The sequence below is a fragment of the Halalkalibacter wakoensis JCM 9140 genome (assembly GCF_000513095.1).
GTDB lineage: Bacteria > Bacillota > Bacilli > Bacillales > Bacillaceae_D > Halalkalibacter > Halalkalibacter wakoensis.
Genome location: NZ_BAUT01000017.1, coordinates 1 through 55,983 on the forward strand (window position 1 = coordinate 1; position 55,983 = coordinate 55,983).

Annotated in this window: 67 protein-coding genes, 3 pseudogenes and 2 other annotated features (1 of these 72 only partly in view); of the genes and pseudogenes, 69 read left to right on the forward strand and 1 reads right to left on the reverse strand. The window is 40.1% G+C overall.

The window, feature by feature from the left end:
• Nucleotides 1–489: 489 nt before the first annotated feature.
• From JCM9140_RS08915 to tuf, 33 genes and pseudogenes are all read left to right on the forward strand, one after another.
• Complete coding sequence (locus tag JCM9140_RS08915; protein ID WP_034745146.1) at nt 490–915, forward strand: hypothetical protein; 426 nt, start codon at nt 490–492, stop codon at nt 913–915.
• Nucleotides 912–1,274, forward strand: coding sequence for a VLRF1 family aeRF1-type release factor (locus JCM9140_RS08920; RefSeq protein WP_034745148.1), 363 nt, complete (start codon nt 912–914; stop codon nt 1,272–1,274). The genes JCM9140_RS08915 and JCM9140_RS08920 overlap by 4 nt, the downstream gene beginning before the upstream one ends.
• 260 nt (nt 1,275–1,534) lie before the next feature.
• A complete protein-coding gene (locus tag JCM9140_RS08925) occupies nt 1,535–1,996 on the forward strand; it encodes a CtsR family transcriptional regulator (protein ID WP_034745150.1) in 462 nt (153 codons plus the stop codon).
• A 95-nt stretch (nt 1,997–2,091) separates the two neighbouring features.
• Entirely contained in the window at nt 2,092–2,532 is a 441-nt protein-coding gene (locus JCM9140_RS08930) for a UvrB/UvrC motif-containing protein (RefSeq protein ID WP_500778504.1), read from the forward strand.
• 4 nt (nt 2,533–2,536) lie between these two features.
• Nucleotides 2,537–3,613: a protein-arginine kinase McsB gene (gene mcsB / locus JCM9140_RS08935; protein WP_034745152.1), complete on the forward strand. Its 1,077-nt coding sequence runs from the start codon at nt 2,537–2,539 to the stop codon at nt 3,611–3,613.
• Between the two features lie 18 nt (nt 3,614–3,631).
• A complete protein-coding gene (gene clpC, locus JCM9140_RS08940) occupies nt 3,632–6,082 on the forward strand; it encodes an ATP-dependent protease ATP-binding subunit ClpC (protein WP_034745154.1) in 2,451 nt (816 codons plus the stop codon).
• Nucleotides 6,083–6,271: 189 nt separating this feature from the next.
• Entirely contained in the window at nt 6,272–7,645 is a 1,374-nt protein-coding gene (gene radA, locus JCM9140_RS08945) for a DNA repair protein RadA (RefSeq protein ID WP_034745156.1), read from the forward strand.
• A 3-nt stretch (nt 7,646–7,648) separates the two neighbouring features.
• A complete protein-coding gene (gene disA / locus JCM9140_RS08950) occupies nt 7,649–8,725 on the forward strand; it encodes a DNA integrity scanning diadenylate cyclase DisA (protein ID WP_034745158.1) in 1,077 nt (358 codons plus the stop codon).
• A 173-nt stretch (nt 8,726–8,898) separates the two neighbouring features.
• Entirely contained in the window at nt 8,899–9,990 is a 1,092-nt protein-coding gene (locus JCM9140_RS08955; protein WP_034745160.1) for a PIN/TRAM domain-containing protein, read from the forward strand.
• A 208-nt stretch (nt 9,991–10,198) separates the two neighbouring features.
• Nucleotides 10,199–10,912: a 2-C-methyl-D-erythritol 4-phosphate cytidylyltransferase gene (gene ispD / locus JCM9140_RS08960; RefSeq protein ID WP_034745163.1), complete on the forward strand. Its 714-nt coding sequence runs from the start codon at nt 10,199–10,201 to the stop codon at nt 10,910–10,912.
• Nucleotides 10,887–11,366, forward strand: a complete 480-nt coding sequence (gene ispF / locus JCM9140_RS08965; protein WP_034745165.1) for a 2-C-methyl-D-erythritol 2,4-cyclodiphosphate synthase — start codon at nt 10,887–10,889, stop codon at nt 11,364–11,366. Before ispD ends, ispF begins: the two co-directional genes overlap by 26 nt.
• A gap of 88 nt (nt 11,367–11,454) precedes the next feature.
• A complete protein-coding gene (gene gltX, locus JCM9140_RS08970) occupies nt 11,455–12,915 on the forward strand; it encodes a glutamate--tRNA ligase (protein ID WP_034745167.1) in 1,461 nt (486 codons plus the stop codon).
• Between the two features lies 1 nt (nt 12,916).
• Nucleotides 12,917–13,139: a binding site (T-box leader), on the forward strand.
• A 78-nt stretch (nt 13,140–13,217) separates the two neighbouring features.
• Nucleotides 13,218–13,877, forward strand: coding sequence for a serine O-acetyltransferase (cysE, locus tag JCM9140_RS08975; RefSeq protein ID WP_034745169.1), 660 nt, complete (start codon nt 13,218–13,220; stop codon nt 13,875–13,877).
• Between the two features lie 47 nt (nt 13,878–13,924).
• Nucleotides 13,925–15,322, forward strand: a complete 1,398-nt coding sequence (cysS, locus tag JCM9140_RS08980) for a cysteine--tRNA ligase (protein ID WP_034745171.1) — start codon at nt 13,925–13,927, stop codon at nt 15,320–15,322.
• A 2-nt stretch (nt 15,323–15,324) separates the two neighbouring features.
• Nucleotides 15,325–15,735 (forward strand): Mini-ribonuclease 3, encoded by a 411-nt coding sequence (locus JCM9140_RS08985; protein ID WP_034745173.1) that lies wholly within the window; start codon nt 15,325–15,327, stop codon nt 15,733–15,735.
• Nucleotides 15,736–15,757: 22 nt separating this feature from the next.
• On the forward strand, nt 15,758–16,507 hold the full coding sequence (gene rlmB / locus JCM9140_RS08990) for a 23S rRNA (guanosine(2251)-2'-O)-methyltransferase RlmB (protein ID WP_034745177.1): 750 nt from the start codon (nt 15,758–15,760) through the stop codon (nt 16,505–16,507).
• A 1-nt stretch (nt 16,508) separates the two neighbouring features.
• Nucleotides 16,509–17,018 carry an NYN domain-containing protein gene (locus JCM9140_RS08995; protein ID WP_034745179.1) on the forward strand — a complete coding sequence of 170 codons (510 nt, stop codon included), beginning with the start codon at nt 16,509–16,511 and terminating at the stop codon, nt 17,016–17,018.
• Between the two features lie 79 nt (nt 17,019–17,097).
• The gene (gene sigH, locus JCM9140_RS09000) at nt 17,098–17,754 is read left to right on the forward strand and encodes an RNA polymerase sporulation sigma factor SigH (protein WP_034745181.1); all 657 of its coding nucleotides are present in this window, start codon (nt 17,098–17,100) and stop codon (nt 17,752–17,754) included.
• Nucleotides 17,755–17,894: 140 nt separating this feature from the next.
• Nucleotides 17,895–18,044 (forward strand): 50S ribosomal protein L33, encoded by a 150-nt coding sequence (rpmG, locus tag JCM9140_RS09005; protein ID WP_034745183.1) that lies wholly within the window; start codon nt 17,895–17,897, stop codon nt 18,042–18,044.
• Nucleotides 18,045–18,118: 74 nt separating this feature from the next.
• Nucleotides 18,119–18,331 carry a preprotein translocase subunit SecE gene (gene secE, locus JCM9140_RS09010; RefSeq protein WP_034745185.1) on the forward strand — a complete coding sequence of 71 codons (213 nt, stop codon included), beginning with the start codon at nt 18,119–18,121 and terminating at the stop codon, nt 18,329–18,331.
• A gap of 97 nt (nt 18,332–18,428) precedes the next feature.
• Nucleotides 18,429–18,962 (forward strand): transcription termination/antitermination protein NusG, encoded by a 534-nt coding sequence (gene nusG / locus JCM9140_RS09015; protein WP_034745187.1) that lies wholly within the window; start codon nt 18,429–18,431, stop codon nt 18,960–18,962.
• Nucleotides 18,963–19,134: 172 nt separating this feature from the next.
• Nucleotides 19,135–19,560 (forward strand): 50S ribosomal protein L11, encoded by a 426-nt coding sequence (gene rplK, locus JCM9140_RS09020; RefSeq protein WP_034745189.1) that lies wholly within the window; start codon nt 19,135–19,137, stop codon nt 19,558–19,560.
• Nucleotides 19,561–19,633: 73 nt separating this feature from the next.
• Nucleotides 19,634–20,374: a 50S ribosomal protein L1 gene (rplA, locus tag JCM9140_RS09025; protein WP_081727645.1), complete on the forward strand. Its 741-nt coding sequence runs from the start codon at nt 19,634–19,636 to the stop codon at nt 20,372–20,374.
• A gap of 58 nt (nt 20,375–20,432) precedes the next feature.
• Nucleotides 20,433–20,568, forward strand: a sequence feature (ribosomal protein L10 leader region).
• Between the two features lie 36 nt (nt 20,569–20,604).
• On the forward strand, nt 20,605–21,102 hold the full coding sequence (rplJ, locus tag JCM9140_RS09030) for a 50S ribosomal protein L10 (protein WP_034745194.1): 498 nt from the start codon (nt 20,605–20,607) through the stop codon (nt 21,100–21,102).
• Between the two features lie 139 nt (nt 21,103–21,241).
• Nucleotides 21,242–21,604 (forward strand): 50S ribosomal protein L7/L12, encoded by a 363-nt coding sequence (gene rplL, locus JCM9140_RS09035; protein WP_034745196.1) that lies wholly within the window; start codon nt 21,242–21,244, stop codon nt 21,602–21,604.
• A 96-nt stretch (nt 21,605–21,700) separates the two neighbouring features.
• Nucleotides 21,701–22,303 (forward strand): class I SAM-dependent methyltransferase, encoded by a 603-nt coding sequence (locus JCM9140_RS09040; protein ID WP_034745198.1) that lies wholly within the window; start codon nt 21,701–21,703, stop codon nt 22,301–22,303.
• 333 nt (nt 22,304–22,636) lie between these two features.
• A complete protein-coding gene (gene rpoB / locus JCM9140_RS09045; RefSeq protein ID WP_034745200.1) occupies nt 22,637–26,179 on the forward strand; it encodes a DNA-directed RNA polymerase subunit beta in 3,543 nt (1,180 codons plus the stop codon).
• Between the two features lie 124 nt (nt 26,180–26,303).
• A pseudogene (gene rpoC / locus JCM9140_RS09050) lies at nt 26,304–29,926 on the forward strand (DNA-directed RNA polymerase subunit beta').
• Nucleotides 29,927–30,014: 88 nt separating this feature from the next.
• Complete coding sequence (locus JCM9140_RS09055) at nt 30,015–30,263, forward strand: 50S ribosomal protein L7ae-like protein (RefSeq protein ID WP_034745202.1); 249 nt, start codon at nt 30,015–30,017, stop codon at nt 30,261–30,263.
• A gap of 109 nt (nt 30,264–30,372) precedes the next feature.
• Complete coding sequence (gene rpsL / locus JCM9140_RS09060; RefSeq protein ID WP_034631505.1) at nt 30,373–30,792, forward strand: 30S ribosomal protein S12; 420 nt, start codon at nt 30,373–30,375, stop codon at nt 30,790–30,792.
• Nucleotides 30,793–30,822: 30 nt separating this feature from the next.
• Nucleotides 30,823–31,293: a 30S ribosomal protein S7 gene (gene rpsG, locus JCM9140_RS09065; protein ID WP_034631504.1), complete on the forward strand. Its 471-nt coding sequence runs from the start codon at nt 30,823–30,825 to the stop codon at nt 31,291–31,293.
• Nucleotides 31,294–31,344: 51 nt separating this feature from the next.
• Nucleotides 31,345–33,422, forward strand: a pseudogene (fusA, locus tag JCM9140_RS09070) (elongation factor G).
• Between the two features lie 137 nt (nt 33,423–33,559).
• Nucleotides 33,560–34,750 (forward strand): elongation factor Tu, encoded by a 1,191-nt coding sequence (gene tuf, locus JCM9140_RS09075; protein ID WP_034745205.1) that lies wholly within the window; start codon nt 33,560–33,562, stop codon nt 34,748–34,750.
• Nucleotides 34,751–35,091: 341 nt separating this feature from the next.
• On the opposite strand, the gene JCM9140_RS09085 is transcribed toward tuf, so the two are convergent.
• Nucleotides 35,092–36,246: an IS256 family transposase gene (locus tag JCM9140_RS09085; RefSeq protein WP_034745207.1), complete on the reverse strand. Its 1,155-nt coding sequence runs from the start codon at nt 36,244–36,246 to the stop codon at nt 35,092–35,094.
• Between the two features lie 764 nt (nt 36,247–37,010).
• On the opposite strand from JCM9140_RS09085, the gene rpsJ reads away from it, so the two are divergent.
• The 36 genes and pseudogenes from rpsJ to rplM all read left to right on the forward strand — a co-directional run.
• Nucleotides 37,011–37,319, forward strand: coding sequence for a 30S ribosomal protein S10 (gene rpsJ / locus JCM9140_RS09095; protein ID WP_017729599.1), 309 nt, complete (start codon nt 37,011–37,013; stop codon nt 37,317–37,319).
• A 92-nt stretch (nt 37,320–37,411) separates the two neighbouring features.
• Nucleotides 37,412–38,041: a 50S ribosomal protein L3 gene (gene rplC, locus JCM9140_RS09100; RefSeq protein WP_034745211.1), complete on the forward strand. Its 630-nt coding sequence runs from the start codon at nt 37,412–37,414 to the stop codon at nt 38,039–38,041.
• A gap of 25 nt (nt 38,042–38,066) precedes the next feature.
• Nucleotides 38,067–38,690 (forward strand): 50S ribosomal protein L4, encoded by a 624-nt coding sequence (gene rplD, locus JCM9140_RS09105; protein ID WP_034745213.1) that lies wholly within the window; start codon nt 38,067–38,069, stop codon nt 38,688–38,690.
• Nucleotides 38,690–38,980 (forward strand): 50S ribosomal protein L23, encoded by a 291-nt coding sequence (gene rplW / locus JCM9140_RS09110; RefSeq protein ID WP_034745215.1) that lies wholly within the window; start codon nt 38,690–38,692, stop codon nt 38,978–38,980. Before rplD ends, rplW begins: the two co-directional genes overlap by 1 nt.
• A 28-nt stretch (nt 38,981–39,008) precedes the next feature.
• Nucleotides 39,009–39,839, forward strand: a complete 831-nt coding sequence (gene rplB / locus JCM9140_RS09115) for a 50S ribosomal protein L2 (protein ID WP_034745217.1) — start codon at nt 39,009–39,011, stop codon at nt 39,837–39,839.
• A gap of 58 nt (nt 39,840–39,897) precedes the next feature.
• Nucleotides 39,898–40,182 carry a 30S ribosomal protein S19 gene (rpsS, locus tag JCM9140_RS09120; protein WP_034745219.1) on the forward strand — a complete coding sequence of 95 codons (285 nt, stop codon included), beginning with the start codon at nt 39,898–39,900 and terminating at the stop codon, nt 40,180–40,182.
• A gap of 28 nt (nt 40,183–40,210) precedes the next feature.
• Nucleotides 40,211–40,552: a 50S ribosomal protein L22 gene (gene rplV / locus JCM9140_RS09125; protein ID WP_034745221.1), complete on the forward strand. Its 342-nt coding sequence runs from the start codon at nt 40,211–40,213 to the stop codon at nt 40,550–40,552.
• A 3-nt stretch (nt 40,553–40,555) separates the two neighbouring features.
• Nucleotides 40,556–41,215: a 30S ribosomal protein S3 gene (gene rpsC / locus JCM9140_RS09130; protein WP_034745223.1), complete on the forward strand. Its 660-nt coding sequence runs from the start codon at nt 40,556–40,558 to the stop codon at nt 41,213–41,215.
• Nucleotides 41,216–41,217: 2 nt separating this feature from the next.
• Entirely contained in the window at nt 41,218–41,652 is a 435-nt protein-coding gene (gene rplP, locus JCM9140_RS09135) for a 50S ribosomal protein L16 (protein ID WP_034745225.1), read from the forward strand.
• Nucleotides 41,642–41,845 carry a 50S ribosomal protein L29 gene (gene rpmC / locus JCM9140_RS09140; RefSeq protein WP_003322618.1) on the forward strand — a complete coding sequence of 68 codons (204 nt, stop codon included), beginning with the start codon at nt 41,642–41,644 and terminating at the stop codon, nt 41,843–41,845. Before rplP ends, rpmC begins: the two co-directional genes overlap by 11 nt.
• 17 nt (nt 41,846–41,862) lie before the next feature.
• On the forward strand, nt 41,863–42,123 hold the full coding sequence (gene rpsQ / locus JCM9140_RS09145; protein ID WP_034745228.1) for a 30S ribosomal protein S17: 261 nt from the start codon (nt 41,863–41,865) through the stop codon (nt 42,121–42,123).
• A 33-nt stretch (nt 42,124–42,156) separates the two neighbouring features.
• Nucleotides 42,157–42,525, forward strand: coding sequence for a 50S ribosomal protein L14 (gene rplN / locus JCM9140_RS09150; RefSeq protein ID WP_034631482.1), 369 nt, complete (start codon nt 42,157–42,159; stop codon nt 42,523–42,525).
• A 48-nt stretch (nt 42,526–42,573) separates the two neighbouring features.
• Complete coding sequence (gene rplX, locus JCM9140_RS09155) at nt 42,574–42,885, forward strand: 50S ribosomal protein L24 (RefSeq protein WP_034745290.1); 312 nt, start codon at nt 42,574–42,576, stop codon at nt 42,883–42,885.
• A gap of 27 nt (nt 42,886–42,912) precedes the next feature.
• Nucleotides 42,913–43,452, forward strand: coding sequence for a 50S ribosomal protein L5 (rplE, locus tag JCM9140_RS09160; RefSeq protein WP_034745230.1), 540 nt, complete (start codon nt 42,913–42,915; stop codon nt 43,450–43,452).
• A gap of 30 nt (nt 43,453–43,482) precedes the next feature.
• Nucleotides 43,483–43,668: a type Z 30S ribosomal protein S14 gene (locus JCM9140_RS09165; protein WP_012957149.1), complete on the forward strand. Its 186-nt coding sequence runs from the start codon at nt 43,483–43,485 to the stop codon at nt 43,666–43,668.
• Nucleotides 43,669–43,697: 29 nt separating this feature from the next.
• Nucleotides 43,698–44,096 carry a 30S ribosomal protein S8 gene (gene rpsH / locus JCM9140_RS09170; protein WP_034745234.1) on the forward strand — a complete coding sequence of 133 codons (399 nt, stop codon included), beginning with the start codon at nt 43,698–43,700 and terminating at the stop codon, nt 44,094–44,096.
• A gap of 33 nt (nt 44,097–44,129) precedes the next feature.
• Nucleotides 44,130–44,666 (forward strand): 50S ribosomal protein L6, encoded by a 537-nt coding sequence (gene rplF, locus JCM9140_RS09175; protein ID WP_034745236.1) that lies wholly within the window; start codon nt 44,130–44,132, stop codon nt 44,664–44,666.
• A gap of 30 nt (nt 44,667–44,696) precedes the next feature.
• Nucleotides 44,697–45,055 (forward strand): annotated as a pseudogene (gene rplR, locus JCM9140_RS09180) (50S ribosomal protein L18).
• A gap of 21 nt (nt 45,056–45,076) precedes the next feature.
• A complete protein-coding gene (rpsE, locus tag JCM9140_RS09185) occupies nt 45,077–45,577 on the forward strand; it encodes a 30S ribosomal protein S5 (RefSeq protein WP_034631472.1) in 501 nt (166 codons plus the stop codon).
• 13 nt (nt 45,578–45,590) lie between these two features.
• A complete protein-coding gene (gene rpmD, locus JCM9140_RS09190; RefSeq protein WP_034745240.1) occupies nt 45,591–45,779 on the forward strand; it encodes a 50S ribosomal protein L30 in 189 nt (62 codons plus the stop codon).
• 32 nt (nt 45,780–45,811) lie between these two features.
• Nucleotides 45,812–46,252 (forward strand): 50S ribosomal protein L15, encoded by a 441-nt coding sequence (gene rplO, locus JCM9140_RS09195; RefSeq protein ID WP_034745242.1) that lies wholly within the window; start codon nt 45,812–45,814, stop codon nt 46,250–46,252.
• Nucleotides 46,252–47,541 (forward strand): preprotein translocase subunit SecY, encoded by a 1,290-nt coding sequence (secY, locus tag JCM9140_RS09200; protein WP_034745244.1) that lies wholly within the window; start codon nt 46,252–46,254, stop codon nt 47,539–47,541. Before rplO ends, secY begins: the two co-directional genes overlap by 1 nt.
• Before the next feature lie 78 nt (nt 47,542–47,619).
• The gene (locus JCM9140_RS09205) at nt 47,620–48,273 is read left to right on the forward strand and encodes an adenylate kinase (protein WP_034745246.1); all 654 of its coding nucleotides are present in this window, start codon (nt 47,620–47,622) and stop codon (nt 48,271–48,273) included.
• The gene (gene map / locus JCM9140_RS09210) at nt 48,270–49,016 is read left to right on the forward strand and encodes a type I methionyl aminopeptidase (protein ID WP_034745248.1); all 747 of its coding nucleotides are present in this window, start codon (nt 48,270–48,272) and stop codon (nt 49,014–49,016) included. Before JCM9140_RS09205 ends, map begins: the two co-directional genes overlap by 4 nt.
• 19 nt (nt 49,017–49,035) lie before the next feature.
• Nucleotides 49,036–49,344, forward strand: coding sequence for a KOW domain-containing RNA-binding protein (locus tag JCM9140_RS09215; RefSeq protein WP_034745250.1), 309 nt, complete (start codon nt 49,036–49,038; stop codon nt 49,342–49,344).
• Nucleotides 49,345–49,348: 4 nt separating this feature from the next.
• Nucleotides 49,349–49,567 carry a translation initiation factor IF-1 gene (infA, locus tag JCM9140_RS09220; RefSeq protein ID WP_010896341.1) on the forward strand — a complete coding sequence of 73 codons (219 nt, stop codon included), beginning with the start codon at nt 49,349–49,351 and terminating at the stop codon, nt 49,565–49,567.
• A 99-nt stretch (nt 49,568–49,666) separates the two neighbouring features.
• On the forward strand, nt 49,667–49,780 hold the full coding sequence (rpmJ, locus tag JCM9140_RS09225; RefSeq protein WP_003322638.1) for a 50S ribosomal protein L36: 114 nt from the start codon (nt 49,667–49,669) through the stop codon (nt 49,778–49,780).
• 20 nt (nt 49,781–49,800) lie between these two features.
• Nucleotides 49,801–50,166 (forward strand): 30S ribosomal protein S13, encoded by a 366-nt coding sequence (gene rpsM, locus JCM9140_RS09230; protein ID WP_034745254.1) that lies wholly within the window; start codon nt 49,801–49,803, stop codon nt 50,164–50,166.
• Nucleotides 50,167–50,186: 20 nt separating this feature from the next.
• Nucleotides 50,187–50,579 (forward strand): 30S ribosomal protein S11, encoded by a 393-nt coding sequence (gene rpsK, locus JCM9140_RS09235; protein ID WP_034745256.1) that lies wholly within the window; start codon nt 50,187–50,189, stop codon nt 50,577–50,579.
• 166 nt (nt 50,580–50,745) lie between these two features.
• Nucleotides 50,746–51,690: a DNA-directed RNA polymerase subunit alpha gene (locus JCM9140_RS09240; RefSeq protein WP_034745258.1), complete on the forward strand. Its 945-nt coding sequence runs from the start codon at nt 50,746–50,748 to the stop codon at nt 51,688–51,690.
• A gap of 80 nt (nt 51,691–51,770) precedes the next feature.
• Entirely contained in the window at nt 51,771–52,133 is a 363-nt protein-coding gene (rplQ, locus tag JCM9140_RS09245) for a 50S ribosomal protein L17 (protein WP_034631456.1), read from the forward strand.
• Nucleotides 52,134–52,246: 113 nt separating this feature from the next.
• Nucleotides 52,247–53,083 carry an energy-coupling factor transporter ATPase gene (locus JCM9140_RS09250; RefSeq protein ID WP_034745261.1) on the forward strand — a complete coding sequence of 279 codons (837 nt, stop codon included), beginning with the start codon at nt 52,247–52,249 and terminating at the stop codon, nt 53,081–53,083.
• Complete coding sequence (locus JCM9140_RS09255) at nt 53,059–53,919, forward strand: energy-coupling factor ABC transporter ATP-binding protein (protein WP_034745263.1); 861 nt, start codon at nt 53,059–53,061, stop codon at nt 53,917–53,919. The genes JCM9140_RS09250 and JCM9140_RS09255 overlap by 25 nt, the downstream gene beginning before the upstream one ends.
• Nucleotides 53,920–53,923: 4 nt before the next feature.
• Entirely contained in the window at nt 53,924–54,724 is an 801-nt protein-coding gene (locus JCM9140_RS09260; RefSeq protein WP_034745265.1) for an energy-coupling factor transporter transmembrane component T family protein, read from the forward strand.
• A gap of 13 nt (nt 54,725–54,737) precedes the next feature.
• A complete protein-coding gene (gene truA / locus JCM9140_RS09265; RefSeq protein ID WP_034745267.1) occupies nt 54,738–55,502 on the forward strand; it encodes a tRNA pseudouridine(38-40) synthase TruA in 765 nt (254 codons plus the stop codon).
• 199 nt (nt 55,503–55,701) lie between these two features.
• Nucleotides 55,702–55,983, forward strand: the 5' portion of a protein-coding gene (gene rplM / locus JCM9140_RS09270) for a 50S ribosomal protein L13 (protein ID WP_034745270.1). 156 nt of this gene lie beyond the right edge of the window; 282 of the gene's 438 nt are visible here — the first part of the coding sequence; the start codon lies at nt 55,702–55,704; the stop codon falls past the right edge of the window.

A 55,983-nucleotide genomic window follows, 5' to 3' on the forward strand; every position in this document is an offset into this window, starting at 1 on the left:
AGATAAAGCACAACCCATTGGGTTGTGCTTTTTTAGATGCATAAACAACACGCTCAAGGCGTAAAAGAGTGCTGTTCTGGAGAACAGGAACTTCTCTGATAAGCCGATGGTACATCCTGAGAATCTAAAACCAATTCTCTAACACTTATCTTTGCTAATACAAACTCTATATCTCGTGCAGTTATCTTAGTATTAATTAATTGCAGATCTCAGTATACCCTTTCTAATATTCCTCCCCTCAGGACAGTAAAATAACCTAACTGGACAATAAACTGTCTACACTGGACAATAAATCCACCAATCTCGACAATAAATTAAAACAACTCGACAATAACACACATATTCTAGAAGTTTTGCTGGCATTTCAGATGAGTTTTTTATAAAACATATAGAAAAAGCAACTGTTTTTATGTTTAACTGCCTCTATTCAAGGTTATAGTTCTCTACAAGTAGAGGAATCCTCTACAATACTTAAAGGAGGGCGATCGTATGGCGCTAGCAAAAGAACTCCAAAAGTTAAAGGACCAAACTTCTGAAGATGGGTATTTAACCATTTACCTGCAAACTGATCAAACAAGTAATGATCAACAAAGGGGAGAGTGGAAGATCCGATTAAAGAATGGTCTTAAAAAAATAGAGGAATACATCGAAGTAGAAAATAAAGTGAACATAAAGCGATTTAAACAAGTTAAGAAAAGAGCAACTGACGCTATTTATGCAATTCAAACTCAATTACCGAAAAGTATTGTTATCTTTGCATCGCCACAAGGAAATTTTTTTATGAGAAAACTTGCAGTACCTGTAGAAAATCAGTTTTCTTGGGCAAAGGAACCAATGACTGAACAACTAGAAGAAATAAATAAGCGATACCCTAAAGAAGGAATTGTATTTCTTCAAAAGAAGATATGTATATGATTGAGACTAGTTTAGGCGAAGTTCTAATCGAAAGGTTTTATGACCTAGAAATTGAGAGTGAGGATTGGAAACAATATGAAGGTGTAGCTGCAAGTGAACGGATGGCAAGTAGAGCAAATCACCGTGACAAATTTGAGCGGCGTTTTGAAGCGAATCAGCAAAGAGTATTTAGAAGTATCGCAACTGAAATCGAGAAAGAAGCGAAAAGAAACAAATGGTCTACCATTTATCTCGTTGGTGAAGACCGGTTAATCTCTGAATTCGAGAAACAGCTGCAGTTTACATCAGTCGAAAAAATAAAGAAAAACTATAACGATCTCTCACCAAAGGAAATGGTCGGACAAGTCCTGGCCTCATAAAAAATTAATGAAATTCAATTCGATTAGGCACTAGAAAGGTCGCTCCTTTTTAGTGCCTTCAAATACATAATAAGTATAAAAAAATTTTTTAAAAAAAGAGTAAAATAATATAAGTTTATCTAATAATATAAGGTTAGCAACTAGATGAGCCTGGTTATACTAGTAACAAGTTATACATATTGCACTTTTCAAAAGAACCGCATATAATATTTATAAAGTCAAAGATAGTCAAAGTCAGAAGGATGAGGGGAGGGCGAAGTTTGAAAAATATATCTGACATCATTGAAGAGTATTTAAAGGCAACGATCCAAAACAGTGGAGATGATCCATTAGAAATTAAAAGAAGTGAAATTGCTAAAAAATTTCAATGCGTCCCTTCACAAATTAATTATGTAATCCAAACAAGGTTTACGCTAGAAAAAGGTTATCAAGTTGAAAGCAAAAGAGGTGGCGGAGGTTATATTCGAATAATAAAAGTGAGTCCACACGACCATCTAGATTTGTTTGATCAAATGTTACAGATCATTGGTCAAAAAATTGATCAGCATACTGCAGAAAATATAATTGTCAGGCTGTTTGATGAAGATGCAGTATCAAAAAGAGAAGCGAACCTAATGATTAGTGTGATGGACCGAACACTATATAACGCAAACATTAATCACCGTGATGAAGTGCGAGCAAATATCTTAAGTGCAATGCTACAGACATTAAAATATAAATAGGGGGGAGGAAAAAGCATGCTTTGTCAGGAATGTAATAAAAGGAAGGCAAGCTTCATTTTGCCAAAATCATTAATGGTGAAAAAACAGAATTTCATATATGTGAACAATGTGCAAAAGAAAAGGGAGAATACTTTCCTGGGTCAAATAGCTTTTCCATTCATCAGTTGCTATCAGGACTGTTGCATTTTGAACAACCATTGAAGACAGAGGCTCAAGAGGTCAAGCCTAGTTGTGACAAATGTGGAATGACGTATGAACAATTTACACAAGTAGGAAGGTTTGGTTGTGCTCATTGTTATAAAAGCTTTGAAGCAAAGCTAGAGCCTATCTTAAAAAGAGTTCATAGTGGCAATCACAAACATGCAGGGAAGCTTCCTGAAAGAATTGGTGGAGGAATACAGTTACAAAGGCAAATAGACTCACTAAAAACCGAATTAAAAGGCTTGATTGATCAAGAGGAATTTGAGAAAGCTGCTGAATTAAGGGATAAAATTCGGTTATTAGAAAAACAAAAGAATGAGCAGAAGGAGGGCTGAAACGATGTCACTCCAACAGTTTATCTCAGAAGCTATAAGTCCTTGGATGAAAAAAGATGGCCCAGATTCGGATATTGTGCTTAGTAGTCGAATAAGATTAGCTAGGAACCTTGAAGAATATAAATTTCCTTTATTAGCTTCAATGGAAGAATCTTATGCGACATCAAAACATATCGGTGAGGCGCTAACACAAGAGGAAATGGCCGAAATGGGCACTCTTGAGAATTTGCGAATTGATGATATGAAAACCAATGAAAAGCGAGTCCTTGTAGAAAAGCATCTAATAAGCCCTAATCTAGCTGACCAATCGAAACATGGTACGGTTTTACTCGATAAAGATGAAGCGATTAGCATTATGGTCAATGAGGAAGATCATATTCGAATTCAATGCTTGCTTCCTGGTTTTCAGTTAGGAAAAGGATTAGAGAAAGCCAACCAAATAGATGACTGGATTGAACAGCGGTTAACTTACGCGTTTGATGAAAAACGAGGGTATTTAACAAGCTGCCCAACAAATGTTGGAACAGGACTAAGAGCTTCGGTCATGATGCATTTGCCTGCCCTTGCAATGACCCAGCAATTAAACCGAATTTTACCTGCAATTAATCAATTAGGGTTAGTTGTTAGAGGAATTTATGGGGAAGGTAGCGAAGCTTTAGGTAATCTATTTCAAATCTCTAACCAACTTACATTAGGAAAATCAGAAGAAGATATCGTCGAAGATCTTCGTGGAGTCGTTCTTCAGCTTATTCAACAAGAACGCTCAGCAAGAGAAAATCTTCTAGATCAATCGAGGTTGCAGCTTGAGGATAGGGTACATCGCTCGTTTGGTATTTTGGCTCATAGTCGTATGATTGAATCAAAAGAAGCAACCCAACGTTTATCCAATGTTCGTTTGGGGATTGATTTAGGTTTGATTAAAGGGTTGTCAGGGAATATCTTAAATGAATTAATGATATTAACTCAGCCAGGGTTTCTTCAGCAGTATGCTGGTGAAGTATTATCACCTGAACAGCGGGATGAAAGAAGAGCAACATTGATCAGGGAAAGGTTAAAACTAGAGGAAGAAACGAACGAATAATCTTGGAGGTGGACGTCAATGATGTTTGGACGTTTTACAGAGCGCGCACAGAAAGTATTAGCATTAGCACAAGAAGAAGCAGTAAGATTGGGCCATAATAATATTGGAACAGAACATATTTTACTTGGTTTGATTCGTGAAGGGGAAGGAATTGCAGCTAAAGCTCTTCAAGCATTAGGCTTAGGCTCTGAAAAGATTCAAAAAGAAGTTGAGTCGCTAATTGGAAAAGGACAAGAAGGTTCAAAGACGATACACTATACTCCAAGAGCGAAAAAGGTTATTGAGCTTTCAATGGATGAAGCAAGAAAGCTAGGTCATTCTTACGTCGGAACAGAACATATTTTACTCGGTTTAATCCGCGAAGGGGAAGGAGTAGCCGCTCGTGTATTAAACAACCTAGGAGTAAGTTTAAATAAAGCACGCCAACAAGTCCTTCAATTACTTGGAAGCAATGAAGTAGGAAACTCTTCAGGACAAAGTACGGGAGCATCAAATGCCAACACACCAACACTTGATAGTTTGGCACGCGATTTAACAGCTGTAGCAAGAGAGGAATCATTGGATCCTGTTATCGGACGTAGCAAAGAAATTGAGAGAGTTATTCAAGTATTGAGCCGTCGTACGAAAAACAATCCTGTACTAATAGGGGAGCCAGGTGTTGGTAAAACAGCTATTGCTGAAGGGTTAGCACAGGCCATTATTGCAAATGAAGTTCCTGAAACGCTTCGTAATAAACGTGTTATGACACTTGATATGGGGACTGTTGTTGCTGGTACAAAATACCGCGGTGAATTTGAAGACCGTCTGAAAAAAGTCATGGATGAAATTCGCCAAGCGGGCAATGTCATTTTGTTCATTGATGAGCTTCATACATTAATTGGTGCTGGTGGGGCAGAAGGTGCAATTGATGCATCCAATATTTTAAAACCATCTTTAGCACGTGGAGAACTGCAATGTATCGGGGCGACAACTTTAGATGAGTACCGCAAATATATTGAAAAAGATGCAGCGCTAGAGCGTCGTTTCCAACCAATTCAAGTGAATGAGCCAACTCTTGGTGAGTCTGAGCAAATTTTAAAAGGATTGCGTGACCGCTATGAAGCACATCATCGTGTAACGATTACAGATGATGCCATTGAAGCGGCTGTTAAATTATCGGATCGTTACATTTCAGATCGTTTCTTACCAGATAAAGCCATTGATTTGATTGATGAAGCTGGTTCGAAGGTTCGTCTGAAATCATATACGGCTCCACCTAACTTGAAAGAGCTTGAGCAGCGCTTGGATGAAACACGTAAAGAAAAAGATGCCGCTGTTCAAAGCCAAGAGTTTGAAAAAGCAGCTTCCTTACGTGATTCAGAGCAACGTCTACGTGAAGAGTTAGAAGAAATGAAAAATGAGTGGAAGAAAAAGCAAGGTCAAGAAGATACGGAAGTAACAGCTGAAGACATCGCTCAAGTTGTTGCAAGCTGGACGGGAATTCCTGTATCGAAATTGGCTGAGGAAGAAACAGATCGTTTACTGAAGATGGAGTCTATTCTTCATGAACGTGTCATTGGTCAAGAAGAAGCGGTTAAATCAATCTCGAAAGCAGTCCGTCGTGCTCGTGCCGGTCTAAAAGACCCGAAACGTCCAATTGGATCGTTCATTTTCTTAGGGCCTACTGGTGTTGGTAAGACGGAACTAGCAAGAGCTGTTGCCGAAACACTATTTGGTGATGAAGACTCGGTTATTCGCATCGATATGTCAGAATACATGGAAAAGCATACGACTAGCCGACTAGTTGGTTCGCCTCCAGGATACGTTGGACATGATGATGGTGGGCAGTTGACAGAGAAAGTTCGTCGCAAGCCTTATTCCGTTATTTTGCTAGATGAGATTGAAAAAGCTCATCCAGAAGTATTCAATATTCTTCTGCAAGTGCTAGAGGATGGACGTTTAACAGATTCGAAAGGAAGAACCGTTGACTTCCGTAATACTGCCATCATCATGACGTCTAACGTTGGAGCGAGCGAGTTAAAACGTAGCAAGTTCTTAGGGTTTGCTACAGAAGGCGAAGGCCAAGAATACAAAGATATGAAAGGAAAAGTCATGGAGGAGTTAAAGCGCAGCTTCCGTCCAGAATTCCTAAACCGTATCGACGAGTTAATTGTATTCCACTCACTTGAGAAGAAGCATATTCGTGAAATTATTACGCTGATGGCAGCTCAATTGAAAACACGCTTATCTGAGCAAGGAATTGATTTTGAGCTTACAGAAGCGGCAAAAGATAAAATTACAGACCTCGGTTATGACCCTGAATACGGTGCACGTCCACTTCGTCGTGCGTTGCAAAAACAAGTAGAGGATCGTCTGTCTGAAGAATTGTTAAAAGGAACGATTTCAAAAGGCCAAAAAGCAATCATTGATGTAAAAGATGATGAGCTCTTTGTTCAAACAGCTGACAGTCTCGAAAATTTGCAAGTATAAATAAAAAGTTGGTGCATACATCGTAAGGTCATTTCTAAAGAAAAGCCGGGGGATAGTCATAATCCCCTGGCTTTTCACCATATAATAGGAGTAAGAACATACTTGGAAATGATCAAGACAGTGTGACATGATTTTTTTCTTTCTTCTCTGTTACAATAGAGGTAATAGGTAGAAGGGAGAAAACCAAAAATGGCAAAGAAGAAAACGAAGTTCGTCTGCCAAGAGTGTGGATATGAATCAGCAAAATGGATGGGAAAATGCCCGGGCTGCCAAAGTTGGAATACGATGATTGAGGAATTTGAGCAAAGTGCTAAGCAAGCTAGTCGCAGTTACGTGACATCAGCTGCAACAGGATCAAAGCCACAATCGATTGTCTCTGTAAAAAGTGAAACAGAGGCCAGAATCAGTACAACAATGACTGAACTCGATCGAGTTCTTGGTGGTGGAATTGTACCTGGTTCCCTCGTTCTTGTAGGAGGAGACCCCGGCATTGGAAAATCAACACTTTTGCTTCAGCTTTCTTCTAAGTTAGCAGAAACAAAGCAAAAGGTTTTATATATTTCTGGTGAAGAATCAGTGAAACAAACAAAATTGCGTTCCGACCGCTTAGGTGTATCATCGGAAGCATTATATGTGTTAGCGGAGACGGACATCACGTTTATAGAACGGGCCATTGATGAAGTGAATCCGACACTTGTGATAATTGATTCGATACAAACAGTCTATCAAGAAGATATTTCTTCGGCACCAGGAAGTGTTGCACAAGTACGTGAATGTACGGCTGCGTTTATGAGAATTGCTAAGACAAGGGGTATTGCAGTCTTTATCGTAGGTCATGTTACGAAGCAGGGCTCAATAGCTGGACCCAAATTACTCGAACATATGGTCGATTCGGTTTTGTATTTTGAAGGAGAACGGCATCATACGTATCGTATTTTACGTGCAGTAAAAAATCGCTTCGGTTCAACAAATGAAATGGGTATTTTTGAAATGAAAGAATTGGGGTTAGAAGAAGTACGTAACCCATCGGAGATTTTTTTAGAAGAACGCTCACAAGGAGCAGCTGGTTCCATTGTTGTTGCTTCAATGGAAGGAACAAGACCCGTTCTTGTTGAGTTACAAGCACTTATATCACCGACAAGCTTTGGAAATCCAAGACGAATGGCAACTGGAGTAGACCACAATCGTGTTTCGTTATTAATGGCCGTATTGGAAAAACGAGTAGGACTTCTTCTACAAAATCAGGACGCTTACCTTAATGTAGCGGGAGGAATTCGACTAGATGAACCCGCCATCGATTTAGCCATTGCGCTTAGTATTTCCTCGAGTTTTCGCAATCAAGTGACAAGTCCTACAGATGTCGCGATAGGAGAAGTAGGACTAACCGGAGAAATTCGGCGAGTGTCACGAATTGATCAAAGAGTGAATGAAGCAGCTAAGTTGGGGTTTAAGAGAGCGATCATTCCGGAGAAGAACCTAGGTGGTTGGACATATCCAAAAGGGATTGAAGTCATAGGTGTTCCAACGTTAGAAAGGGCATTAGAGGTCGGTTTAGGAGGGTAAGAAATGAACGAAGGAAAAAAGCGACAAGCTTTTATCCAGAATGTACTGAAATTAGTCGCTCCCGGAACGGCTTTACGGGCAGGTATAGACAATGTATTACGCGCAAAAACAGGTGGTTTAATCGTAATAGGGTATGACAATGCGATGGTTCCTATTGTAGATGGTGGCTTTTTTATTAACTGTGATTTTTCGCCGGCCTATTTATATGAGTTAGCAAAAATGGACGGTGCCATCATCTTAAGTGAGGATGGTAAGCGTATCTTATATGCCAATACGCAGTTAGTTCCAAACAACGGAATCACTTCGAATGAAACAGGAATTCGTCACAGAACAGCCGAACGTGTTGCCAAGCAAACGGGCAACTTGGTAATCTCAATCTCACAGAGACGTCATGTGATTACCTTATATCAAGGAGATCATCGTTATTCTTTAAAAGACATTGGTGTTATTTTGACGAAAGCCAATCAAGCTATTCAGACACTTGAAAAGTACAAAGTCGTATTAGATCAAGGCATCACCAACCTAGGTGCACTTGAATTTGAACAACTCGTGACCTTGCAAGAAGTGACTCAAGTCATTCATCGAGTGCAGATGGTTCTTCGAATTAAGCGTGAGATCCTGAATTATATTAATGAGCTAGGCAATGAAGGAAGACTCATTACTATGCAGTTAAATGAACTGGTTGCCTATACAGAAAAAGAAGCCATTTATTTGCTGAAAGATTATATGAAAAATGATAATCAAAATCCAAAGGAAATTTTGAAGGAATTAACGAAGTTTCAAACGGAGGAATTGTTTGACGAACAAGAAATAATCAAAGCACTTGGTTATCATAAAAGTATTAACATCCAGGAGCAGGCTGTATCACCGAGAGGATACCGTGTTTTGCACCGAATCCCAAGACTACCGACAACGATCATTGAAAACTTGATAGAGAAATATGGAAACTTAACGAACATTATGTTTGCTACGATTAACGACTTGGATGAGGTAGAAGGAATAGGAGAGCCTAGAGCGAAAATGATAAAAGATGGCCTTAATCGAATCCAAGAACAGTTGTTCGTTGACCGACATATATAGTATAGGTACGGACTTTTTTGGCACAAGACGGATAGTTTTCTGAATTGACAAAAAATTTAACGTTTGTTACGTTGTAAGAAGTACGGAAGAAAGTTGAGAATTTGTGTGAAATGCAGTTTGATAGGTTTCAAAAGCAGAAACTTGTCTATAATAATAAAAGGAGGTGAATATGGATGCTAAAGCGAATTGTACAGCTTTTCTTCGTTCTAATTGGAGGCACATTAGGTTTTATCTTCATACCAGAACTAATCCATATATTAAATTTCGGCGAAGTCCCAGCTTGGGTTATGAGTCCTTATGCAGGTGCAGGGATTGGTGCTATTATTTTATTTTTTGCAACATTTTGGCTTGCCGATTATATTGTTAATCTTATGAAGCTTTTAGAGGAGGCAATAGTACGGGCTCCTGTAACAGATGTGTTATTTGGTACGATGGGGTTAATTGTTGGTTTAATCGTTGCTTATTTAATAGGGATACCGTTAAACGCCATCAATATTCCAATTGTTAGTACGTTTCTTCCTATTTTTGTTACGATTTTTGTTGGTTACTTTGGCTTTCAAATTGGGTTTAAGAAACGAGATGAACTTATTAATTTTTTTACATTAACAAGGAATCTGGGTAAGAAAAAAGAGGAAGAGCCTGAAGCGTCTACAAGAAACCAATTGAAAATATTAGATACGAGTGTCATCATAGATGGCCGTATAGCCGATATTTGCAAAACAGGCTTTTTAGAAGGAACGCTTGTTATCCCTGGGTTTGTGTTGGAAGAGTTGCAACATATTGCCGATTCATCAGATGTGTTAAAACGGAATCGTGGCAGACGCGGTCTTGATATTTTAAATAAAATTCAAAAAGAGCTCCCAATTGGAGTTGAGATTTATGAAGGTGACTTTGAAGACATTGCAGAAGTAGATTCAAAATTAGTTAAATTAGCCAAGGTTACTTCTGGGATGGTTGTAACGAATGATTTTAATTTAAATAAAGTTTGTGAATTGCAAGGAGTTTCCGTGTTAAATATTAATGATTTGGCTAATGCGGTTAAACCGGTGGTGTTACCAGGTGAAGAACTAAAAGTTCAAGTCATTAAAGATGGAAAAGAGCAGCATCAAGGAGTCGCCTATTTAGATGATGGAACGATGATCGTCGTAGAGGGTGGTCGTGATTATATAGGCAAGCATATCGATGTTGTAGTGACGAGTGTTCTTCAAACAAGTGCGGGGCGTATGATTTTCGCCAAGCCTAAGCTACTTGAAAAAGCTTTGTAATCTCTTGATGATTTCTATTCACGCAAACGATATAAAAGAGTTCTAGCGCTATACTTCATGTTTCTTGAGGGTAGCGCTTTTCCTTTATACCATTGTGTACAAGCTTACAACAAACATATGCATTTTAATGGGAGAACATGCTAAAATAAATAACGGTTTTTACTTTTTGTTAATTTGTAGATCTGTTTATAAAATAGGAGAGAATAAAATGGAGTATTGTGTTGTTCTTCCCGCTGCTGGACAAGGGAAAAGGATGAGAGCAGGCAAGAATAAACAGTTCCTTGAATTAAGAGGGGAACCATTAATTGTACATACAATTCGTCAATTTGAGTTAGATCCTTGGTGTAAACAAGTCATTCTAGTTGCAAACGGGCAAGAAATTCAAGCAATGAAAGAATTGGCAAAAACATTTCAATTATCCAAAGTTACGAGCGTTGTGGAAGGTGGAGAGGAAAGGCAGTACAGTGTCAAAAATGGCATTGATTCCTTGAAGGACGACTCGATTGTTCTTGTTCATGATGGAGCGAGGCCTTTTATTACCATTGATGTGATTCATCGACTCGTTGAAAAAGCAAAAGAAATAGGTGCTGTTACTGTTGCTGTTCCAGTGAAAGACACGATCAAAAAAGTGACTTCCCAAAAAGTAGTCAAAACGTTAAACCGCGAAGAGCTATGGTCGATTCAAACCCCTCAAGCTTTTAAATTAGCAGTCATAAAAGAGGCCCATCAAAAAGCGGAAGAAGCTAAAATGTTAGGAACTGACGATGCGAGCTTAGTGGAATGGAATGGACATGTTGTGGGGATCGTTGAGGGAGAGTACCAAAACATTAAAATAACAACACCAGATGATATGCTCTTTGCAGAAGCGATTTTAAAAGAAAGAGAGATGAGAAAAGATGATGAGAATAGGACAAGGCTTTGATGTTCATCAGTTAGTGGAAGGAAGACCATTGATTCTTGGTGGAATTACGATCCCGTATGAGAAGGGGTTGCTCGGTCATTCAGATGCTGATGTTCTCTTGCATACAATTGCAGATGCAGCTCTAGGGGCAATAGGGGAAGGAGATATTGGAAAGCATTTTCCCGATACGGATGAAGCGTTTAAAGATGCCGATTCAGCCAAATTACTTACACATGTATGGGAGCTTGTTAAATCAAAAGGGTTTAAGTTAGGAAATATTGATTGTACTATCATTGCTCAAAAACCAAAAATGGCCCCACATATTGAAACGATGCGTGCGAGAATTGCTGAACTGCTAGAAGCGGAAGTTGGCCAGGTCAATGTTAAGGCAACAACAACTGAGAAATTAGGTTTCACTGGAAGAGGAGAAGGAATTGCTTCACAAGCTGTGATTCTGTTAACTCCACTCTCATAATTGCTGCTGAAGTTGACGAAAGTAATGATATAGTAGTATACGTAAGGAATGGAATACATAGTATTGATAGAAATGGAAGGTGTTATAAATGGGAAGTGACGTTCGTGTTCGATTTGCTCCTAGTCCAACAGGGCATTTACATATAGGTGGTGCTCGTTCTGCGCTATTTAACTATTTGTTTGCAAAAAGTCAAGGTGGGAAATTTATTTTACGTATTGAAGATACCGATCAGGCTAGAAATGTTGATCAAGCGAAAGAAAAACTATTAGATAGTTTGAAGTGGCTTGGGATGGAATGGGATGAAAGCATAGATGTAGGTGGGGAATACGGCCCATATAGCTGTATGGAGAGAGTTGGGCTTTACAAAGAATTTCTAGATCAACTTTTAGAAGATGGAAAAGCGTATTATTGCTACATGACAGAAGAAGAGCTTGAGGCAGAGCGTGAAGAGCAAAAGGCACGTGGAGAAACTCCCAAGTATAGTGGTCGTGACCGTGACTTAACGGAGGAACAGCGTAAAGCTTACGAAGAAAAAGGATTGAAGCCGGTTGTACGTTTTCGAGTACCAGAAGGAAAGGATATCTCTATCCAAGATGCCGTTCGTGGTGACGTAACATTCGAATCAGATGGAATCGGGGATTTTGTCATTGCCCGTAAAGATGGCATTCCGATGTATAACTTTGCTGTTGTAGTGGATGATCATTTAATGAAAATTTCGCATGTTATTCGCGGAGAAGAACATTTATCGAATACGCCAAGACAAGTTTTATTGTATGAGGCGTTTGGCTGGGATGTTCCAAAGTTTGCGCATGCTTCGTTAATTTTAAACCCAGATCGTCAAAAGATGAGCAAACGAGATGAATCAATCATTCAATTCGTAGAACAATACAAAGATCTTGGTTACATGCCAGAAGCATTAGTGAACTTTTTAGCTTTATTAGGTTGGTCGCCGGTCGGAGAAGAAGAGTTGTTCTCCATGAAAGAGTTGGGAGAACAGTTTACGTTAGAGCGTGTCTCAAAAGCGCCTGCTGTTTTTGATACGGAGAAGCTAGCTTGGATGAATAACCAGTACATCAAAGATGCTGATCTCGACAAGGTCGTAGAACTCGCTTTGCCACATTTAGTGAAAGCAGGTAGGATTCCGGCAGATGTGTCAGGTGAGCAAAGAGATTGGGCGAAACGTTTAATTGGGTTGTACCAAGAGCAATTGCAATATGGTGCTGAAATTGTTGAGTTGTCAGAACTTTTCTTTAAGGAAGAAATTGAGTATAATGAGGAAGCGAAACAAGTTTTAGCTGAAGAGCAAGTTCCTGAAGTACTAGCGCAGTTTGTAAAAGAAATACAAGCAGTAGAAGCGTTCACAGCAGAAAATGTAAAAGCGGCGATGAAAGCTACTCAAAAAGCAACGGGTCACAAGGGTAAGAAGTTATTCATGCCGATTCGAGTAGCGACAACGGGTCAGACACATGGTCGTGATTTACCAGACTCACTTGAGTTACTTGGAAAAGATGTTGTCAAAGCGCGCGTTGAGAGCTTATTAAGTGAATAAAGAAAACGTGTAGAGAGGGAAAAGTAAGAGCAAGTCATTCCTTGCAGAGAGAACCATCATGGGCTGAGAGTGGTTTAGGAATGTTGCTTTGAACATGCACCCTTGAGTCTCTTTTTGAACTTTGTACAGTAGGAAAGAGCGAGTGGCTTCGTTAAAAGCCATAAAGTGGAGAAGCGATTGCCTTCTCTAAGCAGAGTGGAACCGCGCAAAAAAGCGCCTCTGTGCATCATAGCACAGAGGCGCTTTTTTTGTTTAGGAGTAATTGTAGCAGGTTCTTTATAGAGGGGAGACTTGAGAACATTATGGGGAAAAGGTTTCGAACGTTATTAAATGATGTAGACGTAGTTTTTGAACAAGACCCTGCTGCGAGAAGTAGAACGGAAGTCATCTTTACGTACTCGGGTGTCCATGCGATATGGGCGCACCGGTTGGCCCATTGGCTATGGAATCGAAAGAGGTATTTTCTCGCTCGTTCCATCTCGCAAATTAGTCGTTTTTTTACAGGGATTGAAATTCATCCTGGGGCTGTTATTGGGCAACGGTTGTTTATTGATCACGGCATGGGTGTCGTGATAGGGGAAACGTGTGAAATTGGAGACAATGTGACAATTTATCAAGGCGTTACACTTGGTGGGACAGGAAAAGAAAAAGGCAAGCGTCATCCAACGGTGGAAGACGGAGTTCTTATTGCATCGGGAGCAAAGATACTAGGTTCTTTTAAAATTGGCAAAAATGCACGTATAGGGGCAGGATCCGTTGTCTTAAAGGAAGTTCCGGCAAACTCTACCGTTGTGGGTATTCCTGGAAGGATTGTGATTCAAGACGGAGTGAAAGTAGAAAACGGCTTAAACCATCATCTTTTACCGGACCCAATTGCTGATAAATTGAAGGAGTTAGAAGAAGAAATTAAACTTCTAAAAGAAGAGCGAGCACAATTCATGAAATCATCAACAAGAGAATAGTATGATGCATACCGTATAAGAGAATCCGAAAGAGGGAGTAAATCCAAATGCCTATTCATGTGTATAACAGTTTAACAAAAAAGAAAGAGCCGTTTATTCCAATAGAAGAGGGAAAGGTGAAAATGTATGTTTGTGGACCTACTGTCTACAATTACATTCACATCGGCAATGCTAGGCCACCGATTGTGTACGACATGGTTAGAAGATATTTAGAATATCGGGGCTATGATGTTACATTTATTTCGAACTTTACAGATGTAGACGATAAAATTATTCGAGCAGCAAATGAGTTAGGAGAAGATGTATTCAAGGTGGCAAACCGATTTATTAAAGCCTATCACGAGGATACATGTGCACTTGGTGTGAAAGAAGCAGATATACATCCGCGTGTCACCGAAACCATCCCAGAAATTATTTCTTTTATTGAGGCTTTGATTGAAAAAGGGTATGCCTATGAAGCAAAAGGCGACGTGTATTTTCGAACACGAAAATTTGAGGGATATGGCAAACTTTCATCACAATCAATAGATGATTTGCGTTCTGGTGCCCGTATTGAAGTTGATGAAAGAAAAGAAGATTCATTGGATTTTGTCCTATGGAAAGCGGCGAAGGAAGGGGAAGTTTCTTGGAAAAGTCCTTGGGGTGAAGGTCGTCCTGGTTGGCACATTGAATGTTCCGCTATGGTAAAAAAATATTTAGGTGACACAATCGACATTCACGCCGGCGGGCAAGATTTATCTTTTCCTCATCACGAAAATGAAATTGCTCAATCAGAAGCTTTAACAGAAAAACCAATGGCGAATTATTGGCTTCACAACGGTTTTATTAACATAGATAATGAAAAAATGTCGAAATCTCTCGGAAATTTTGTTTTGGCAAAAGATATCATTCGACAACATTCAGCAGAAGTCGTTCGTTTCTTCATGTTAACAGCTCATTATCGCAGCCCGATCAACTTTAGTGATGAGTTGTTGGAAGGGGCTAAGGCAGGTCTTGAACGATTGAAGACAGCTGTTTTGAGTTTAGAGCACAGGTTAGAAGAGTCAACGGACTTTGGAGAAAAAGGTGACTGGATCGAACGGATCGTTGCGTTGAATGAACGCTTCATTCAAGAAATGGATGACGACTTTAATAGTGCGAATGGTATTGCTGTTCTCTTTGATTTGGCAAAAGAAGCGAATCGCTACCTTCGTGAGGATCAAACGTCGAAAGAAGTGTTGCAATCCTTCTTGCAACAGTTCGACGACTTGGCTGATGTGTTAGGATTAACGTTGCAGTCGCAAAAAGAATTGTTAGACGACGAGATTGAGCAACTTATTGAAAAAAGGAATGAAGCGAGAAAGCAAAAAGACTTTGCTCTTGCTGACCAAATTCGTGATGAATTAAAGGAGCAAGGCATTCTATTAGAGGATACGGCTCAAGGCGTTCGTTGGAAACGAGGCTAGGGATGAAAATTATTGATGCTAACACCGATTTAACTCAGCTTAATGCATTAGCCCTAGCCTATATGGGCGATTCTGTATTAGATATGTATGTCCGCTACTATTTGATTGCAAAAGGAACGGTTCGTCCTCATCGTCTCCATGTTGAAGCAACAAAATATGTTTCAGCTAAGTCACAAGCGTATATTATGGGCAAGTTAATAGAGGAAGGCTTTTTAACAGATGATGAGATTGCGGTATTTAAACGCGGGCGCAATGCGAAGTCTGGTTCGGTTCCGAAAAATACAGACTTACATACGTATCGATATTCAACTGGTTTTGAAGCCATGTTAGGTTATCACTATTTTCAAGGAGAACATGATAGACTCGATGAGATTATGAAAAAAGCCGTAGTGATTGCCGAAACAAGAAGTTGATTTAGAAAGGAGGAACTAAAAAATGAGTCAAGAATTTATCGTTGGAAAAAACCCCATTATAGAAGCGTTAAAAGCTGGGCATTCCATTAATAAAATTTGGATTGCTGAGGGATCACAAAAGGGACAAATGACCAAAATCGTCCAACTTGCAAAAGAAAACGGCGTATTGGTCCAACATGCTCCCAAAAAAAAGTTAGCTCAATTAGTAGATTCTGATAATCACCAAGGTGTTGTCGCGTCAATTGCAGCTTACGAATACGCAGAAATAGAGGATTTATTTGAAGCAGCTAGTGCACGTGGAGAAGAGCCTTTTTTTCTCATATTAGATGAAGTTGAAGATCCTCATAATTTAGGATCAATCTTGCGAACAGCTGACGCAGTTGGAGCACACGGAGTGATTATTCCAAAGCGAAGAGCCGTTGGCTTAACTCAAACGGTAGCCAAGTCTTCAACAGGTGCGATTGAGTATGTACCAGTTGTTCGAGTAACGAACATAGCACGAACGATGGACGACTTAAAGAAACGAGGCTTATGGTTCGCGGGAACGGATGCCAAAGGAGAATCTGATTATCGTCAGGCAACTTTTGATATGCCGATCGGTCTTGTAATTGGGAGTGAAGGAAAAGGAATTAGCCGTCTTGTAAAAGAAAAGTGCGATTTCCTCATTCGAATCCCAATGGTTGGTCATGTTACGTCGTTAAATGCATCAGTTGCAGCGAGTTTGCTTATGTACGAAGTGTACCGGAGACGACATGAAGTAGGCAGTGAGTAGGATGAAAGATATTTTGCTTGTTGACGGCTATAACATGATTGGGGCCTGGCCTGAACTTCGAATTCTTAAAGATAAAGACCTTGGATTAGCAAGGGATCGTCTTATTGAAATGTTGGCTGAGTATCAAGCATACACAGGTTATCAAGTGAAGGTAATTTTTGACGCTCATATGGTAGATGGAGTCGGAAAAAGGTATAAGAATCACCGAGTTGATGTCTTGTATACAAGGAAAAACGAGACAGCGGATGAACGGATTGAAAAGCTTGTTCTAGACCTTAAGCGAATTGATACGAACATTCATGTCGCTACATCCGATATGGCAGAGCAATCCATGATCTTTGGAAGTGGCGCTTTACGAAAGTCAGCTAGAGAGTTATTTATGGAGATTGAAGCAACAGAAAAAGGAATCGACAAACAAGTCCAAAAAACGCAAAAAAAGCGAAATTCGACAAAAATCCCGCTTAGTGACGAAATTGCTGAAATTTTTGAAAAATGGCGTCGACAGCGCTGATACGTGGTTGACCAGCTGGAAAAGTGTGCTATATAATGGGTCTATATTTTAGACAACAGCCAAGGTCGGAGGGATTGTCGTGAGCATGGACCTTCAAGAAACCAAACTAAAACCGATGTATGACACTGTGGAAGATGATGAATTAGTTGTTTTTGTACGTAATGGAGATAGTGGAGCGCTGGAATTTCTCATCAACAAATATAAGAATTTTGTTCGAGCGAAGGCAAGATCTTATTTTTTGATTGGGGCAGATCATGAAGACATTGTTCAAGAAGGAATGATAGGACTGTATAAAGCCGTCCGTGATTTTAATGGGGACAAGCTTTCTTCCTTCAAAGCTTTTGCGGAACTATGTATTACAAGACAAATAATTACGGCTATTAAGACAGCAACGAGACAGAAACATATCCCGTTGAATTCGTATGTTTCTTTGGACAAGCCTTTGTACGATGAAGAGTCTGACCGCACTTTGTTAGATGTTATTTGCGGGACTAGAGTAACGGACCCAGAAGAATTACTCATTAATCAAGAAGAGTTTGAAGACATTGAGTTGAAAATGGGTGAGTTGCTAAGTGATTTAGAGCGACAAGTTTTAATGCTTTATTTAGACGGCAGATCCTATCAGGAAATTTCTCTAGATCTAAACCGTCATGTTAAGTCTATTGACAATGCTCTGCAACGAGTGAAACGTAAACTTGAGCGTTATGTGGAGTTTAAAGGGGTATCGATTTCTTAATTATTAGGAGAACGAATGGATGAAGCCAATCGTTCTCCTTTTCCCTGTTTGACAAATGACGGATTATTCTAATAATTGACACGAAAAGTGCGGTATGATAGATTTAATTAATATGTACTTTGGACGCTGGAGGTGCAATGATGCGGACTAAAGTTGTACTAGCTTGTGAAGTTTGTCAGTCAAGAAACTATGTAACGGAAAAGAACAAACAGTCACATAGTGGTCGCATTGAGATGAAGAAGTTTTGTAAAACTTGTCAAGAGCACACGCTTCACCGTGAAACAAAGTAATAGACAATAGTAATTCTAGTAAATAAACAATGTAAATTTCGAATAGATGAACGCATATTTGTCTATATTGATTGATGCTGGAGGTGTCATTGGTGGCTGGTGGAGAAAGAAGTATCGGTAAATTTTTCCGGGATGTTGTTCAAGAGATGAAACGTGTTTCTTGGCCAACTCGTAAAGAATTGGTTCGTTATACATGGGTTGTTCTAGGAACGGTAGCTTTCATTTCTGTATTCTTCTTTGTAGTTGATTACGGAATTTCTGAGCTTGTTCGTGTCCTGCTCGGTTGATTTGTTACTATATTCGTTTGAATAGCTGCTAAGGTAGTCATTCTTGTGGCCATCTCGCTAATGAAGAGGAGGGAAGGACAAAACCGTCCTAGTTATCATGGAAAAAAATTGGTATGTACTTCATACGTATTCAGGGTATGAAAACAAAGTTAAGACGAATCTTGAAAAACGCGTTGAATCAATGGATATGACAGATAAGATTTTTCGTGTTCTCGTACCTGTTGAGGAAGAAACAGAAGTAAAGAATGGAAAAAGTAAAACGGTATCAAAGAAAGTTTTCCCAGGTTATGTCATTGTTGAGATGATTATGACTGATGATTCTTGGTATGTAGTGAGAAATACACCAGGAGTAACAGGCTTTGTTGGTTCTGCTGGTGCTGGTTCAAAGCCAACGCCACTTTTGGAAGAGGAAGTAGAATCGATTTTGAAGCAAATGGGAGTAGAGCAACCAAAAGCTGACATCGACTTCGAATTAAAAGAATCAGTTAAAGTAAAAGAAGGTCCATTTGCTAATTTCGTTGGTTCAATTGAAGAGATTCAAGTAGATAAGCAAAAGGTTAAGGTTCATGTTAATATGTTTGGTCGTGAAACGCCTGTAGAACTGGACTTTAATCAAGTCGAAAAGATTTAATTCGAAAAAAACTTGCTATCTTTCGCTGGAAGTGATAGAATCTTCATGGTTGACAATGGTTTCAGTTAAATGAGCCATCGGATGCAGATGCATTGCATCCGTTTTTTTGAGTGGGAGGGTGGAAATTCTTCACCCGGATAACCACATCACGGACTTTAAGGAGGTGTGTCACGTGGCTAAAAAGGTAATTAAAATGGTTAAGTTACAAATTCCTGCTGGGAAAGCTAATCCAGCGCCACCAGTTGGTCCTGCATTAGGTCAAGCAGGTGTAAATATCATGGGATTCTGTAAAGAATTCAACGCTCGTACTTCAGATCAAGCGGGTCTTATCATCCCTGTTGAAATTACAGTATTTGAAGATCGTTCGTTTACATTCATCACGAAAACTCCACCTGCTGCTGTTCTTTTAAAGAAAGCTGCTGGGATTGAGTCAGGTTCTGGAGAGCCTCACGTTAAGAAGGTTGCTACAGTGAAGCGTGATAAAGTACGCGAGATTGCTGAGACGAAAATGCCAGATCTAAACGCAGCTGATGTAGAAGCGGCTATGCGTATGGTTGAAGGTACTGCTCGCAGCATGGGTATTGTGATTGAAGACTAATTGGTAAGTGTTCTGGAGGTTGCGATGAGGTATGACCCTCTTTGCCTATTTTATAGGTTCGCAACCTTTAATAGTGGGAGGTATTACCGCTAAAACCACATTCGAGGAGGAAATTAGCATGGCTAAGAAAAGTAAAAAATATACAGATGCTCTTAAGCTTGTAGACCGTGAAACGGCTTACCAAGTAGAGGAAGCGATTGAATTAGTAAAGAAAACAGCTACAGCGAAATTCGACGAGACGGTTGAAGTAGCTGTACGTCTTGGAGTTGACCCTAAGAAAGCAGACCAACAAATTCGTGGTGCTGTTGTTCTTCCTAATGGAACTGGGAAAACTCAACGCGTTCTTGTTTTCGCTAAAGGCGAAAAAGCAAAAGAAGCTGAAGCTGCTGGAGCGGACTTTGTAGGTGATGAAGATTTCATCAACAAAATCAACCAAGGTTGGTTCGAATTTGATGTGATCGTTGCGACACCAGACATGATGGCTCAAGTTGGTAAATTAGGTCGTGTCCTTGGACCGAAAGGCTTAATGCCAAATCCTAAAACTGGTACAGTAACATTCGATGTTACAAAAGCTGTTAATGAAATCAAAGCTGGTAAAGTTGAATACCGCGTTGATAAAGCTGGAAACATCCACGTACCAATTGGGAAAGTTTCTTTTGAAACTGAGAAACTTGTTGAAAACTTCAAAACAATCATTGAAACTCTTGTAAAGGTTAAACCTGCAGCTGCAAAAGGTACGTACATGAAGAACGTAGCGATTGCATCTACAATGGGACCTGGAGTTCGTGTAAATGCATCTGTTTTTGCAAGATAATGATTGACTTTTGTGTTTTGTGTATGTATACTTCTAAGAGTGTCTTACACAAGACGCTTCAAAATTGAATGTCATACCGTAGACCGTAGGGGTGCTTAGCACTTAATTTCCTACCGAGGTAAGCAATAGATACAGGAAGTTATAACTGTGTTTGTATGCCCTCATGTCTACATGGGGGCTTTTTATATGCTTCTTAAACGGTATGGTGAAAAACCATAGGAGGTGTAAGGATGAGCGTATTAGAACAAAAAAAGCAAGTTGTTGCAGATATTGCGACGAAACTACGTGAAAGTAAATCAACAGTTGTTGTTGATTACCGTGGACTATCTGTTGCGGAAGTAACAGAACTTCGTAAGCAACTTCGTGAAGCTGGTGTTGAGTTCAAGGTGTATAAAAACACATTAGCTCGTCGTGCAACTGCTGAGGCTGAACTAACAGCTCTTGATGAGCAACTTGTTGGTCCTACAGCAATTGCGTTTAGTACAGAGGATGTTATTGCTCCTGCAAAGGTCATTAACGAATTTGCTAAAAAACACGAAGCTCTTGAAATCAAAGCTGGTGTCATTGAAGGAGCGGTAGCTTCAGTTGCTGAAGTGAAAGCTCTAGCTGAACTTCCATCACGCGATGGTCTACTTTCAATGCTTGCAAACGTACTTCAAGCTCCAGTTCGTCAATTTGCTTTGGTTACAAAAGCTGTTGCAGAGCAAAAAGAAGAGCAAGGCGCTTAATGTACTACATTCCTAAAGTGGCTACTGCTTAGGAAAAACAATACTTACTAATTTGTATGCAAACATACAAAGAGTATGTACGAAACAAATGGTGTTACCAATATAAATTATCAAAACGATAACAGGGAGGATTTACAAAATGAGTAAAGATCAAATCATTGAAGCGATTAAAGAAATGACAGTTTTAGAACTTAACGACCTAGTTAAGGCAATTGAAGAAGAGTTTGGCGTAACTGCTGCTGCTCCTGTAGCTGTAGCTGCTGGTGGCGGAGATGCTGGTGCTGCTGAGCAAACTGAATTTGATGTAGTTCTTGCATCTGCTGGTGGTTCAAAAATCAACGTTATCAAAGTTGTTCGTGAAATCACAGGCCTTGGTCTTAAAGAAGCAAAAGCTCTTGTTGATGGCGCTCCTGCTCCAATCAAAGAAGGCGTTTCTAAAGATGAAGCTGAAGAATTCAAAGCTAAGCTTGAAGAAGCTGGCGCATCTGTAGAAGTTAAGTAATTACCATATAAAGGGGCTCGCTTTTAGCGGGCCTTTTTTGTTTCGGGTTTTATTTGGTTATACTGTATGTAATCTCTTATGTGAAGGAGTGGTGTTATGTCAAACCATTATTATTCGGAAAAACCGACGGTAGAAAGCGAAGAACGAGATTGGTCGTTTTCGCTACGAGGTCAAGCGTTTCGATTTTATTCTGACCGAGGCGTTTTTTCAAAACAAGAAGTCGACTTTGGAAGTTCGTTATTAATTCATTCTTTTATTTTTCCGGATGTTAAAGGGGATTTACTAGATGTTGGGTGCGGATACGGGCCGATTGGAATTTCGTTAGCTGCAAACGATCATAAGCGTAAGGTACATATGGTAGATGTTAATGAACGAGCGTTAGCGTTAGCGACTCGAAATGCTGAGCGGAACTCAGTTAATAATGTAGAGATATACAAAAGTAACTGTTTGGATAATGTGTTAAAAACGGATTTTGCTGTTGTGGTGACGAATCCTCCAATACGGGCAGGGAAAAAAGTCGTTCATGCCATTTTCGAACAAGCGTATGAACACTTAAAGTCCGAGGGTGAATTATGGATTGTCATACAAAAGAAACAAGGAGCGCCATCCGCTATTGAAAAACTAGAATCTCTTTTCTCTGAAGTAGAGATCGTCGAGAAGAAAAAGGGCTATTCTATTATAAAGGCAAAAAAAGTTTGACCTTGACTAGCTTTTGTGGTATTGTTATTTAATGCGTATAACTACCTATTTTTAGATCGTTTATTCATCTAAAAGTCAAGAGGAAATATTTGAATAGCGGCGTTTAATAGTGGGTATACTTGTATAATCATGGAATTTAGTGGGATGGATATATCTGTCTATTTCACTGTTACAAGAAAGCAATCGAACTTTCTTTTAACGTCCGTACATAATTAGTGTGCGAGTTCTATTTAATCTATAAAAATGCTTACTCTTTTTCTACTTTTTGATTATATGAAGTAGGCTAGGTTGCATTTTTAGATACTATAACGCGAGATTTGAGGGGTGAATCAGTTGACAGGTCAACTAGTTCAGTATGGACGCCACCGCCAGCGGAGAAGCTATGCAAGAATTAACGAAGTGCTGGAGCTGCCGAATCTAATTGAAATTCAAACAGCATCCTATCAGTGGTTTCTTGATGAGGGCCTGCGAGAAATGTTCCAAGATATTTCTCCAATTCAAGACTTCACAGGAAACTTAGTTCTAGAATTTATTGACTATAGTCTTGGAGAGCCAAAATATCCAGTGGATGAATCAAAAGAACGCGATGTGACGTTTGCTGCACCATTACGTGTGAAGGTTCGCTTAATTAATAAGGAAACTGGAGAAGTAAAAGAGCAAGAAGTGTTCATGGGGGATTTCCCTCTTATGACGGAGACTGGTACGTTTGTCATTAATGGGGCAGAACGTGTTATTGTATCTCAGCTTGTTCGATCGCCAAGTGTATACTACAGTCAGAAAACGGATAAGAACGGTAAAAAAGGTTTCACTGCAACAGTTATTCCAAACCGTGGTGCATGGTTGGAGCTTGAAACAGATGCCAAAGATATCGTTTACGTTCGTATCGACCGCACAAGAAAAATACCAGTGACGGTTCTTTTGCGTGCATTAGGTTTTGGATCTGATCAAGAGATCATTGATTTATTAGGTGAAGATGAATATCTTCGCAATTCGTTAGAAAAAGACAATACCGATGGAACCGACAAAGCGTTACTTGAAATTTATGAGCGTCTTCGTCCAGGTGAACCTCCAACTGTTGAAAATGCGAAAAGTCTTTTAGATTCACGTTTCTTTGATCCGAAACGTTATGATCTAGCGAATGTAGGTCGTTATAAGATTAATAAAAAGCTTCATATAAAGAACCGACTTTTTAATCAACGTTTAGCTGAAACGTTAGTAGATCCTGAAACAGGAGAAGTTATCGCTGAAGAAGGAACTTTACTAGATCGTCGTACATTAGATCGTATTTTACCTTACCTTGAGAACAATGTAGGTTTCCGTAAGGTCCATGCTTCTGGTGGAGTTGTGGAAGATGATGAGATTGACTTACAGTCGATCAAAATCTATGCACCGGATGATCAAGATGGTGAAAAAACGATTCGTGTAATTGGAAATGCAATGGTTGAACGTGATGTGAAGCACATTACACCATCTGATATCATTGCTTCAATTAACTATTTCTTTAACCTATTACATGGTGTTGGCGATACAGATGATATTGACCATTTAGGTAACCGTCGTCTTCGTTCAGTAGGGGAATTGTTACAAAATCAATTCCGTATTGGTTTGTCTCGTATGGAACGTGTTGTTCGTGAACGTATGTCCATTCAAGACCCAAATATGATTACACCACAAGCGTTAATTAATATTCGCCCGGTTATTGCTTCGATTAAAGAGTTCTTTGGTAGCTCTCAGTTGTCACAGTTTATGGATCAAACGAATCCATTAGCTGAATTAACGCATAAACGTCGTCTTTCAGCATTAGGACCTGGTGGTTTAACTCGTGAACGTGCTGGTTTTGAAGTGCGTGACGTTCACTATTCTCACTATGGTCGTATGTGTCCGATCGAGACGCCAGAGGGTCCAAATATCGGGTTGATCAACTCACTATCATCATTTGCGAAAGTAAATGAATTTGGATTTATGGAAACTCCTTATCGTCGAGTAGATCCGGAAACAGGAAAAGTAACGTCACAAATTGACTACTTAACTGCGGATGAAGAGGACAACTATGTTGTCGCTCAGGCGAATGCTCGTCTGGATGAAGATGGTTCGTTTATTGATGATAATATCATTGCTCGTTTCCGTGGGGAAAACACAGTTGTTCCACGCGAGCGCTTAGACTATATGGATGTATCACCGAAGCAGGTTGTTTCTGCTGCGACATCTTGTATTCCTTTCTTAGAAAATGATGACTCTAACCGTGCCTTAATGGGAGCGAACATGCAACGTCAAGCTGTTCCACTACTTGTTCCTGAAGCTCCAATTGTTGGTACAGGAATGGAACATGTTTCAGCTAGGGATTCTGGTGCGGCAATCGTCGCAAAAACAAGAGGAATAGTTGAGCGTGTAACCGCAAAAGAAATTTGGGTACGCCGACTTGAAGTGGTTGATGGTCAAGATGTTAAAGGTGATCTAGATAAGTATAAGCTTCAAAAGTTCATTCGTTCGAACCAAGGAACGAGTTACAACCAGCGTCCAATTGTAGCTGAAGGGAACGTAGTTGAAAAACGCGAAATCTTAGCTGATGGACCTTCTATGGAACTTGGGGAAATGGCACTTGGACGTAATGTTATGGTTGGGTTTATGACATGGGATGGTTACAACTATGAGGATGCTATCATTTTAAGTGAACGTCTCGTAAAAGATGATGTATACACATCTGTTCATATTGAAGAATATGAGTCAGAAGCTCGTGATACGAAGCTTGGACCTGAAGAAATTACACGTGATATCCCGAATGTCGGGGAAGATGCTCTAAAGAATCTAGATGAGCGTGGAATTATTCGTACTGGTGCAGAAGTTAAAGATGGAGATATCTTAGTTGGAAAGGTTACGCCAAAAGGGGTTACTGAACTTACAGCTGAGGAACGTCTTTTACATGCTATATTCGGTGAAAAGGCCCGTGAAGTTCGTGATACATCTTTACGTGCTCCGCATGGTGGAGATGGAATTGTCCTTGATGTGAAGATCTTCAATCGTGAAGATGGAGATGAATTACCACCTGGCGTTAACCAACTTGTTCGTGTATATATCGTTCAAAAACGTAAAATCCACGAAGGAGATAAAATGGCCGGTCGTCACGGTAACAAAGGGGTTATCTCTCGTATTCTTCCGGAAGAAGATATGCCTTACTTACCTGATGGAACGCCAATTGATATCATGTTAAACCCACTTGGGGTTCCGTCGCGTATGAATATCGGTCAGGTGCTTGAGCTTCACTTAGGTATGGCTGCACGTAAATTAGGTATTCATGTTGCTTCTCCTGTATTTGATGGTGCGAACGAGGAAGACGTTTGGGGCACGATTGAAGAAGCAGGAATGGCTCGTGATGGAAAGACAATCCTTTATGATGGTCGTACGGGAGAGCCGTTTGATAATCGTGTATCTGTAGGGATTATGTATATGATCAAACTTGCTCACATGGTCGACGATAAGTTGCATGCTCGTTCAACTGGACCATACTCTCTTGTAACGCAACAACCACTAGGTGGTAAAGCCCAGTTTGGTGGACAGCGCTTTGGAGAGATGGAAGTGTGGGCACTTGAAGCATATGGAGCGGCTTATACGTTGCAAGAAATCTTAACGGTGAAATCTGATGATGTCGTTGGTCGTGTTAAAACATATGAAGCGATCGTAAAAGGTGAAAATGTTCCTGAGCCTGGAGTACCTGAATCGTTTAAAGTTTTAATTAAGGAACTTCAATCATTAGGTATGGATGTTAAGATGCTTTCAAGTAATGAAGAAGAAATCGAGATGAGAGAGCTTGATGATGAAGATGATCAAACGAGTGAAAAACTTAACTTGAACTTCGAATCAAGCGAATCAAATGTGTAAAACAGCTTTGGGAGCTAGTGAGCTAGTTCCCTATAGCTTTCTCTATAGTAGTTGACCCGATTGGTTTAGTCAGATGTAAAAATGTGCTCGAATAGACATGGAAACGAAAAGGGAGGTTAGCCCCTTGATAGATGTAAACAACTTCGAATATATGAAAATTGGTCTTGCTTCACCAAATAAAGTCCGCTCTTGGTCAAGAGGGGAAGTTAAGAAGCCGGAGACAATTAACTATCGTACGTTAAAACCAGAAAAGGATGGACTTTTCTGTGAGCGTATTTTTGGACCAACGAAGGACTGGGAATGTCACTGTGGGAAATACAAACGTGTCCGCTACAAAGGGGTTGTATGTGACCGTTGTGGAGTGGAAGTAACACGTGCCAAAGTACGTCGTGAGCGTATGGGACATATTGAATTAGCTGCTCCTGTATCGCACATTTGGTATTTTAAAGGGATTCCAAGTCGTATGGGTCTAGTGTTGGATATGTCACCTCGTTCACTCGAAGAAGTCATTTATTTTGCTTCTTATGTTGTGACCGACCCAGGTGATACACCGCTTGAGAAAAAACAACTCCTTTCTGAAAAAGAGTATCGTACATACCGTGATAAATACGGTCGTTCTTTTAACGCGCAAATGGGAGCAGAAGCCATTCGTAAACTGCTTTCGGATATCGATTTAGAAAAAGAAGTTGGTCTTTTAAAAGAGGAGCTTGTGACAGCACAAGGTCAAAGACGTACTCGTGCGGTAAAACGTCTAGAAGTATTAGAAGCGTTCCGTCATTCTGGTAATGAACCTTCTTGGATGATCTTAGATGTTCTTCCGGTAATTCCGCCTGAATTACGACCGATGGTTCAATTAGATGGTGGTCGTTTTGCGACTTCTGACTTGAATGATCTATATCGTCGTGTTATTAATCGTAACAACCGACTGAAGCGTCTTCTTGATTTAGGAGCACCGAATATCATTGTCCAAAATGAAAAGCGTATGCTTCAAGAAGCAGTGGATGCTCTAATCGATAACGGCCGCCGTGGTCGTCCTGTTACAGGACCAGGAAACCGTCCGCTTAAATCTCTTTCACATATGTTAAAAGGGAAGCAAGGTCGTTTCCGTCAAAACTTACTAGGTAAGCGTGTTGACTATTCTGGTCGTTCCGTTATCGTAGTAGGTCCTAATTTAAAAATGTACCAATGTGGTCTTCCAAAAGAGATGGCTCTTGAGTTGTTCAAGCCTTTTGTCATGAAAGAACTTGTTTCAAAAGGGCTTGCTCATAATATTAAGAGTGCAAAACGCAAGGTTGAAAAAGTGCAACCAGAAGTTTGGGATGTATTAGAAGAAGTTATTCGTGAGCATCCGGTTCTACTTAACCGTGCACCAACTCTTCACCGTCTTGGTATTCAGGCATTTGAGCCTACACTAGTAGAAGGTCGTGCGATTAAACTTCACCCTCTAGTTTGTACAGCGTATAACGCTGACTTTGATGGTGACCAAATGGCCGTACACGTACCTTTATCTGCAGAAGCGCAAGCGGAAGCACGTATTTTAATGCTAGCTGCTCAAAACATCTTGAATCCAAAAGACGGAAAACCAGTTGTTACACCATCTCAAGATATGGTTCTTGGTAACTATTATTTAACGTTGGAACGTGATAACGCCAAAGGTCAAGGAAGAATCTTCAAGGATACAAATGAAGCACTAATTGCTTATCAAAGCGGATATGTGCACTTGCACACTCGTGTTGCGATTCCGGTAGCGTCTTTAAATAAGCCGACGTTCCGTGAAGACCAACGTGATAAATTGTTATTAACGACAGTAGGGAAATTGATTTTCAATGAAATCCTACCTGAGTCGTTCCCGTATATTAATGAACCGACAATGTTTAACTTAGAACAAGAAACTCCTGAGAAGTATATTGTTCCAAGTACAACAGATGTGAGCAAGCACTTTGAAAACAGTGAACTTGTTTTGCCGTTTAAAAAAGGTTTCTTAGGAAACGTTATTGCGGAAGTATTTAAGAAGTTTGCGATTGCTGAAACATCAAAAATGTTAGACCGTATGAAAGAATTAGGATTTAAATATTCAACAAGAGCTGGTATTACTGTTGGGGTTGCCGACATCGTCGTATTAGCTGAGAAGAAGGAAATCCTAGCTGAAGCAGAACAAAAAGTAGAGAAGATTCTAAAGCAATTCCGTCGTGGTTTAATTACGGAAGAAGAGCGTTATGATCGTGTTATCTCTGTTTGGAGTGAAGCGAAGGACGTTATCCAAAATAAATTAATGGGTACACTTGATCGTTCAAACCCAATCTTTATGATGAGTGACTCTGGTGCCCGTGGTAACGCATCAAACTTTACGCAACTTGCCGGTATGCGTGGTCTGATGGCGAATCCGTCTGGTCGTATTATCGAGTTGCCGATCAAGTCAAGTTTCCGTGAGGGTCTGACTGTACTCGAGTACTTTATCTCGACTCACGGTGCACGTAAAGGTCTTGCCGATACGGCCCTTAAGACAGCTGACTCAGGTTACTTAACTCGTCGTCTTGTTGACGTTGCTCAAGATGTTATTGTCCGTTCTGATGATTGTGGTACAGACCGTGGTTTAGCTGTTCAAGCAATCAAAGAGGGCAATGAAGTCATTGAGAACCTCTATGATCGTCTTGTTGGTCGTGTAGCATTTAAGACACTTAAACACCCTGAAACTGGTGAAGTATTAGTAAGGAAGAACGAATTGATTCATGAAGACATTGCTAGAACGATTATCGAAGCTAATGTCGAGGAAGTAACGATTCGCTCTGTCTTTACATGTGACACAAGACATGGTGTATGTAAGAAGTGTTACGGACGTAACTTGGCTACTGGTAGCGATGTAGAAGTTGGGGAAGCTGTAGGAATTATTGCTGCCCAATCAATCGGGGAGCCAGGAACTCAGCTTACGATGCGTACATTCCATACAGGTGGGGTAGCCGGTGATGATATCACTCAAGGTTTACCGCGTATCCAAGAGCTGTTTGAAGCGCGTAATCCAAAAGGTCAAGCGGTAATCTCTGAAATTGATGGTGAAATCATTGATATCAAAGAAGGAGATAAGCGTGAAGTTACGGTTAGAAGCGAAATGGAAACGAAGAACTACGCGATTCCATACGGATCTCGTCTTAAAGTTTCACTTGGCGACTTCGTTCAATTCGGTGAGCTCTAACGGAAGGTTCAATTGATCCGAAAGAGCTTCTAAAAGTAAAAGGCATGAGCGGTGTTCAAGAATATTTGCTTCGTGAAGTACAAAAGGTTTATCGTATGCAAGGGGTTGAAATCGGTGATAAGCACGTTGAAGTAATGGTTCGCCAAATGCTTCGCAAAGTACGTGTTGTTGATGCTGGTGAAACAAATGTATTACCAGGAGCACTTATCGAAATTCAACAGTTTAACGATGAGAACAAAAAAGTTCTTCTTGAACAACAACGCCCTGCAACAGGAAAACCAGTATTACTTGGTATTACAAAAGCGTCCCTTGAGACAGATTCATTCTTATCTGCTGCATCATTCCAAGAAACGACTCGTGTCTTAACAGATGCTGCGATTAAAGGGAAGCGCGATGAGTTACTCGGCTTGAAAGAGAATGTTATCATTGGTAAGCTTGTACCAGCTGGAACAGGTATGCCAAGATACCGTCACTTGAATATTACTTCTGAGTATGATCAAGTAGAAGCGGAACAAACAGAAGAACCAATGGCTGAAGGTGCGCTTACTCACGAATGATTTTATAAAAAAAGTTGACAGTGACATATGAGGGTGGTAATATATCAAAGTGTGCCTGAGAGAAACCTGTTGCTTTGGAGGATGACAAATGTCTTATGAAAAAGTCTTACAGGCAAAAGACTTAATAATAGGTACCAAACAAACGCTAAAAGCGCTTGATGAGGGTATAGTTTCTGAGGTTTTAATTGCAAATGATGCGGAATACCGTGTGATATACAAAGTAGAAGCATTAGCGGAAGCCAAAGGAATACCACTTTTATATGTCGACTCAATGAAGAAGCTTGGAAAAGCATGCGGAATTGATGTTGGTGCAGCCACTGTTGCTTTAAGGAAATAATCATGTTTTTGCCATACGGTGTCACCGGCATGGCAAAAACTTTCCTTTTGCCTAAAGATGAACCACCAGGACCAGTGGTCTTAAAACTTTGAAGAGAGGAGGAAACAAAATGCCTACAATTAATCAATTGATTCGTAAAGGTCGTGTAGCAAAAGTTAAGAAGTCTGATTCACCAGCTCTTAACAAAGGGTTCAACAGTTTCAAAAAGTCACAAACTAACCTTTCATCTCCACAAAAGCGTGGTGTATGTACTCGTGTTGGTACAATGACTCCTAAGAAACCGAACTCAGCACTTCGTAAATATGCTCGTGTACGTTTAACTAACCAAATCGAGGTAACAGCTTACATCCCAGGGATTGGTCATAACCTTCAAGAGCACAGTGTTGTTCTTATCCGTGGTGGACGTGTAAAAGATTTACCAGGGGTTCGTTATCACATCGTACGTGGAGCACTTGATACGGCAGGAGTTCAAAACCGTATGCAAGGTCGTTCTAAATATGGAACTAAGCGTCCAAAAGATAAAAAGTAATTAATACTTATGATGAAGGGAGGGTAAATTATGCCTCGTAAAGGACCAGTCGCTCGTCGCGATGTATTACCAGATCCAATTTACAAGTCGAAGCTTGTTACACGTTTAATCAACCGTATTATGGAGGATGGAAAACGTGGTAAAGCACAAACAATTCTTTATAATGCGTTTGAAATCGTGAAAGAACGTAGCGGAAATGACCCTATGGAAGTTTTCGATCAAGCGTTAAAGAACATTATGCCAGTACTTGAGGTTAAAGCACGTCGTGTTGGTGGTGCAAACTATCAAGTGCCAATCGAAGTAAAACCTGAGCGTCGTACTACATTAGGTCTTCGTTGGTTAGTAAACTATTCACGTCTTCGTGGTGAGAAGACGATGGAAGAACGTCTAGCTAATGAGATTCTTGATGCAGCTAACAATGCAGGTGCTTCTGTTAAGAAGCGTGAAGATACTCACAAGATGGCTGAAGCGAACAAAGCATTCGCTCACTATCGTTGGTAGGATTTATTTCATACTAAAAATAATGATTGAAATAGGAAGGAGAAATACCCTATGGCAAGAGAGTTCTCCTTAAAAGATACACGTAATATCGGCATCATGCTCACATCGATGCCGGTAAAACAACAACAACTGAACGTGTTCTTTTCTACACAGGACGTATCCATAAAATTGGTGAAACTCATGAAGGTGCATCTCAAATGGACTGGATGGCACAGGAGCAAGAGCGTGGAATCACGATCACTTCTGCTGCAACAACAGCTGCATGGAAAGATCACCGTATTAACATCATCGATACACCTGGACACGTAGACTTTACAGTAGAAGTAGAACGTTCATTACGTGTATTGGACGGAGCTGTAGCAGTACTTGATGCTCAATCTGGTGTTGAGCCTCAAACAGAAACAGTTTGGCGCCAAGCTACTACTTATGGTGTACCACGTGTCGTATTTGTTAACAAAATGGACAAAACAGGTGCAGATTTCCTTTACTCTTTAGGAACTCTTCGTGATCGTCTTCAAGCAAATGCTCATGCAATCCAATTACCAATTGGTGCAGAAGACGAGTTTGAAGGAATCATCGATTTAATCGACATGGTTGCTTACTTCTACGAAGATGATCTTGGTACTCGTACGGAAGCAAAAGAAATTCCAGCTGAGTATAAAGATAAAGCTCAAGAACTACACGAATCACTAGTTGAAGCGGTAGCAGAGCTTGATGAAGAGTTAATGATGAAATATCTTGAAGGTGAAGAATTAACAAAGGAAGAACTTAAAGCTGCAATCCGTAAAGGTACTTGTAACGTTGAGTTCTACCCAGTAATTTGTGGTTCGGCATTTAAGAACAAAGGTGTTCAACTTATGTTAGACGCTGTTCTTGACTACCTACCATCTCCTTTAGATGTTCCAGCAATTAAAGGTATTATTCCAGATTCTGAAGAAGAAGTAACTCGTGAATCTAGCGATGAAGGTCCATTCTCTGCTTTAGCTTTTAAAGTAATGACTGACCCTTACGTTGGTAAACTTACATTCTTCCGTGTGTACTCTGGTACACTACAATCTGGTTCTTATGTTAAGAACTCTACAAAAGACAAGCGTGAGCGTGTTGGACGTATTCTACAAATGCATGCAAACTCTCGTGAAGAGATTTCAACAGTATACGCTGGGGATATTGCTGCTGCTGTAGGTTTGAAAGATACGACAACTGGTGATACTCTATGTGATGAAAAGAATCTTGTAATTCTTGAATCTATGGATTTCCCAGAGCCAGTTATCTCTTTATCTGTTGAGCCGAAATCTAAGGCTGACCAAGATAAAATGGGTATGGCTTTAGCTAAGCTTGCTGAAGAAGATCCTACGTTCCGTACGGAGACTAATGAAGAAACTGGTCAAACGATCATTTCTGGTATGGGTGAGCTTCACCTTGATATCATTGTTGACCGTATGAAGCGTGAATTCAAAGTTGAAGCTAACGTTGGTGCTCCTCAAGTATCATACCGTGAGACAATCCGTCAAACGGCTCAGGTTGAAGGTAAGTTTGTTCGTCAATCTGGTGGTCGTGGACAATTTGGTCACGTATGGGTTGAGTTCTCTCCAAACGAAGAGGGCGCAGGTTTTGAATTCGAAAACGCAATCGTTGGGGGTTCTGTACCACGTGAATACATTGGTTCTGTAGAACAAGGTATCGAAGAAGCACTTGTTAATGGAATGGTCGCTGGTTATCCAGTAATCGACATTAAAGCGAAGCTTTATGACGGTTCTTACCATGACGTCGATTCAAGTGAGATGGCATTTAAAATTGCTGCTTCTATGGCCCTTAAAAATGCAAAATCAAAATGTGCTCCAGTGTTACTTGAGCCATTAATGAAAGTTGAAATTGTTGTACCTGAAGAGTACATGGGAGATGTAATGGGTGACGTTACAGCTCGTCGTGGACGCGTTGAAGGTATGGAAGCTCGCGGTAACGCACAAATCGTTAAAGCATTCGTTCCATTAGCTGAAATGTTTGGGTATGCAACTTCACTTCGTTCACGTACTCAAGGTCGTGGAACATACTCAATGTTCTTTGATCATTATGAAGAAGTACCAAAGAGCGTTGCTGAAGAGATCATTAAGAAGCAAACTGGACAATAATTTTTGTTTATAATTGTTTCTGAAGTCTTTTTGTTGTAAGCTAAGAAAGGTGTGAATTTCGATACGATATTTCACCTTTCTTATCCATAAAAATTACTTAAATTATACTTATGTTCAATTAAGGGAGGAAATGAATCATGGCTAAAGAAAAATTCGACCGTTCCAAGACACATGCCAATATTGGTACAATTGGACACGTTGACCACGGTAAAACTACACTTACTGCTGCAATCACAACAGTATTAGCTAAGAAATCTGGTAAAGGTACTGCAATGGCGTATGACGCTATCGATGGTGCTCCAGAAGAGCGTGAGCGTGGAATCACAATCTCAACTGCACACGTTGAGTATGAAACTGACAACCGTCACTACGCACACGTTGACTGCCCAGGACACGCTGACTATGTTAAAAACATGATCACTGGTGCTGCACAAATGGACGGAGGAATCCTAGTAGTATCTGCTGCTGATGGTCCAATGCCACAAACTCGTGAGCACATTTTATTATCTCGTCAAGTAGGTGTACCTTACCTAGTTGTATTCTTAAACAAATGTGACATGGTAGATGACGAAGAGTTACTTGAGTTAGTAGAAATGGAAGTACGTGACCTTCTTTCTGAGTATGACTTCCCTGGTGATGACGTTCCTGTTATCCAAGGTTCTGCTCTTAAAGCTTTAGAAGGAGACGAAGCTTGGGAAGCTAAAATCATCGAGCTTATGGAAGCTGTTGATTCTTACATCCCAACTCCTGAGCGTGACAAAGAAAAGCCATTCATGATGCCAGTTGAGGATGTATTCTCTATCACTGGTCGTGGTACAGTTGCTACTGGTCGTGTTGAGCGTGGTCAACTTAACGTTGGTGACACTATCGACATCATCGGTATTACTGAAGAGCCAAAATCAACTACTTGTACTGGAGTAGAAATGTTCCGTAAGCTTCTTGACTATGCTGAAGCTGGAGACAACATTGGTGCACTTCTTCGTGGGGTTGCTCGTGATGAAGTACAACGTGGTCAAGTACTTGCTAAGCCAGGTACAATCACTCCACACACAAACTTCAAAGCAGAAGTTTATGTTCTTTCAAAAGAAGAGGGTGGACGTCACACTCCATTCTTCACTAACTACCGTCCTCAGTTCTACTTCCGTACAACTGACGTAACTGGAATCGTTCAACTTCCAGAAGGCGTTGAGATGGTAATGCCTGGTGACAACATCGAAATGACGGTTGAGCTTATCGCTCCAATCGCTATCGAAGAAGGTACTAAGTTCTCTATCCGTGAGGGTGGACGTACTGTTGGTGCCGGCGTTGTTGCATCAATCCAAAAGTAATAACATGATTCGTAAAACCACCTTGGTCCTCCAAGGTGGTTTTTTGTGCGTATTTGTTTATTTAGATAGAAGAAACAAAGAAAAGAGACTAGTGCGCTTTTCTGAGTGTGAAGAGGAAAAAGGGAACGAAAGAGGAAGATTAGTGCCCTTTTCTAAGTATGAGGAGGAAAAAGGGAACGAAAGAGGAAGATTAGTGCCCTTTTCTAAGTATGAGAGTCAAGTCCGATCTATTGTGTAATTTCATAAATACAATGTTACTACCTTTTATTATTTTTTCCTGGTAAGGGGGGGTACCCCCCCTTACCAGGAAAAAATTTCGCTTCGCGTTTTGGATAAGTCTACTATTTTCTTTTGTTTAATTCTAGATTTTCATTCTCCATTAAGACAGCGCCAATTAGTCGAAAGGCTGACTGCGTATTAGGAAAGATTCGTATCACTCGTTCCCTTCTTCTCACTTCTTGGTTTAACCGTTCTAACGAATTTGTACTCGTTATATTTCTTTGATACTCTTCAGGCTCATTCAGATATTGAGTTGAGTCTTGGAACCCCTCGTCTAGTATATCAATGGCATTTTTAATCTTTGGATTGTCTTCGTAACGTGAGATAAATTCATCTTTGTATCTTGTCGCTTCTTCATGCGTTATACTTTGATAAATTCTTCTCATATCAGCTATTACTTGTGCCATATCTTTTTTAGGTAATTTTTCTATGATATTTCTTTTGAAATGGACCGTGCACCGCTGCCAAGAGGTTCCAATGAATTCTCGTTCGATTGCTTTTCTTAAACCTGCATGAGCATCTGAAATAACAAGTTTAGGGGATTGAAGGCCTCTAGCTTTTAGTTCTTTAAAAAAGCCTTGCCAGGCTTCGAAACTTTCAACATGATCGATCTTTAATCCAATAACTTCACGCTTCTTTGCTTCATTCATGGCCGTCATAATATAGACTGCTTTTGAAACCACTTTATGGTGTTCGCGTACTTTTATATACATAGCATCTGCATAGAGGTATGGAAAATACTGAACATTGAGTGGACGGTTGGCCCACTTGTTCACAATAGGATCCAACTTTTCAGTTAAAGTAGATACGAAAGACTTCGAAACACTCTTACCACATAGTTGTTCTACAATGTTCGTTACTTTTCTCGTCGAAACACCATTCACGACCATTTCAAGCATAGAAAGAATAAGGACTTGATCCATTCGAGCGAATTTCTCAAAGATGGATGGAGAAAAACCACCTTCCCTTGTACGAGGAACTCGCAATGTGATTTTTCCATTACTAATAACTAGCTCGCGCTCATAATAGCCATTACGGTAATCTCGACGTTCTGAAGTACGTTCATAAGCAGCTGCCTTTAAATAGTCATCACGTTCTTTTTCCATAATCTCATTTAAAACTAAGACGATGGATGATTTCACGACTGCATCAATATTAGAATTCATAACTGATTCTTTTAAGATATCAATATCTAGGTTAAACTGTATTTGAGTCATTCATATTCCTCTTCTCATTGTTTTTGGTGGTAGAAAACATTGTATCCAAGAAGGAATAGAATGACTCTTTCTTTTTACACAATTATATGGACTTAATCAGTATGAGGAGGAAAAAGGGAACGAAAGAGGAAGATTAGTGCCCTTTTCTAAGTATGAGGAGGTAAAAGGGAACGAAAGAGGAAGATTAGTCCGCTTTTCTGAATATGAGGAGGAAAAAGGGAATGAAAGAGGAAGATTAGTGCCCTTTTCTGAGTGTGAAGAGGAAAAAAGGAAACAAAGAGGGGGTTTTACCGTAACTAAATCTAGGTATACATTTAAATAAGGGTTCCGGTACTTGATCAATCATTTATATTGAAACGATTTTCTATAGATAGTAACAAAATAAAACCTTGTAAAATCAAAGAGGACTATTGTTGGGCTGAAAATGGAAATGATAGTAACTATTAATCACTATCGTGCATCAATTATTCAACCAGTAGTTTGTCAAATCCTAGTTTACAACATTTTCTATCATAAACTCATTAAATAAGATGCATAAAAAAGTTGATTTTTAAGTAAAGAGCCTATATAATAGAAAAAGTGTGATCAGCGTAGGTTTTCCACTTGCACTGGTTTTTATTTTTGTGTATAATGTGGAATGTTGGTCATTGGCAGCGATGATGTGGAAGGTTGCTGACACACCCGGCCCCATTGCCATGGCAGGGTGTAGGAAATTTCCGCGGAGTATGTCTGTTTATAAAATGGACGAAAAAGGAGGGGCTATAATGGCAAAGCAAAAGATTCGCATTCGTTTGAAAGCATATGATCACAGAGTCCTTGATCAATCTGCAGAAAAGATTGTAGAAACAGCAAAACGTTCAGGTGCAAGTGTTTCGGGTCCAATTCCGTTACCTACTGAAAAATCTGTATACACAATTCTTCGTGCGGTTCACAAGTACAAAGATTCTCGTGAGCAGTTTGAAATGCGTACTCACAAGCGTTTGATTGATATTGTGAATCCAACACCACAAACTGTGGATGCTTTAATGCGTTTGGATTTACCATCTGGTGTCGATATCGAAATCAAGCTTTAGTACTTACAAATAACTAAACTAATGAGCAAAAGGCTCATTATTATGATATGAAAAATGGCATAAAAATATGATTTTTATAGGAGGTGTAACGGATGACCAAAGGAATCTTAGGTAGAAAAATTGGCATGACTCAAATTTTTGCTGAAAATGGTGAAGTAATCCCAGTAACAGTTATTGAAGCTGAGCCGAACGTGGTTCTTCAAAAGAAAACTGTAGACTCTGACGGTTATGAAGCAATCCAAGTTGGATTTGCTGACCAAAAGAAAGCAAACACAAACAAGCCAGCTGAAGGCCACGCTGCGAAAGCGAACACGGCTCCTAAGCGCTTCATCAAGGAAATCCGTAACGTAAATCTTGACGAGTATGAAGTAGGTCAAGAAGTTAAGGTAGATACATTTGCAGAAGGTGACGTAGTAGACGTTACAGGTACATCAAAAGGGAAAGGTTTCCAAGGTGCTATTAAGCGTCATAACCAATCTCGCGGACCAATGTCTCACGGTTCTCGTTACCACCGTCGCCCAGGTTCAATGGGTCCAGTTGCTCCAAACCGTGTATTTAAAGGAAAATTACTTCCTGGACGTATGGGTGGAGAAACAATCACAGTACAAAATCTTGAAATCGTAAAAGTAGATACAGAACGCAATCTTCTATTAGTAAAAGGAAATGTCCCTGGAGCTAAGAAGAGCTATGTTTCTATCCAAAGTGCGGTTAAAGTAAAATAAAGATTGAAAGAAAGGAGGACACATCATGCCGAAAGTAGCATTATTTAACCAAACAGGTTCACAAGTTGGAGATATCGAATTAAATGATTCTGTATTTGGAATTGAACCTAATAAAAGTGTGCTTCACGACGCTGTAGTTATGCAACAAGCATCTCTTCGTCAAGGAACACATAAAACAAAAGGACGTTCTGAAGTACGTGGTGGTGGTCGTAAGCCATGGCGTCAAAAGGGAACTGGTCGCGCACGTCAAGGGTCGATCCGTTCACCACAATGGGTTGGTGGTGGTGTAGTTTTTGGTCCAACACCAAGAAGCTACAGCTACAAATTACCTAAAAAGGTTCGTCGTTTAGCGATCAAATCTGCTCTTTCTAGTAAAGTGCTAGCTGAGGAAATCGTAGTACTTGATAACTTAGCATTTGACGCTCCGAAAACAAAAGAAATGGCTGCAGTTCTTTCTAGCCTATCTGCTGATCGTAAAGCATTAGTAGTAACTGCTGATTACAACGAAGCTGTTGCTCTATCTGCACGTAACTTACCTGGTGTAACATTTGTTACAGCTGACGGAGTAAGTGTGCTTGATGTGCTTAAGCATGATAAACTTGTAATTACGAAAGATGCCGTTGAAAAGGTAGAGGAGGTGCTTGCGTAATGTCAAACGCTCGTGATATCATTAAGCGCCCTGTGATTACTGAACGTTCAACAGATCTAATGAGTGATAAGAGATATACATTCGAAGTTGATGTACGTGCTAATAAAACTCAAATCAAAGATGCGATTGAAGAAATCTTTGAAGTGAAAGTTGATAAAGTAAACACAATGAACTACAAAGGTAAATCTAAACGTTTTGGTCGTTACACGGGTTACACTGCTCGTCGTAAAAAAGCGATCGTAACTTTATCACCTGAGAGCAAAGAACTTGAGTTCTTTGAAGGTGTATAAAAAATAATAGAGAAGGAGGGAACTGAAAATGGCGATTAAAAAGTATAAACCAACCAGTGCCGGTCGTCGTGGTATGTCAGTATTAGATTTTGCTGAAATCACAACGGATAAACCGGAAAAATCGTTACTAGCACCTTTACACAAAAAAGGCGGACGTAACAACCAAGGTAAATTAACTGTTCGTCACCAAGGTGGCGGTCACAAGCGTCAATATCGTGTTATTGACTTCAAACGTAATAAAGATGGTATTCCAGGCCGCGTTGCTACGATCGAATATGATCCAAACCGTTCTGCGAACATCGCTTTAATCAACTATGTTGATGGAGAAAAGCGTTACATCTTAGCACCAAAAGGATTAAAAGTTGATATGGTGATTGAGTCAGGCGCCGAAGCGGATATCAAAGTAGGTAACGCATTACCACTTAAAAATATTCCTGTAGGTACTGTAATCCACAATATCGAGCTTAAACCAGGTAAAGGCGGGCAATTAGTTCGTTCTGCTGGTACTGAAGCACAACTTTTAGGTAAAGAAGGCGACTACGTTTTAGTTCGTTTGAACTCTGGCGAAACTCGTTACATCTTAGCTACTTGCCGTGCAACAATCGGTCAAGTTGGAAACCTAGAGCATGAGCTTGTAAACATTGGTAAAGCAGGTCGTTCACGTTGGTTAGGTAAGCGTCCAACTGTTCGTGGATCTGTAATGAACCCTAACGATCACCCACACGGTGGTGGTGAAGGTCGTTCTCCAATCGGACGTAAGTCACCAATGTCTCCATGGGGTAAACCAACTCTTGGATACAAGACTCGTAAGAAGAACAAAGCATCTGATAAGTATATTGTACGTCGTCGTAAAAAATAACGGGGTTGCACTACGGTTCTAATTAGAACCGTGGGTAATCACGAAGGGAGGTTTTCTCATGGGTCGTAGTTTAAAAAAGGGACCTTTTGTCGATGATCATTTGATGAAAAAGGTTGAAGCAATGAACGAAGGGTCTGATAAGGACAAGAGAGTTATCAAAACTTGGTCACGTCGCTCAACAATTTTCCCTGAGTTTATCGGTCACACAATCGCTGTTTATGATGGCCGTAAGCACGTACCTGTTTACGTTTCTGAGGACATGGTAGGTCACAAACTAGGTGAATTCGCACCAACTCGTACGTATAAAGGTCACGCAGCTGATGATAAGAAAACAAGACGTTAATAGGTAAGTATGAGAGGAGGTCAATCCTATGCAAGCTAAAGCGGTAGCAAAACAAGTTCGTATTGCTCCTCGTAAAGTTCGTTTAGTTATAGACTTGATTCGTGGAAAGCAAGTTGGTGAAGCTGTTGCGATTTTACGTCACACACCTAAAGCTGCTTCTCCTGTTGTAGAAAAGCTTTTAAACTCTGCAATTGCGAATGCTGAACATAACTATGAAATGGAGCCAAACAACCTTGTAATTAGTGAGGCTTTTGTTGATGAAGGTGTAACATTGAAACGTTTCCGTCCACGTGCGATGGGTCGTGCGAGCCGAATTAACAAACGTACTAGTCACATTACATTAGTTGTAACTGAAAAGAAGGAGGGATAAGACGTGGGTCAAAAAGTTAATCCTACTGGACTTCGAGTTGGCGTTATTAAAGACTGGGAGTCAAAATGGTACGCTGATAAAGATTACGCTGATTTATTACACGAAGATATTAAAATTCGTGAGTATGTAGAAAAACGTTTAAAAGATGCATCTGTGTCTAAAGTAGAAATCGAACGTGCTGCTAACCGTGTTAACATCACAATTTCTACTGCTAAGCCAGGTATGGTGATCGGAAAAGGCGGTTCAGAAGTTGAAGCGTTACGCAAAGCACTTAATACTTTAACTGGCAAAAGAGTTCACATCAACATCCTTGAAATCAAACAAGCAGATTTAGATGCAAAACTTGTAGCAGAAAATATTGCTCGTCAATTAGAAAATCGTATTTCGTTCCGTCGTGCGATGAAGCAAGCTATCCAACGTACTATGCGTTCTGGTGCTAAAGGTATCAAAACTCAAGTTTCTGGTCGTCTTGGTGGCGCTGATATTGCTCGTGCAGAACATTACAGCGAAGGAACTGTTCCACTTCACACACTTCGCGCTGATATCGATTATGGTACAGCTGAAGCTGATACAACTTACGGTAAGCTAGGTATTAAAATCTGGATTTATCGTGGTGAAGTCCTTCCAACGAAAGGAACGAAAAAAGAGGAAGGAGGCAACTAATTATGTTAATGCCTAAACGTGTTAAATATCGTCGCGAACATCGTGGAAATATGCGCGGTCGTGCGAAAGGCGGTACTGAAGTACATTTTGGTGAGTACGGTTTACAAGCTTTAGAAGCTTCTTGGATTACTAACCGTCAAATCGAATCTGCTCGTATTGCAATGACTCGTTACATGAAGCGTGGTGGTAAGGTTTGGATCAAAATCTTCCCTTCTAAGCCATACACAGCTAAGCCATTAGAAGTTCGAATGGGTTCTGGTAAAGGTGCTCCTGAAGGATGGGTAGCAGTTGTCAAACCTGGAAAGATTATGTTTGAAATCTCTGGTGTTTCTGAAGAAGTTGCCCGTGAAGCGTTACGTCTTGCTTCTCATAAATTACCGGTTAAATGTAAGTTTGTAAAACGCGAAGAAGTGGGTGGTGACGCAAATGAAAGCTAATGATATTCGTAACTTAACCACTGCTGAAATTGAGCAAAAGACGAAATCACTTAAAGAAGAGTTGTTCAACCTTCGCTTTCAACTAGCGACTGGACAATTAGACAATCCAGCCCGTATTCGTGAAGTTCGTAAAGCAATCGCTCGTGCAAAAACTGTTTTGCGTGAACGTGAGCTTGGAATTAACAACGGCTAAAAAGGAGGTTTGCTTAAATGGAACGCAACCAACGTAAAGTTTACAGAGGACGTGTTGTTTCTGATAAAATGGATAAAACAATCACTGTTCTTGTTGAAACTTACAAAAAAGATCGTCTTTACGGAAAACGTGTAAAGTACTCTAAAAAGTTTAAGGCACATGATGAAAACAATAGCGCTAAAACTGGTGATATCGTTGAAATCATGGAAACTCGTCCGCTTTCTAAAGACAAACGTTTCCGCTTAGTTACAATTGTAGAAGAAGCGGTTATTATCTAATAGAATAATGGTTTTGAAGGGAGGTAAGTTTGTATGATTCAACAAGAATCCCGTTTAAAAGTTGCAGATAACTCTGGTGCTCGTGAAGTACTTTGTATCAAAGTTTTAGGTGGTTCTGGTCGTAAAACGGCTAACATTGGTGATGTAATTGTTTGTTCGGTAAAACAAGCAACACCAGGTGGCGTTGTCAAGAAAGGTGATGTTGTCCGTGCGGTAATCGTACGTACAAAGAGCGGTGCTCGTCGTAATGACGGTTCATACATCAAATTTGACGAAAACGCTGCTGTAATCATTCGTGATGATAAGAGCCCACGTGGTACTCGTATTTTTGGACCAGTTGCACGTGAACTTCGTGAAAATCAATTCATGAAGATTGTGTCTCTTGCTCCTGAAGTTCTTTAATAGAAGATTATTGAAAGGCCCTGTCAAGGAGGTGCGAACATGGCAAATATGCATGTCAAAAAAGGTGACACTGTTAAGGTCATCTCTGGAAAAGACAAAGGGAAACAAGGTGTAATCCTTGAGGCGTTCCCGAAGAAGAACCGTGTACTTGTTGAAGGTGTTAACATCGTGAAGAAGCATGCTAAACCTTCTCAAGATAATCCACAAGGTGGAATCTTGAACCAAGAAGCACCAATTCATTCTTCAAACGTTATGCCTATCGATCCTAAGTCTGGTGAACCTACACGTGTAGGTTATAAAGAAGAGAACGGTAAAAAGGTACGTATTGCTAAGAAGTCTGGCGAATCTTTAGATAAGTAAGCCAGAGTGTGAAAGGAGGTCAATCGTATGAGTCGATTAAAAGAAAAGTATACAAGTGAAATTGTTCCTTCTCTAGTAGAGAAGTTCAACTATTCTTCTGTTATGGGAGTTCCTAAGCTTGAAAAAATCGTTGTTAACATGGGTGTTGGTGACGCTGTTTCAAACGCAAAGGCTCTTGATAAAGCAGTTGAAGAATTACAAGATATTACAGGTCAAAAGCCTTTAGTAACAAAGGCGAAAAAATCAATTGCTGGATTCAAACTACGTGAAGGTATGCCAATTGGTGCGAAAGTAACACTTCGTGGCGAGCGTATGTATGAGTTCCTTGATAAATTAATTTCTGTTTCATTACCACGTGTACGTGACTTCCGCGGTGTTTCTAAGAAAGCATTTGACGGTCGTGGAAACTACACTTTAGGTGTGAAAGAGCAATTGATCTTCCCTGAAATTGATTACGATAAAGTGGATAAAGTTCGTGGTATGGATGTTGTTATTGTTACAACTGCTAATACGGACGAAGAAGCTCGTGAATTATTAACTCAAATGGGAATGCCATTCCAAAAATAATCGAAGTCGTTTCGAAGAGGAGGGAAAACGTTGGCGAAGAAATCAATGATTGCAAAGCAAAAACGCACACAGAAGTATAAAGTACAAGAATATACTCGCTGTGAACGTTGCGGTCGTCCTCATTCAGTATTACGTAAGTTTAAACTTTGCAGAATTTGCTTCAGAGAGCTTGCTCACAAAGGGCAAATTCCTGGTGTGAAAAAAGCTAGTTGGTAATCCCAAGAACGGGAAGGAGGTAAAATAATATGGTCATGACAGATCCAATTGCAGATATGCTTACTCGCATTCGTAATGCTAACACGGTTCACCACGAGAAGCTTGAACTACCTGCTTCTAAGGTGAAGAAAGAAATCGCTGATATCCTTAAGCGTGAAGGTTTCATCCGTGATTTTGAATATATTGAAGATAACAAGCAAGGTGTAATCCGCATCTTCTTAAAATATGGTGCTACAAATGAGCGTGTAATTACTGGACTTAAGCGTATTAGTAAACCAGGTCTTCGTGTTTACGCGAAAGCTGGCGAACTTCCACGTGTATTAGGTGGTCTAGGTATCGCATTAGTTTCAACATCTAAAGGCGTAATGACAGACAAGGATGCACGTCAACAACAAATTGGTGGCGAAGTTTTAGCTTACGTTTGGTAAGACAATCCTTGAATTGAACGGAGGTGCAAAAGAATGTCTCGTATTGGTAAAAAGCCAGTAGAAATCCCTAGTGGAGTTACAATTACACTTGATGGTACGTTATTGACTGTTAAAGGTCCTAAAGGCGAACTAAAGCGTAAGCTTCACGAAGATATGAAAATCAATATCGAAGAAAAAGAAGTTACTGTTGAGCGTCCTTCTGAACACAAGGAGCACCGTGCACTTCACGGTACAACTCGTAGCTTGATCAATAACATGGTTGAAGGTGTAACAAAAGGTTTTGAACGTTCACTTGAACTTGTCGGTGTCGGTTACCGTGCTACTAAGTCAGGTCAGAAACTTGTTCTTAACGTTGGTTACTCTCATCCGGTTGAAATCGTTCCTGAAGAAGGAATCGAAATCGAAGTTCCTTCAAATACGAAGGTAACTGTTAAAGGAATTGATAAGGAGCGTGTAGGTGCACTAGCATCTAACATCCGTTCTGTTCGTTTACCTGAGCCGTACAAAGGTAAAGGTATCCGTTATGAAGGCGAATATATTCGTCGTAAAGAAGGTAAGACTGGTAAATAATCACTAACTCACGGAAAGGAATGACGTTCAATGATTACGAAGCGTAATAAAAACGTAGCTCGTAAGAAGCGACATGCACATGTTCGTCGTGCGATTACAGGAACACCTGAACGTCCTCGTCTAAACGTTTTCCGTTCATCTAACATATTTACGCTCAATTAATTGATGATGTAAATGGTGTTACACTTGCTTCTGCATCTACTCTTGATTCTGAAGTAGCTGCAGATGCGACGAAAACAGATGCGGCAAAACTTGTAGGTGAACTCGTAGCAAAACGCGCGATTGAAAATGGACATAAAGTAGTTGTATTTGACCGTGGTGGTTATTTATATCACGGACGTGTTGCAACACTTGCAGATGCAGCTCGTGAAGCTGGCTTGCAATTCTAAGAAAAAAAGGAGGGAAAACGAATGCGTCGTATTGACCCTAATACGTTGGAACTTGAAGAAAAAGTAGTAGCTGTCAATCGTGTAGCGAAAGTAGTAAAAGGTGGACGTCGTTTCCGCTTTGCTGCATTGGTTGTAGTTGGCGATAAAAATGGCCACGTTGGATTCGGAATGGGTAAAGCTCAAGAAGTACCAGAAGCGATCCGTAAGGCTGTAGAAGATGCAAAGAAAAATCTTATTGAAGTACCTGTTGTTGGAACGACAATCCCACATGAGATTGTTGGACATTTTGGTGCAGGACGCGTCCTACTAAAAAATGCTTCAGAAGGTACAGGAATTATCGCAGGTGGACCAGTTCGTGCGGTACTTGAATTAGCTGGTATCGGTGATATTCTTTCTAAATCTCTTGGTTCAAATAACCCGATCAACATGGTTCGTGCAACTATGGAAGGTCTTAAAGGTTTAAAACGTGCTGAAGAGGTTGCTAAACTACGCGGCAAATCCGTGGAAGAACTGTTAGGATAAGGAGGGAAAGTAAATGGCTAAGCAATTAGAAATTACCCTCACTCGTAGTCTTATCGGGCGCCCGGAAGACCAACGCGTTACTGTGAACACTCTTGGATTACGTAAGATGCACCAAACAGTAGTTCAACAAGATAACGCTGCGATTCGCGGTATGGTAAACAAGGTATCTCACCTTGTAACTGTGAAAGAAATCGAAGCTTAATTGATAATTTTTAGATACGAGGAGGTGTCGACATGAAACTTCATGAGTTGAAGCCTGCAGAAGGATCACGTAAAGTACGTAACCGTGTAGGTCGCGGAATCGGTTCTGGTAATGGAAAAACAGTAGGAAAAGGACATAAAGGTCAAAATGCTCGTTCTGGTGGTGGAGTACGTCCAGGTTTTGAGGGTGGTCAAAACCCTTTATACCGTCGTCTGCCGAAACGCGGCTTCACAAATCCAACTCGTAAGGAGTTTACAGTTGTAAACCTTGATACACTTAACCGTTTTGATGCGGGTACTGAGGTTACACCTGAACTACTTATTGAAACTGGAACTGTGAAGAACGTAAAGGTTGGAATTAAAATTCTAGGTAATGGTAAACTTGAGAAAAACTTAACGGTTAAAGCACATAAGTTTTCAGCGTCTGCAGTAGAAGCTATCGAAGCTGCTGGCGGAAAAACTGAGGTGATTTAATGTTCCGGACTATCTCCAACATTATGCGCGTGGGTGATTTACGCCAAAAGGTTATATTCACCCTCCTTATGCTCATTGTTTTTCGTATCGGAAGTTTTATTCCTGTTCCAGGAGCGAACAAGGATGTTCTTAATTTTCACGATCAAGCAAATGCATTTGGGTTTTTAAATACGTTTGGTGGAGGAGCTTTAGGGAACTTTTCGATTTTTGCAATGGGTATTATGCCATATATCACTGCTTCCATTGTGGTGCAGTTGCTACAAATGGATGTCGTACCTAAATTTGCAGAATGGGCAAAGGAAGGGGAAGCTGGTCGACGTAAATTAGCTCAGTTTACCCGTTATGGAACAATTGTTTTAGGTTTTATTCAAGCGTTGGGAATGTCTATTGGTTTTAACTCTTTGTTTCCAGGATTAATACCAAATCCTAGTGTTCCAACTTACTTATTTATTGCTTTAGTTTTAACGGCTGGAACAGCTTTCTTAATGTGGTTAGGGGAACAAATTACAGCTAAAGGCGTAGGAAACGGAATTTCCATTATTATCTTTGCAGGTATTGCTGCTGGGATTCCTAATGGAATTAACCAAATTTACGCTACACAAATCGAAGGTGCTGGTGAACAACTTTTCTTAAGTATTGTGACAGTTCTTCTGATTGCTCTTGCTGTATTAGCCATTATTGTGGTGGTTATCTTTGTTCAACAAGCACTAAGAAAAGTTCCTGTGCAATATGCTAAACGTCTTGTTGGGCGTAGCCCTGTAGGCGGTCAATCAACGCACTTACCTTTAAAGGTAAATGCGGCTGGTGTTATCCCGGTCATTTTCGCTCTATCACTATTTATCTTTCCTCCGACCGTCGCTGGTTTTTTTGGAGATAACGATATTGCAGCTTGGGTAACGAGAGTGTTTGATTACACTCAACCAATTGGTATGGTCGTTTATGCACTTCTTATTATTGGGTTTACGTATTTCTATACGTTCATTCAAGTTAATCCGGAGAAAATGGCTGACAACCTTAAAAAGCAAGGTGGCTACATTCCAGGCATTCGTCCCGGTAAGACAACACAGACTTACTTAACACGCATTTTATATCGATTAACGTTTGTTGGTGCACTTTTTCTTGCTATTGTCTCCATTATTCCTGTCTTTTTCACAAGATTGATGGATTTACCACCTGCTGTTCAAATTGGTGGTACTGGATTATTAATCGTTGTTGGTGTAGCATTAGACACGATGAAGCAAATTGAAAGTCAACTAATTAAACGTTCTTATAAAGGTTTTATTAAGTAAAAAAGGGGATCAGGGAAGCCTTAGTTTCTTCCCGTTCGCCTTCTGTTGTTAAAATCGGAGCGATGGAGGGAGATTAGTATGAATCTAATTTTAATGGGTTTACCTGGCGCTGGTAAAGGTACTCAAGCTGAGAAAATTGTTGAGCAGTATGGCATTCCTCACATTTCAACTGGTGATATGTTTCGTGCTGCAATCAAAGGTCAAACAGAACTAGGTGTAAAAGCGAAGTCTTTTATGGATGCTGGTGAGCTTGTTCCTGATGAAGTAACGATTGGAATCGTGCGTGAAAGATTATCAGAGGATGATTGCAAAGATGGTTTCCTTTTAGATGGTTTCCCTCGTACTGTAGCTCAAGCTGAAGCGTTAGAGCAATTACTTGAGTCTATGGAGCGTAAAATCGATTATGTTCTAAACGTTACTGTTCCAGAACAATTATTGATGGATCGTTTAACAGGCCGTCGTGTATCACCTACGTCTGGTAAAACGTATCACGTTATTTTCAACCCACCAAAGGTTGAAGGCATTTGTGATGTTGATGGTAAAGAACTCATTCAACGTGATGATGACAAGCCAGAAACTGTTAAAAAACGTCTTGAAGTAAACCAAAAGCAAGCAAAACCTTTAGTAGACTTCTACTCTGAAAAAGGGTACTTGCGTGATATTAATGGGGATCAAGATATAGATAAAGTGTTTGAAGATATCGATCAGTTATTGAAAGGACTTCATGCATGATCATTTGTAAGACGGAACGAGAAATAGAAATTATGCGCGAGGCGGGTAAGATTGTAGCTTTGACGCATCAAGCGTTAAAAGAGCATATTAAGCCTGGCATATCGACAATAGAGTTGGATGAGATTGCAGAAAAGGTGATCCGGTCACATGGTGCAACACCCTCATTCAAAGGCTATAATGGGTTTACAGGCAGCATCTGTGCTTCGGTAAATGAGGAATTGGTACACGGAATTCCTGGGAAGCGCGTGCTTAAAGATGGTGATGTCATTAGTATTGACATCGGAGCTTACTATAATGGCTATCATGGTGACTCTGCATGGACATATGCGGTTGGGGAGATTTCAAAGGCTGATCAAGATTTACTTGATGCAACTGAGACATCTCTATTTAAAGGATTGGAATTTGCCAAACCTGGTAATCGTTTGTCAGATATATCACATGCGATTCAATCATATGTGGAGCCTTTAGGTTATTCTGTGGTCCGTGAGTATGTCGGACACGGAGTTGGGCAAAACTTGCATGAAGATCCACAAATTCCGCATTATGGCCCTCCTGGTAAAGGTCCAAGACTTAAGCCAGGAATGGTATTAGCGATCGAACCGATGATTAATGCTGGCACACGTTATGTACGAACTCTTGCTGATAACTGGACAGTTGTTACAGTTGATAAGGAGAATTGTGCACACTTTGAGCATACAATCGCAATTACTGATTCAGGTTTTGAAATCTTAACGAAAGTTTAAAATGTAGGTGATGATGTTTATGCAAGACTCTGGTTTATCTCCGGAGATTGGTCAAATCGTGATCATTACGAAGGGCCGTGATCAAGGTCAATTAGGAATTATTGTTGAAATCATCGATGATCGTTTTGTGAAGGTTGCTGATGGTGATAAACGTAAAGTTGACCGTATGAAAAAAAAGAACATTAATCACCTTGATTTAATAGATTACATCGCCGATGAAGTGAAAAGCAGCTTTATTGAAACAGGACGTGTTACAAATGGGAAATTACGTTATGCGCTAACGAATTTTTTGGAACAATATTCTGATTTACTGAAGGAAGGAGAGTGAGCCCATGGCTAAAGAAGATGTAATTGAGGTAGAAGGTACAGTCATTGAACCTCTTCCTAATGCAATGTTTCGTGTTGAATTGGAAAATGGTCATAAGATTTTAGCCCACGTATCTGGTAAGATCCGTATGCACTTCATTCGTATTTTGCCTGGTGATAAGGTTACAGTTGAATTGTCACCTTATGACTTAACTCGTGGACGAATCACATATCGTTATAAATAATACGTTGCGAGAGCGACTAGCAAGATAATCAGTGGTTATCCTGCTTTACACTGATTTTAATAAATCGGTGCACTCCGTACCATATAGGAGGTAAAAAAAATGAAGGTAAGACCATCAGTCAAGCCTATTTGTGAAAAGTGTAAAGTTATCCGTCGTAAAGGGACGGTTATGGTTATTTGTGAAAACCCTAAGCATAAGCAAAAACAAGGTTAACTAATAAGGAGGTGCTGCACATGGCACGTGTTGCAGGCGTCGATATTCCTCGTGACAAACGCGTAGTTATCGGACTAACGTATGTTTTTGGAATCGGCAAAGCTAAGTCGTCTGAAATTCTAGCGAAGGCTGGTGTATCTGAAGATACTCGCGTTCGTGATCTAACAGAAGAAGAATTAGGACGTATTCGTGAAGCAGTAGAAGGCTACAGCGTAGAAGGTGACCTTCGTCGTGAAGTTTCACTAAACATTAAACGTCTAATTGAAATTGGTTCATACCGTGGTATTCGCCACCGTCGTGGATTACCAGTTCGTGGACAAAATTCTAAAAACAATGCTCGTACGCGCAAAGGTCCTCGTCGTACAGTAGCAAATAAGAAAAAGTAGTAAAGGAGGTCGCATAAAAAATGGCTAAGAAAACGAATACTCGTCCAAAGCGTCGTCAACGTAAAAATGTTGAAGCTGGTATTGCTCACATTCGTTCAACATTTAACAACACGATCGTGACAATTACTGATACGCATGGTAATACAATTTCTTGGGCAAGTGCTGGTGGATTAGGATTCAAAGGTTCTCGTAAATCTACTCCATTTGCTGCTCAAATGGCAGCTGAAACAGCTGGTAAAACAGCTATGGAGCACGGCATGAAGGTTGTAGAAGTTTCTGTTAAGGGACCTGGTGCTGGTCGTGAAGCGGCAATCCGTTCTTTACAAGCTGTAGGTCTTGAAGTGAACATGATTAAAGATGTTACTCCAGTTCCTCATAATGGTTGTCGCCCACCAAAACGTCGTAGAGTATAACGGAAATAATCTTTGTATAGATTTTCCTAATTTGTCAATACTGGATAGAGCGATATCGGTCCTGTTGGCAAAATTGGTGTAAAGCTTGAGGAATTGCCTACTGGTTATCCGGTTAGGCAATCCTTGCAGTCTACCGGAGTTCGACGTTTTGAAGGAGGGTTTGTTTATGATAGAAATTGAGAAGCCAAATATTGAAGCGGTTGAAGTAAGTGAAGACGCAAAGTATGGAAAATTTGTAATTGAACCATTGGAACGTGGGTATGGTACCACGTTAGGTAACTCCTTACGTCGCATTCTTCTTTCCTCTTTACCAGGCGCTGCTGTAACTTCGGTTCAAATTGATTCTGTCTTACATGAGTTTTCGACAATCGAAGGGGTTGTAGAGGATGTTACGACAATCATTTTGAATCTCAAGAAGCTTGCTCTAAAAATTTACTCTGATGAAGAGAAAACCCTAGAAATCGACTTCCAAGGTGAGGGAGTTGTGACAGCAAATGACTTAACTCATGACAGTGATGTTGAAGTTCTTAATCCAGATCTTCACATTGCAACGTTAGCAAAAGGTGCACACCTTCGTATGCGTCTTGTTGCGAAACGTGGTCGTGGTTACGTATTAGCTGAAGGTAACAAGAATGACGATCAACCAATTGGAGTTCTTCCGATTGATTCGATTTATACGCCAGTTTCTCGCGTAAATTATCAAGTTGAGAATACACGCGTCGGTCAAGTAACCAACTATGACAAACTAACTCTTGATGTCTGGACTGACGGAAGCATCCGTCCTGAAGAAGCTGTTTCTTTAGGTGCTAAAATCTTAACTGAGCATTTAAACATTTTTGTTGGTATGACAGACCAAGCTCAACATGCTGAAATTATGGTTGAAAAAGAAGAGGATCAAAAAGAGAAAGTTCTAGAGATGACCATTGAAGAACTTGATCTATCGGTTCGTTCTTACAACTGTTTGAAGCGTGCGGGTATTAATACGGTTCAAGAATTAACTCATAAGTCTGAAGAAGACATGATGAAAGTTCGTAACCTTGGTCGCAAGTCATTAGAAGAAGTTCAAGAAAAGCTTGGAGAACTTGGTCTAGGCCTTCGTAAAGAAGATTAGATCTTACCCTCAACTTTTCTATTAGATTCATATATAGCATTGCTCGCTTTTCGAGCAGGTAACAAAGGAGGGAAACGAACATGGCATACGCAAAATTAGGTCGTGATAGCGCTGGTCGTAAGGCTCTATTCCGTGATTTAGCAACTGATCTTATCATTAACGAGCGTATTGAAACAACTGAAGCGAAAGCAAAAGAGCTTCGTTCAATCGTTGAGAAAATGATTACACTTGGTAAGCGTGGTGATTTACACGCACGTCGTCAAGCTGCTGCTTTCATTCGTAGAGAAGTAGCAAACGAAGAGACTGGCGAAGACGCTATCCAAAAACTTTTCTCTGATATTGCAACTCGTTATGAAGAGCGTCAAGGTGGTTATACACGTATTCTTAAAATGGGTCCTCGTCGTGGTGACGGTGCACCTATGGTTATTATCGAGCTTGTATAATTAATTTGATACATGAGTGAATAGATGAGGCGACAAAGGGCAAATCAGATCTGAGCACGTATGCTCTGACTCTGGGCCCTTTTTTGTTTGTCTCATTTTTCTGAGGTGAGAATATGTCCACTGTCATTTCATTAGATAACGTTTCCTATCAGTACGAACAAACAAGTGAATTGGCGATCTCAGAGGTAAGTGTATCCATTCAAAAAAATGAATGGATATCTGTCCTTGGCCGAAATGGATCTGGTAAGTCAACTTTCGGTCGTCTGTTAAATGGTTTGCACCTCCCTAAGGAAGGAACGGTTCTCGTTTCAGGCTTACCAACGACAGATGAACATGATATTTGGTTGATCCGTAAAAAGGTTGGTATGGTGTTTCAAAATCCAGACCACCAATTTGTGGCCACTTCTGTAAGAGATGATATTGCGTTTGGTCTCGAAAATTTAGGACTAAATCGTGAGGAAATGGAAGAGCGTATTGAAAAATATGCTTCCTTAATTGGCATTTCTAGCTTATTAGAGTCGGAGCCTCATCGCTTATCCGGTGGACAAAAGCAACGGGTTGCAATTGCTGGAATTATGGCAATGGAACCAGAGGTAATTGTCTTGGACGAAGCCACCTCCATGTTAGATCCTATTGGTCGGAAAGAAGTAATGGAAACCATTCAAATGCTTCATCAAAGAGGAATGACGATCATTTCAATTACTCATGATATGGATGAAGCGGTTTTAGCAAGTCGTATGTTTCTCTTTCATAAAGGAAAACTCGCACTAGAGGGAACACCACAAGACATCTTTTCTCAATTAGATGAGGTTCGAGCTTTAGGACTCTCTCTTCCTTTTGCAACAGAATTGCAGGATGAGCTGAGAATGCAGGGTCTTACGTTCTCTAAGACCTGTTTAACAGAAGAGGAGTTGATCGAGGAACTATGGACATTGTATTCAGCGAAGTAGAATATCGATACATGCAAGGTACACCTTTTGAAAAGGTCGCTTTAAAGGATTTATCCATTACGATCCCTTCAGGTTCTTTTACCGCTGTTATTGGTCATACCGGCTCGGGAAAATCGACGTTTATTCAACATATTAATGGACTTTTGCGCCCATCTGCTGGCTCCGTTAAGGTAGGTTCCTTTGAAATGAAAGCTGGAAAGAAGAAGCAAGATGTACGAGAACTACGTAAAGAGGTTGGATTAGTGTTTCAATATCCAGAGCATCAGCTTTTTGAAGAAACCGTAGAAAAAGATATTTGTTTTGGACCGATAAATTTTGGTTTACCAAAGGAGAAAGCTAGTAGAAGAGCAAAGGAGCTTTTGCCATTAGTAGGATTAGAGGAAGAAGTTTTAGCGAGTTCTCCTTTTCAATTAAGTGGTGGTCAAATGCGTAGAGTTGCAATAGCTGGAGTACTTGCTATTGAGCCTTCTGTTCTAGTGTTAGATGAACCAGCTGCTAGTCTCGATCCAGAAGGCCGACAGCAAATGATGAGTCTTTTTTATGAGTACCATCAAAGGAATAAGACAACAACGGTGTTAGTTACTCATCACATGGAAGATGCAGCTAAATATGCAGATCAGATCATCGTTTTCCATGAAGGTAGAGTGGAGATGGTTGGTGGACGTGAGCTTATTTTTGAACATGCGCAACGTTTGAATGAGATTGGTCTTGATGTTCCAAAGTCTGTTCGTTTTCTTCATAACTTCCAAGAGCGTTTTCATTTGCATGAGGTACCCATGAGTTTTGAAATGAAAGAGACTGCTCATTTCTTAGGAAATGTTTTAAAAGGAGAGTAGATTAATGCTACAAAATGTCATTATCGGACAATATGTATCTACTTCTTCATTACTGCATCGCTTAGATCCACGTTCCAAATTAATAAATGTCTTTTTATTAGTCATCATTATTTTTCTATCAACGAATTGGCTCACGAATGTAGCTATTATCCTTTTTACCATTGCGATGGTTTTCTTATCAAATGTGTCGCTTTCTTTTCTATTTAAAGGGATACGTCCAATCCTTTGGTTAGTCCTATTTACGTTTATTTTACAGCTATTATTAAATAGAGAAGGAAATGTTCTTTATCAAATTAGTATTTTCACTGTATACGAAGAGGGTTTAAGACAAGCCGTTAATATTGCAATTCGGTTGCTAACCATTATTTTGTTAACTTCGTTGGTTACGTTAACAACACGACCAATTGATTTAACGGATGGTTTAGAAAGCTTATTTACACCATTAAAAAAAGTCGGGTTACCTGCTCACGAACTTGCTTTAATGATGTCAATCTCCTTACGATTTATTCCAACACTCATGCAAGAGACAGAAAAGATTATGAAAGCCCAAATGGCTAGAGGTGTGGATTTCACGACGGGACCAATTGGACAACGTATGAAGGCGCTTTTGCCCTTGTTAGTACCTTTGTTCATTAGCGCGTTTCACCGGGCTGAGGAGTTAGCACTTGCGATGGAGTCTCGTGGGTACCGTGGGGGCGAGGGAAGAACGAAGTATAGGATTCTCCTATGGCACTGGAGAGATACGGTCTCTATTTTATTTTGTATTGGTTTTGGTATAGCAATTGTACTATTACGTTTCATATGAAAGGGATGATTAGGTGACACGGGTAGCTTTATGGGTGGCGTATGAAGGAACGAACTTTTCAGGATATCAAACTCAACCGAATGGGCGAACGATTCAAGACGAAATGGAAAAGGCTCTTTCCCGAATTCATAAAGGGGCTAAGCTCCGCATTCATTCCTCAGGTCGAACAGATACGAGTGTCCACGCTAGGGGTCAAGTGGTTCATTTTGACACAACCTTAACGATACCAGCCGAACGTTGGCCAAAAGCACTAAATGCTTGTTTACCAGCTGATATTCGTATAATGGAGGCAAGTATTGTAGCTGACGACTTCCATTCACGATATCACGCTGTAAAAAAAGAATATCGCTACCGCGTTTTGCTTCGTCCTGATGGAGATGTTTTTAGGAGAAACGTCACTCATCTTGTTTCCTATGAACTGTCCATAGCCAAAATGAAAAAGGCAGCCGAGGCCCTTATCGGTACGTATGACTTTTCTTCATTTTGTGCAGCTAATACAAGTGTCGTAGATAAAGTTCGAACGTTATATGAAGTATCAATTGATTACGATCGTGATGAGCTCATATTTACGTTAGTTGGAAGTGGATTTTTGTATAACATGGTACGCATTATCGTTGGGACATTGTTGGAAATTGGAGCTGGTAAAAGAGATGTGGAAGAACTAGCAAACATTTTAGCAGCTAAGGACCGGACAATTGCTGGAAAAACCGCTCCGGGCAGTGGATTATTTCTTTGGAAAGTATCGTATGAGTCGGAAATTTTTAGTGATAGCTATTAATTCTAAAAAAAAGTAATATAACAACGAGGCCTAGTGTAACATTTTGTTGACATTGGGTTTTGAATATTATATGATGTTAGATGGTAATTCCAAAACCCACTAGCCCCGGGTTCGGAATGTTACATTAGACATTGGTTTTTGAAAAAAGTTTTTTTATTTTGAAAATACGAAAGTGATCGTTTCTTTAGGAGGGAAATTCATGCGTACAACATATATGGCAAAGCCAAACGAAGTTGAGCGTAAGTGGTATGTAGTAGACGCTGAAGGTCAAACGCTTGGTCGTTTAGCTTCAGAAGTAGCTTCTATCCTACGTGGTAAAAACAAGCCAACTTTTACACCACACGTTGACACGGGTGATCATGTAATCATCATCAACGCTGAGAAAATCGAATTAACTGGTAATAAATTAAATGACAAAATTTACTACCGTCACACAAATCACCCAGGTGGTTTAAAAGCAACAAGAGCAGCTGACATGCGT

Excerpts from the sequence above, each read along its gene's own strand:
- rplD (WP_034745213.1), top strand. The coding sequence starts at position 38,067 with ATGCCGAAAGTAGCATTATTTAACCAAACAGGTTCACAAGTTGGAGAT.
- cysE (WP_034745169.1), top strand. The coding sequence starts at position 13,218 with ATGGGGAAAAGGTTTCGAACGTTATTAAATGATGTAGACGTAGTTTTT.
- rpsH (WP_034745234.1), top strand. The coding sequence starts at position 43,698 with ATGGTCATGACAGATCCAATTGCAGATATGCTTACTCGCATTCGTAAT.
- rplP (WP_034745225.1), top strand. The coding sequence starts at position 41,218 with ATGTTAATGCCTAAACGTGTTAAATATCGTCGCGAACATCGTGGAAAT.
- JCM9140_RS09055 (WP_034745202.1), top strand. The coding sequence starts at position 30,015 with ATGTCTTATGAAAAAGTCTTACAGGCAAAAGACTTAATAATAGGTACC.
- radA (WP_034745156.1), top strand. The coding sequence starts at position 6,272 with ATGGCAAAGAAGAAAACGAAGTTCGTCTGCCAAGAGTGTGGATATGAA.
- JCM9140_RS08995 (WP_034745179.1), top strand. The coding sequence starts at position 16,509 with ATGAAAGATATTTTGCTTGTTGACGGCTATAACATGATTGGGGCCTGG.
- rplJ (WP_034745194.1), top strand. The coding sequence starts at position 20,605 with ATGAGCGTATTAGAACAAAAAAAGCAAGTTGTTGCAGATATTGCGACG.
- JCM9140_RS09215 (WP_034745250.1), top strand. The coding sequence starts at position 49,036 with ATGCAAGACTCTGGTTTATCTCCGGAGATTGGTCAAATCGTGATCATT.
- rplF (WP_034745236.1), top strand. The coding sequence starts at position 44,130 with ATGTCTCGTATTGGTAAAAAGCCAGTAGAAATCCCTAGTGGAGTTACA.
- rpmJ (WP_003322638.1), top strand. The coding sequence starts at position 49,667 with ATGAAGGTAAGACCATCAGTCAAGCCTATTTGTGAAAAGTGTAAAGTT.
- nusG (WP_034745187.1), top strand. The coding sequence starts at position 18,429 with ATGGAAAAAAATTGGTATGTACTTCATACGTATTCAGGGTATGAAAAC.
- rplE (WP_034745230.1), top strand. The coding sequence starts at position 42,913 with ATGAGTCGATTAAAAGAAAAGTATACAAGTGAAATTGTTCCTTCTCTA.
- JCM9140_RS09240 (WP_034745258.1), top strand. The coding sequence starts at position 50,746 with ATGATAGAAATTGAGAAGCCAAATATTGAAGCGGTTGAAGTAAGTGAA.
- infA (WP_010896341.1), top strand. The coding sequence starts at position 49,349 with ATGGCTAAAGAAGATGTAATTGAGGTAGAAGGTACAGTCATTGAACCT.
- JCM9140_RS08920 (WP_034745148.1), top strand. The coding sequence starts at position 912 with ATGATTGAGACTAGTTTAGGCGAAGTTCTAATCGAAAGGTTTTATGAC.
- rplN (WP_034631482.1), top strand. The coding sequence starts at position 42,157 with ATGATTCAACAAGAATCCCGTTTAAAAGTTGCAGATAACTCTGGTGCT.
- rpsG (WP_034631504.1), top strand. The coding sequence starts at position 30,823 with ATGCCTCGTAAAGGACCAGTCGCTCGTCGCGATGTATTACCAGATCCA.
- ispF (WP_034745165.1), top strand. The coding sequence starts at position 10,887 with ATGATGAGAATAGGACAAGGCTTTGATGTTCATCAGTTAGTGGAAGGA.
- rplO (WP_034745242.1), top strand. The coding sequence starts at position 45,812 with ATGAAACTTCATGAGTTGAAGCCTGCAGAAGGATCACGTAAAGTACGT.
- JCM9140_RS09255 (WP_034745263.1), top strand. The coding sequence starts at position 53,059 with ATGGACATTGTATTCAGCGAAGTAGAATATCGATACATGCAAGGTACA.
- map (WP_034745248.1), top strand. The coding sequence starts at position 48,270 with ATGATCATTTGTAAGACGGAACGAGAAATAGAAATTATGCGCGAGGCG.
- rplX (WP_034745290.1), top strand. The coding sequence starts at position 42,574 with ATGCATGTCAAAAAAGGTGACACTGTTAAGGTCATCTCTGGAAAAGAC.
- rplC (WP_034745211.1), top strand. The coding sequence starts at position 37,412 with ATGACCAAAGGAATCTTAGGTAGAAAAATTGGCATGACTCAAATTTTT.
- JCM9140_RS08985 (WP_034745173.1), top strand. The coding sequence starts at position 15,325 with ATGAAAATTATTGATGCTAACACCGATTTAACTCAGCTTAATGCATTA.
- rplB (WP_034745217.1), top strand. The coding sequence starts at position 39,009 with ATGGCGATTAAAAAGTATAAACCAACCAGTGCCGGTCGTCGTGGTATG.
- rpmC (WP_003322618.1), top strand. The coding sequence starts at position 41,642 with ATGAAAGCTAATGATATTCGTAACTTAACCACTGCTGAAATTGAGCAA.
- clpC (WP_034745154.1), top strand. The coding sequence starts at position 3,632 with ATGATGTTTGGACGTTTTACAGAGCGCGCACAGAAAGTATTAGCATTA.
- rplW (WP_034745215.1), top strand. The coding sequence starts at position 38,690 with ATGTCAAACGCTCGTGATATCATTAAGCGCCCTGTGATTACTGAACGT.
- rpsS (WP_034745219.1), top strand. The coding sequence starts at position 39,898 with ATGGGTCGTAGTTTAAAAAAGGGACCTTTTGTCGATGATCATTTGATG.
- rpsQ (WP_034745228.1), top strand. The coding sequence starts at position 41,863 with ATGGAACGCAACCAACGTAAAGTTTACAGAGGACGTGTTGTTTCTGAT.
- rplQ (WP_034631456.1), top strand. The coding sequence starts at position 51,771 with ATGGCATACGCAAAATTAGGTCGTGATAGCGCTGGTCGTAAGGCTCTA.
- JCM9140_RS09260 (WP_034745265.1), top strand. The coding sequence starts at position 53,924 with ATGCTACAAAATGTCATTATCGGACAATATGTATCTACTTCTTCATTA.
- rpsL (WP_034631505.1), top strand. The coding sequence starts at position 30,373 with ATGCCTACAATTAATCAATTGATTCGTAAAGGTCGTGTAGCAAAAGTT.
- JCM9140_RS09085 (WP_034745207.1), bottom strand. The coding sequence starts at position 36,246 with ATGACTCAAATACAGTTTAACCTAGATATTGATATCTTAAAAGAATCA.
- tuf (WP_034745205.1), top strand. The coding sequence starts at position 33,560 with ATGGCTAAAGAAAAATTCGACCGTTCCAAGACACATGCCAATATTGGT.
- rlmB (WP_034745177.1), top strand. The coding sequence starts at position 15,758 with ATGAGTCAAGAATTTATCGTTGGAAAAAACCCCATTATAGAAGCGTTA.
- rplV (WP_034745221.1), top strand. The coding sequence starts at position 40,211 with ATGCAAGCTAAAGCGGTAGCAAAACAAGTTCGTATTGCTCCTCGTAAA.
- JCM9140_RS09205 (WP_034745246.1), top strand. The coding sequence starts at position 47,620 with ATGAATCTAATTTTAATGGGTTTACCTGGCGCTGGTAAAGGTACTCAA.
- JCM9140_RS08915 (WP_034745146.1), top strand. The coding sequence starts at position 490 with ATGGCGCTAGCAAAAGAACTCCAAAAGTTAAAGGACCAAACTTCTGAA.
- disA (WP_034745158.1), top strand. The coding sequence starts at position 7,649 with ATGAACGAAGGAAAAAAGCGACAAGCTTTTATCCAGAATGTACTGAAA.
- rpmD (WP_034745240.1), top strand. The coding sequence starts at position 45,591 with ATGGCTAAGCAATTAGAAATTACCCTCACTCGTAGTCTTATCGGGCGC.
- gltX (WP_034745167.1), top strand. The coding sequence starts at position 11,455 with ATGGGAAGTGACGTTCGTGTTCGATTTGCTCCTAGTCCAACAGGGCAT.
- rpsM (WP_034745254.1), top strand. The coding sequence starts at position 49,801 with ATGGCACGTGTTGCAGGCGTCGATATTCCTCGTGACAAACGCGTAGTT.
- JCM9140_RS09250 (WP_034745261.1), top strand. The coding sequence starts at position 52,247 with ATGTCCACTGTCATTTCATTAGATAACGTTTCCTATCAGTACGAACAA.
- secE (WP_034745185.1), top strand. The coding sequence starts at position 18,119 with ATGCTGGAGGTGTCATTGGTGGCTGGTGGAGAAAGAAGTATCGGTAAA.
- mcsB (WP_034745152.1), top strand. The coding sequence starts at position 2,537 with ATGTCACTCCAACAGTTTATCTCAGAAGCTATAAGTCCTTGGATGAAA.
- rpsK (WP_034745256.1), top strand. The coding sequence starts at position 50,187 with ATGGCTAAGAAAACGAATACTCGTCCAAAGCGTCGTCAACGTAAAAAT.
- cysS (WP_034745171.1), top strand. The coding sequence starts at position 13,925 with ATGCCTATTCATGTGTATAACAGTTTAACAAAAAAGAAAGAGCCGTTT.
- ispD (WP_034745163.1), top strand. The coding sequence starts at position 10,199 with ATGGAGTATTGTGTTGTTCTTCCCGCTGCTGGACAAGGGAAAAGGATG.
- secY (WP_034745244.1), top strand. The coding sequence starts at position 46,252 with ATGTTCCGGACTATCTCCAACATTATGCGCGTGGGTGATTTACGCCAA.
- JCM9140_RS09040 (WP_034745198.1), top strand. The coding sequence starts at position 21,701 with ATGTCAAACCATTATTATTCGGAAAAACCGACGGTAGAAAGCGAAGAA.
- JCM9140_RS08955 (WP_034745160.1), top strand. The coding sequence starts at position 8,899 with ATGCTAAAGCGAATTGTACAGCTTTTCTTCGTTCTAATTGGAGGCACA.
- rpsJ (WP_017729599.1), top strand. The coding sequence starts at position 37,011 with ATGGCAAAGCAAAAGATTCGCATTCGTTTGAAAGCATATGATCACAGA.
- rpmG (WP_034745183.1), top strand. The coding sequence starts at position 17,895 with ATGCGGACTAAAGTTGTACTAGCTTGTGAAGTTTGTCAGTCAAGAAAC.
- rplL (WP_034745196.1), top strand. The coding sequence starts at position 21,242 with ATGAGTAAAGATCAAATCATTGAAGCGATTAAAGAAATGACAGTTTTA.
- rpsE (WP_034631472.1), top strand. The coding sequence starts at position 45,077 with ATGCGTCGTATTGACCCTAATACGTTGGAACTTGAAGAAAAAGTAGTA.